Origin of the sequence: Marinoscillum sp., assembly GCF_040222955.1 — a bacterium.
Classification (GTDB): Bacteria; Bacteroidota; Bacteroidia; order Cytophagales; family Cyclobacteriaceae; genus Marinoscillum.
The window spans coordinates 1-57,671 of record NZ_JAVKCA010000022.1 but is presented as its reverse complement, the minus strand read 5'-3'; the positions used below and the strand labels follow the sequence as shown (position 1 = coordinate 57,671).

Here is a 57,671-nt window from a genome sequence, read left to right as displayed (position 1 = left end):
TTGCCATTGGCCCTTTTGCAAGGAAGCTCCACCGCCCACGTTGGCTCCACATCCGGAGCGTATGGCCACGCACCCCTGTGCATGGATCTGGTTGTAGGATAATAGGTACAGGCATATGATACCTGCTATGGTTAGGTATGAATTTTTCATAGTTTAGGTTTTAGTGCATCGTACATACGCTCACCTATGGCGAGTGCTGTCGACGAATCGATTAAAGAAAAAAATAATTAAACACCATTTGAACCTTAAACCTGAGGGGGTGGGGTGGTGATGGTGGAATAGCGCTCGGTGAGCATTTCAGAGAAACTCAGAAAGTGCGTTTCGGTTAGTTTAAAAAGTTTTTCGGGAAGCAGGTCATGGGCATCAGCGAGATAATCTTTGGCGATGGTCTTGAGCAAATTCACTTTTCCTGAATGCTCCGAGTCGGAGGTATTCATCATTTTTATCCAATCCGAAATGGATTGGTTGAGCGCTCTGACGGCATGATCTTCTGCGACAATCAGGTGTAGGGCGTCCTGAGAATATTTTTCAAGGACGGCTCTGTATTGCTTGCCATCAATGGTGATGGTACCATGGGATGGACGGTATTCTGATTGATCAGACCAATATGGCAGGGTGATGGGGATAGAAATGTGCTTCATATCAGGCGTCACATCCACCCGCACCAGCCACTCTTCATTGATCTGCTTCATGCTATACCAATAGTAGCCCAGATACCCTATATGGTAGAGTAGAAAGAGTGTAAGAAAGCCGATGGCAATAAGTCTTTTCACGATATTGGCGAGAATCCAACTTGAAAGATAATGAATAATCGCAGTGACATAAAAATCTGACCTCAGGAAATTTTAGCCTCGCTGGTCACGCTTAAATTCCGTGAGCTTGGCCAGCAGATCTTCCCGAATCAGGTAAAGTGGCGTTTTGTCCAGATAATCCAGGGAGTAGTCACAGTAAAAAATGAAATCGGTGAGTTCGTTGCCTTCGAGTGCTGTGACTTCATGTACCCATTCTCTGGAAAATTTGGCATAGACACGTTGCTCTCTATGTTCATTTTGGATCACCCGATGATATTTGCGTTTCTCCTTTTCCTGCTTGCTGAAATTGTAGTACATGGCAGAGAGGGGGTGCGTAGCCATATAGAGTGGATTTTTGATGGTCTTTTCATTGAGCATGGGATCTTCCCTGGCGACTGGTAACGGCATCCCATGGTACCAAAAGGAGGTGTCTTCGGGCTGGTAGTTGAGTATCCTTCGCTTGAATATTTCTTCCGTGGGAATGTTCTGGACGATGACGTCACTTAGCAAAAGGGTGTCCTGTGGAAGGGCAAGGCTAATTTCCTCGTCCAGCCACTCCTGCCTGGCAATCCAGCCGAGTGTTTGATATCCCACAATGGAGAATACAAGGGTATCCCCTACGCTGGCCGGAATACGGAAGCGCCCCTGGGCATTGGTGACGGTGAGCTGATTGGTGGAGTGGTTGGTGACATGTGCAAACTGCACAGGTTCGCGGGTGGCCGAGTCCACCAGTACCCCAATGACAGGGTGTTCGTCCTGCGCCACGGCCGTCAGTGTCACGGATGTAAAAAGAATCAGAAACAAATAGATCGGCTTCACAGCCCAAAGGTCTGTTAAAAAGATGACAGGAGACCGGAATTATGATTTTTTAACATTTCCAAACCTACTCCACGATCATATAGCTCTGCTCGAAAACAGGATTACCATCAGAGGTAAGGCCCTGTACCTCTATCAGGTATTCGGCATCTTCATCTGAGGTGAAAAAACTAAAAGTAGCAGCCCCATGCTGATCGGTTTGGATGGCAGGGTTCCAGTACAGTGTGGCTCTGTAATCGGGTTTTTCTTCAGTTGTTACGTCATAGTTGGGACTATAAAATTCCCGTGGCTGATAATATCCCGGTAGTTTGAAGTTAGCAATCCCCACCACGTCCAGATTGGCGTAGGAGCGATCACTTCGTGGATATATTGCGATCACTCCGCTGGCTCCTACAGCTCCGAATATGGAGGCTTTGGCGCCTGTGAAGTAATCAATGGACCCAACATCACTGGGAGAAAGGTCCTGCATAACGAACGCCTGGTCCACCTGCATGCCATCATAGAAAAAGGCTACGGTATTACTTCCCGAAATCGTGGAGGCACCGCGGCTTTGCGTGGTGGTCGTGTTGAATCCAGGGATCTGAAGGGCATTGAAGACGTCAGCCATGGTGGCGGCACCCAGGCGCGGGTCTACAGGCATAGAATCCAACTCTACCCTCGTGGTGGGGTTATTGTACATCAGCGCTCGGCTGCTTACCGGATCGTCATAAGGATTTTTGGTTGATTTGAACTCAAAGGCATCCAGCATGATGGCACCACCTTCAGAAAAGGCCGCTTCAATCTCCCTTATTTTATTCATCTGGGCCTCTGCATCTGCGATGGCATTGTCGATTTCTGCCGTGCGCATTGGAACCAGAGGAGTGACCACAGGTGGAATGGCTTTTTTATCCACTCGTATATAGAAGGCGTCATTTTTTTCTTTGGTAGGATCTTTTTTGGCTTTTTTCCCCGGTTTTTGTGCCTGCAGGATGATGGTGACGGTATCCTGAAAATCCAGGCCGGCAAACTGAAACTTACCATCCGCGTCAGTTTCCACCGTGGCGTTGATCAACGGGTTTTCGAGTACCGTCAGACTGACTTCACCTGGGGCAGAGTGTTGTCGGTTGTAATACTTAAAGAGTTGTCCGCTGATGCTCTGGTGTTGCTCCAGGAAATGGTTGATTTCGGGTAGATCCTTGTCCATCACATCGGGCCATTTAAAACGTCTCCACCCCTGGGTCAGCAACAGGTTATTGAGTGCTTCCACTTTCTGCATGTCCACATCTTGAAAATAGTACTGGGGCATTTCTATATGCCCTTTGAGGTCTGATGATAGGAGGAGGTGAGTTTGAATGTTGTTTTTCATGGGCTGATCCAGGGAAGCCCTGAATACTGAGACTGACAGGTCAGCCAGCGCATCCTTCCCCTGATGATCTATGGACAGGGAGACGCTGGTTTTACTCCGATTGGTGTTTTTTTCAGGGTTTTCGATGCTCAAAGTGGGGTCATCTTGGCTCATGACAAATGAGAGGCGCTCTGCTATGGCGACACCTTCCGGGTTGAACAGTGTGAAATTAACCATGCCTGAAGGGAGGTCAGTGGTAGAAAAGGCAGAGTACATGTAGCTGTTGGAAGGATCCGGTTTTAGGAGCATGAAAGCTTTGCCACGCTGGTATCCGAGCAGGAAATGATTGTCCAGAGGATAGTCTTTTGTCAGAACCTTGATGGTCATCTTCTCCAAAGCTGGTGTTACCTGAATAATGGCACCATTTGGGAGTACTTTTGGAAGTGGAAATTCGAAAGAAGAACCCTTGTAGGAGATTCGCGCCGTGTACGTTCGCCCGGTTGTCGGGATCAGTTTAAAGGAGCCCATGCCTGCAAACTGACTTTGAAAATCAGTGATTTTGTTGGCCTGATCATCCACGATCTCCCCTGAGATGCTTACGCCAAGTCCCTTTTCGTCAATAGCCTTGAATCCCACGGAGGTGATCAACCCATTGACAAAATCCCCACTTTCTGGAAAAAACTGCACATCAAAACCGGCAGATGGAGCTTCAGTTTTTGGGTAAGCCACCCATTTGTTGATGATTTTGAGGGGTTGTGTGTAGAGGAGGGACCTATCAAAATTGAGCATATAGTTGGTATATGCTTTGAGAAAATAATCTCCATCGGGCAGCGAGTCACTGAGATCTATTTCGGCAAATCCGCTGCCATTTTCCAATTTGAGAATGCGGGAATATAACATTTGCTGATTCTGGTCTATGAGCTCTACATTGAGCACTTTGCTCAGCTTGCTGGCTTTGTGGGTGTTGGCATCTGTCAGGTAAGCTTTGAACCAGAGCGTCTCTCCGGCAGAGAGGATTTGTTTGTTGGTATGTAAAAAGACTTTTTCCTGGGGTCTGAATTCCAAAAATTCGGAAAGCTGCTCCACCACCAGCGTTTCGGAAGATTGTGCAAAATGTACCGTAGTTTGGAGCAGACAAATGGTGAGGACAAATAGTTTTTTCATCTCGCAGGCGTTAGACGGCATAATATTAACCAAAATGATAACGATTTGGGAAAAGGAGAGTTAAAATGCCTCCAAAAAAGTGCGTTGAAGGGATTTAAATAGACAGGTTTTCTATCTCAGAAAGGGTAAGAGTAGGTTGGTTGATAAGGGTGGTGTCAGTACCTATTTCTATGGCGTTGGATTTCCAGGAGTCCCCAAACCGGGAAGGTTTGATTAATTTGACCGGAAGGCCTTCACTCAATAAGGTAAAGGTCACGATCTGAATGTCTTCCAGTTTGACATTCTCTCCAAAATAGATAGCGTTTGATTGGTAGTTGGCAAGTTCGGGATCCACCGGGCGTTCATGAATGTAAAATCCCAGCTTTTGAAGTGCATAGGCACTATTGCCATCGGGAGCATGCTGATAGTATCGGATGACTATATCAGTTCTTGCTTTGTTAGGGGGTAGTTGGCTGAGTACTTTGGTTTGATAGTTGGCTTTTAGGGTCTGGAAGAAATCGTTGTTTCGTGCGGGTTGTACCTCCGAGGTTTCCTGAGGTTCTTGTTCAGGATCTGCCACGGTACTTTCAAATTCTGGCTGTTCTTCAGGGATTGTCTCTTTTTTTTCGGCAGGAGCGGCGGCTTCACCATGGCTTTTAACGCTGCTTTCTACTTTCGGTTTTTGGTTAAGTCGGTGTTCATCTGGGGCATAATGAAATCCAAAAAAACGATCAAGGACAAAAAGGATGAGCAGGGCTGACGCTAGGAATAGACTATAGGATATAAACCGATAGCGATGTTCATGTTCCATAGGTGATGTAGTTTTTCCTAAATTTAGCAATTATCTGCTTAGAAAACCTATCCCAATTTATACCTAGACATGGGGACAAATAAAAAGGGTGCCCATGTGGACACCCTTCGTCTGTTTTATATGACTTCTTTTTATTATGCTTTTACTGCCTTGGCCTCTTTTTTAGTATTCAAATCCACTACCACTGGTGTGGCTATGAATATGGAAGAATAAGTACCAATAAGAATACCCACCAACAATGCAAAGGAGAAGCCTTTTAGCGCAGCTCCACCGAAGATGAAGAGTATCAGTACCACGATAAGTGTGGTGACAGAGGTTATCAACGTACGGCTAATGGTGCTGTTGAGGGACTCATTGAACACCTTCTTCAATTCACTACCTGTTTTGATTCCCAGGTTTTCCCTGATTCTGTCAAATACTACCACCGTATCGTTGATAGAGTAACCAATGATGGTAAGAATGGCAGCTACGAATACCTGATCTACTTCATAGGTAATGCCAAAAAGCGAAACAATCGCAAAAGCTGACAATACGAACAGTGTATCATGGAAAAGGGCAATGATCGCTCCCAATCCAAATTGCCACTTACGGAATCGGATGAGAATGTAAAGGAAAATTGCGATGAGAGCGAAAAGAGCCGATTCATAGGAGGAGTTTTTGATGTCATCCGCTATGGTGGCACTTACTTTGGAAGAACTGCCGATGGCAAACGAATTGGCACCCAGGTCATCACTGGTGCTGTAGGTCAGGCCGGAGGCAGTTATGCCCTCAATCAGGGCGTTTTTCACTTTAAGATCCGCAGCATCCGTCTCATCATCTATCAGGTATGAGGTGGTGATTTTCAGGATGTTATTGGCACCATAGGTTTTTACCTCAGTACCCTGATTGTCAAAGTAAGGAACTATATCAGCTTTGAGTTCTGAAGGCACTGCAGCCTCCGTGAAAGTCACGATATACGAACGACCACCTTTGAAATCCACACCTAGCGTAAGTCCTTTGATGAAAATAGCTACAACACCTACGGCAATGAATGTCGAACTGAAGATGTAGGCCATTTTACGCTTGCTTAGGAAATCTATGTTGAGTCCTACCAGCGCGTTTCTGGAGAATGCATTGGCAAAAGACAGCTTAGAGTTATCTCCTTTTTTGGAGAAGGCTTCCACGATCACACGTGTGATGAATACGGCACTGAAGAATGAACAGGCGATACCAATCATCAAAGTGATGGCAAAACCTTTCACAGGACCTTGACCCAGTATGTAAAGAATCATCGCCGTGATAAATGTGGTTACGTTGGCATCTATGATAGAGCTGTATGCTTTGCTATATCCCGTGCTGATGGCTGCTTTCAGACCAGAGCCATTTCTTAGTTCTTCTTTGATACGCTCAAAGATGAGTACGTTGGCATCAATGGACATACCGATGGTCAGCACGATACCCGCAATACCTGGCAGAGTGAGTGAAGCACTCAGCTGTGCCAATATCCCCATGATAAAGAAGATGTTGAAGAACAAGGCTACGTTGGCAATGAGTCCGCCTTTGGCATAGTAGAATACCATGAAAATGATCACAATACCCAAACCAGCTACAATAGAAGTAATTCCCTGCTCCTGGGCTACTTTACCCAGGGTAGGTCCGATCACCACGTCTTCCACGATGGTGGTAGGCGCTGGGAGAGCACCGGCCTTCAGGATGTTGGCCAAATCTTTAGCCTCTTCGATGGTGAAGCTACCGGAAATAGAAGAATTTCCGTTAGGGATTTCACCTTCCACGTTAGGCGCAGAATATACATAGTTGTCCAGTACTATAGCGATTCTTCTTCCTATATTGTTGGCAGTGAGGCGTCTCCATGTTTTGGCTCCTGCCGCACTCATTTGCATGCTCACAGCGGGTCTTGAGCGCTGATCCAGGTCTTGTCTGGCATCTGTGACCACCTCACCTGTAAGTGGTGCTTTACCAGTTCGGGAAGTTCTGATCGCGTGTAGCTCCAGTAGCTCAGGAGAACCAGCAGCTTCGCTCTTGATGGCCTTTACAGACCACAGGAACTTGACATTAGCAGGAATGACCGATTTCACATCTTCCCTTTGCAGGATTCTGTTGATAGTAGAAGTGTCTTTCACATCGTAGACCAGCCCATACTGTGATTTGATCAACGAGAACAAAGGGGAAACCTGGCTGTTGAGGGCCGAATCGAGATCACTTGTTGCTGAGTCACCTTCTGCCAGGGCAGTGGTGTCTGCAGTGTCCGAGATATTGTCATCCTCAGTAAGGAGTGAAAGATCTTCCTGCACCGTTTCTGTGCTGGCAGTCAGGTCTTCGGCATTCAAAGTAGCTTTTTGCTCTTTTACCAGCAGGTCATTGATGGCCTGGAGAGTTGGGGAAATCTCATTGATTTCGTGCACTTCCCAAAACTCCAGCTTGGCCACACCCTGCAAAAGTTTCCTTACTCGCTCAGGGTTATCTACGCCAGGTAGCTCTATCTGGATACGGCCTGTACCCTGAAGCCTCTGAATGTTGGGCTGAGAAGTACCAAACCTGTCAATACGTGTTCTTAAGATATTGAATGAACGGTCAATAGCACTTTCTACCTCAGTCTGTATGATTTCCAGTACTTCTTCATCGGTAGAGTTGAGGCTGATACGGCCCCTGTTGGCTGTATTAGAAAAGATAAAAGCCAAAGACTTATCTGGTGCGCTTTCTTTGAATACACGATAGAATTCGTCTACATAGTTGTTCTGCGTTCCACGGATATTGGCTTTGGCAGTAATCAATGCACTTTGGAAATCAGGATCCTGATTGTTTCCGCTCAGTCCTTTGAGAATGTCCACAGGAGAAACCTCCAGCGTCACGTGCATACCTCCCTGAAGGTCAAGTCCAAGGTTCAGCTCAGTCTCTTTGATGTCCTGGTAGGTATAATCAAGACCCAGCAGGTTGTACACAGGCTCATTCCAGATAGAATCGAGGTATCGCTGTTTTTCAGCGAAGTTGATATTGCCGCTGGCATCTGTAGTCGCCGCGGTTGCCTCCTTTTGAATGTTCTGTGCTACAAATGTGAATGACAAATAGTAGATGCACAGCAAGGAGATAACGATTGTTAGTAAAACAACAAATCCTTTGTTTTTCATGGTGTTAAGTATGTTTTTTTAAGAAAAAATCGGGTAATCTAAAAAAGGCGGTTCTGGTCTGCGGTGAGCAGACTAAGGTGCATTGGGGGAGATAATCCTTCTGAAAAGAATCTTCAATACTTTGCTGCCGGCACAGACAGCTTCCTCACCAGTAGCCAAATCTTCTTCCAGGCTTTCAAAGCTAGGAAGGATGTCTATGAGTAGAAACTCGTGGGTAAGGCTGGCGTGGGCCGTTGCGGGTATCGCATCGAAAGCTTTGAGAGAGGCCTCAGGTTGCTGCTCTTCCTCAGTAGACGAATTGTCTACCTGAGCCAGCTCTTCGATATTCAGCTGCGGGGCGATAGGGGTGGTCACTGTGATGGCCAAAAAGCCCACAATCAATCCCAGCATCACCACTGACCTGAATAAAACGTTCGATATGTTACTGTCGCCTAGTTTCAAAGCGCGACAAAACTACTGAAATACAATTAATTACTCAGTCCAATCAGAAAATTATTGATGAAGCTTCTGACGGAGGTAAGAAACGATCACCTCCAGAGCTACGGAAAAGCCGTTGTGGTTAGGAATCAGCACATCTGCCTCATGCTTGAGTGGCTCTATGTACTTTTTGAAAGCGGGCGTCACATGGTGCTGAAAACGGTAAAGCACGTCGCTCAGGTCATACCCCCGCTCTTCTGCATCCCGGGTAATCCTTCGGGTCAGCATCAGGTAGTCGGGTGCTTCTATGTAAATTTTCAGATCCAGGAGGTCAAGTATTTCCTCATAGTAAAAGGTAAAGATGCCTTCCACCACGATAATAGGTGTGGCCTTGATGTGAATGGTTTCAGGTTTCTTTTCATCATTATTGAAGGTATACTCCTTAATGACTATGTCTTCACCCTTCTTGAGCTTACGCAGGTCATTGGAAAACCGCTCCCGATCCAGGGATTCCGGGAGGTCAAAATTCTCTACCCCACGTTCATCTATTGGCTGCTCCGTGCGGGGCTTGTAATAGTTGTCCAGGGAGAGTAAACTGATTTCTCCATCTTCAAACTTCTCCATCAACTGTTTCAGAAACAGCGTTTTGCCTGATCCGCTTCCACCGGTGATTCCTATGAGCAGAGGTTTTGACATGTTATTTAGTTTTCAAAAATTGGATGAGTTGTTCAAAAGCCCGGGCCCTGTGTGAGCGGGCGTTTTTCTCAGCGGCGCTCATTTCGGCAAAAGTCCGGTTCTCACCTTCAGGTAAAAATATAGGATCGTATCCAAAACCCTGTGCTCCGGTTTTCTCGCGGATGATCTCACCTTTTGCAACACCCGTAAACTGGTACTCGTGACCCTGGTCATCTATGTAAGTGATCACCGTTTTAAACCTGGCTTTTCGGTTCTCCTGGTTTTCCAGATTTGACAGCAGCAAGTCCATATTGGCCTGGCTGTCATTGCCGGGGCCAGCATATCTGGCGGAGTACACGCCCGGGGCACCACCCAGTGCTTCTACCTCCAGGCCGGTATCATCACCAAAGCAGGCGACTCCATGCTTCTGGAACACATAGCGGGTCTTCATAGCAGAGTTGCCTTCTATGGTATCTGCGGTTTCGGGGATTTCTTCGTGCAGGCCCAGGTCATCCAGGCCCAATAGCTCCAGATTATCCGGGATGAGCGCTTGTAGTTCTCTTAATTTATTGGCATTGTGTGTGGCAAAGTAGATTTTCATGCCCCTCACCGTACATAACTCGGGTAGATGTCGAACACCAACACGGCATTTCGGGGGATACCCAGGCCAAATGGAGGGTTCGTGGTATAGGCCAGCCCGGAAGGAATAATGATCTGTGCACGACCACCCACCCTCAGGATGCCCAATACCCTGGAAAGCCCCTCACGGTATCCACGCTCACTGTTATAGAAGTTGGTAATAATTTCCGGAATATTCCAGCCATCAGCGGTGTAGGTATAAACGATGGGGTTGTATGTCAGGTCCTCGTCGTAAGTACCGTTATTGATGTCCACGGTATCAATGTTGGTAGCAAAGAGGAAACCATCGGTAAGCCTGCCTGCTATAAAAAACGAAACAATGTCGTTGTGATTGATCTTGGCTCCATTGCCTGAGTCAAGTACCACATACCATACGCCAGAGTCAGTAGTGTCCACATCGGTATATCCCTTGGCGTTTACATAGGCTTCCATGATCTTCAGATCAGCTTTGAGCTGAACGTCTGGATCTACGGCGGTAACTATGGTGTCCTGCCTGCAGGAGTAAAGGGAAGCGGTAATGATCATCATTACCGCTATTACTTGACCTTTTATGTTTTTCATTGCTTGCTTTTTAAAAATCAGCCTGCCCTTTGTTAAAGTATGTGATGATGTTTCAGTAACTACAGATTACTGGTTTTGACCCACTTCTAATACCTCAACGTCAAAAACAAGAATACTGTATGGCTGGATAGTAGGTCCAGCACCTCTGCTGCCATAACCAAGTGGGCTGGGAATGTACAACGTAGCCTTTCCACCTGCTTTGATGTAGGCGATGCCTTCGTCCCATCCCGGGATGACACGTCCCTGGCCGATGTTGAATTTAAAGGGTTCGCCTCGCTCAATGGAGCTGTCAAAAGGCTCTCCGCTAAATAAACGACCTGCATAATGGACGGTTACCTGATCCCCAGGCTGCGCTGTTGCTCCGGTACCTTCCTGGGTGATAACGTATCTCAAGCCAGACTCAGTGGTGATGGCATCAATGCCATTTTCCTTCAGATAAGCATCGATGGTTTCGCCATCAGAAACAAGTTTTTCTTCGAGGATCACAGATTCTTTAGCACGTTGCTTTTCTGTCATTTCCTGCATGTAAGCACGGTAATCTTCCTGACTCATTTGGGCATGAAACTTCATGTTGATGCTCATGACCATAGCAGAGTCCATATCCGGGGGAAGTTGTGTCTGATAAGTTTCCTCAAATAGATTTTTGGCTGTAGTAGTGAAAAACACGCTATCGCCTACTTCCATTTCTTTCAGCACTTCCTGCAGGTTGCCGGCTTTCATTTCAGGGTCAAAGGCCAAAGCCAATGGCTTTTCGGGGGTGGTTTCGGTAAGCACTTCGCCATCTGCTCCTACTATTTTCAGGTACAGGACTACGATAGAGTCTTTTTGGGCGGCAAGGCCGTCACCTTTCACCAGACAGGATACTTCCACTCCGGTTTCTGTTGTAAAATCATTGTTTTGGGTGCAGGCAAATACCAGCAGCGGAAAGATCAATATCCAGATGTTTTTCATTTTGTTTTTTGGTTATGGGTTTGCTGAAACTTGGGAATCAGCGATTTAAATTTTTCTACAGTTTCCTCTAGTCCTAAATCTGAAACGCCGCCAGCGGCATTTTTGTGACCGCCTCCGCTAAAGTACTTAGAGGCAATATCGTTCACGGCATAGTCACCTACGGATCTGAATGACATTTTGACTTCACCGCCTTTTTCCATGATGATGGCCGCCACCACAATGCCATTGATTGAAAGGGCGTAGTTGACCAACCCTTCGGTATCTCCGCTTTTCAAGTGAAAACGCTCGTGCTCTTCGGCACTGATCACGAAGTACGCCACCTGATATTCAACATTCACCACCAACTTTTCCATTAGCGCATAGCCAATGAATCTGAGCCTGTTCAGTGAATTGGTGTCATAGATGAGTCGACTTATCTTATTCACATCTGCACCAATCTCCATCAACTCAGCCACCGTTCGGTGGATTTTTGCAGAGGTGGAGCCATGCTTGAATGAACCTGTATCGGTCATGATGCCAGCGTATAAGGCTTCGGCTATGGCCAGGTTAATTTCTTTTTTTCCATCCAGAAGCAGAATGAGGTCATAGATCAACTCTGCTGTGGCTGCGGCTTTGTTATCCCAAAGCTCATAATCTGCAAACTGCTCTGGGTTCAGGTGATGGTCTACCAGTAGCTTCTTTGCTTTGGAGGATTCCACCATTTCGCCCAATTTTTTGATTCTGTTGAGCCCTGAAAAATCCAGGCAACAAATCAGGTCGGCTTTTGCAAAAAGGTCGGTAACTTTCTGAAGGCTCTTTTCACTATACACCACTACGTCATCATTGCCCTCCATCCAATGCAGGAAGTCTGGATAATCTGTAGGTGTGACCACAAGTGCCTCGTGCCCACGATTTTTAAGAAAATGGTATAATCCCAGAGAAGAGCCCAAGGCATCAGCATCAGGATTAGCGTGGGTGGTTATAATTATTTTCTTGGGGGTGGATAGTAATGCTTTTAAAGCGCTTAATTCCTTCATTAACAATTCTTGCCTCACCTTGGCTGTAAGTGAATCGCAAAACTCACAATAAATCAAGTAAATACAAAATGGCTGGTAAGGCGATAGTGATTAGGATAAATGTTATTTTTGCACCCGTTTAGTAAAAGACTCAAAAAAACCAATTAAATGGCAGGAACAAGGACCTTCACAATGATCAAACCTGATGCTTACGGATCAGGAAATACCGGTGCGATTACAAAAATGATTGAAGAGGCAGGCTTTGGTATCAAAGCAATGAAGTTGACTCACCTATCAGCCGGCAGAGCCGGGCAATTTTACGCAGTACACAAAGAGCGACCTTTTTACAATGATCTGGTTACTTATATGTCCTCTGGGCCTATTGTGGCCATGATTTTGGAAAAGGACAACGCGGTGGAAGATTTCAGAAAATTGATTGGTGCCACTAATCCTGCAGATGCAGCGGAGGGAACTATCAGAAAAATATTTGCTACTTCTATTGAGGCGAATGCCATCCACGGATCTGACTCTGACGAAAATGCGGAGATCGAGGGTTCGTTTTTCTTCTCTGGGCTGGAGAAATTCTAATAGGCTACAGCCAAAAATTTTATTGAATGGAATCCCGGGCTGATCAGTCCGGGATTTTTTCTTCTTCCAGTTTTTCCACCCAGAAATTGTTGAAGCCTTCGCCAATGTGAAGCGTGATGGTGCCCAGCTGCAACAGCTCAAGGATGGCGAGGAAGTTGTAGATCACCAGAATTTTTTCAGGTTTTTCTTCCACCAGTGAGCTAAAGGAGATGCGATGATTGGGACTATTGTGTAGTCGGTAAATCAGATAGTCCTTCTGCGTGGAGATGGTGTAGGGGTACTGCACCACCTGATGCGTAGGCCTGCTCTGATCAAATTCATATCGCTTCAGTACTTTCTGGAAAACCTTCATCAGCTTATAAAGGTCCAGGTCCTGCATCTCAGCTTCCACATCAATGGACTGAGAGAGCTTTTTGATTTCTTTGAGCAGATTTCCTCTTTGTTCCCGGTCTAGCCGATTGCTTTCCAGACTGTTGAGTTCCTGAATGACCGATTTGTATTTTTTATACTCCAGCAGGTGCTTTACCAGCTCCTCACGGGGGTCTATTTCATTCCCTTCCTCATCCAATACCGGCCTGGGCAGGAGCATCTTCGCTTTGATGCGCATCAGTGTGGCAGCCACCAGGATAAATTCACTGGCCACTTCCACATTCATCGTTTCCAGTTGATGCAGGTAATCCAGAAAGTCACTGGTCACTTTAGCAATGGGAATGTCATAGATGTCCAATTCGTCCCGCTCAATGAAAAAGAGCAACAGATCAAATGGCCCCTCAAAGAGAGGAAGTTTGATCTCGTAGGTATTGGAATTTTGGGAATCGCTCACAGTAGGCCAAAGCTACTACTTTTGGCACTAAAGGAAATCTCAAAATAGTTTAGATTTGTGGAATATTTCATTCATAATTGTCTTGCCGCTAAACAATTAGAATAGAAAGTCGTTCATGAATCACCCCAAAAGATTACTATATGGAGATTAGGCCAGGAAAGCTTTTAGCGGAAATCGACAATCCCAACGACCTTAAGAAATTAAACGAGACTCAACTGGCTCAGGTGGCCGAAGAACTCCGTGAATACATCGTGGATCATGTCTCGGTGTATGGTGGGCATTTTGGGGCTAGTTTGGGTGTGGTAGAGCTCACAGTGGCTCTCCATTACGTATTCAATACTCCGGTAGATCAGCTGGTTTGGGATGTGGGACACCAGGCTTATGGCCACAAAATATTAACCGGACGTAGAAAAGACTTTCATACCAACAGACTTTACAATGGACTTTCGGGGTTCCCGAAAAGATCGGAAAGTGAGTATGACACCTTTGGGGTGGGCCACTCTTCCACCTCCATCTCTGCTGCTTTGGGTATGGCGTTTGGCTCGGACTATAAAGGAGAGAAAGAAAAGCACCACATAGCAGTGATAGGTGATGGAGCGATGACCGGAGGGATGGCATTTGAAGCCATGAATCACGCTGGTGATTCCAATAAAAACCTCCTGATTATCCTCAATGACAATTGCATGTCCATAGATCCGAATGTGGGAGCACTCAAGGATTATTTGACAGACATCACTACTTCACCTACCTATAATAAGATCCGGGATGATGTGTGGAAGGTACTGGGTAAAATCAGCAAGTTTGGCCCGAATGCGCGTGAGATTGTAGGGAACATAGAGAACAGCATCAAATCCTTACTGTTGAAACAAAGTAACCTTTTTGAGTCGCTGAACTTAAGGTATTTTGGTCCGGTGGATGGTCATGACATCAACCACCTCGTTCATGTATTGCGGGATTTGAAAGACATTCCAGGCCCCAAGATTTTGCACTGTGTGACGGTGAAAGGAAAGGGTTTTAAGCTGGCTGAGCAAGACCAGACCAAGTGGCACGCACCCGGGAAATTTGATAAAATCACCGGAGAAATACGAAAAACGGTAGTTACAGAGCCTAAACCACCCAAGTATCAGGAGGTATTCGGCCATACGATGGTAGAACTAGCCGAACAGAATGATAAAGTAATGGGTATTACACCCGCAATGCCCTCTGGCTCTTCCCTCAATATTATGATGGAAGCCATGCCCGATCGTGCGTTTGATGTTGGCATTGCAGAACAGCACGCGGTTACTTTTTCTGCAGGACTGGCCACTCAGGGGATGGTTCCTTTTTGCAATATTTATAGCTCATTTATGCAGCGTGCCTATGATCAGGTGATTCACGATGTGGCTATCCAGAAGCTGCCCGTGATTTTTTGTTTGGATCGGGCCGGAATAGCCGGTGCAGATGGAGCGACACATCACGGAGCTTATGATCTGGCCTATATGCGCTGTATTCCAAACATGGTGGTTGCTGCACCGATGAACGAGCAGGAGCTTCGAAACCTGATGTATACCGCCAGTGAGTTCAAAGACGGGCCATTCACCATCCGGTATCCAAGGGGACAAGGCGTGATGCCCGTATGGAGAACTCCCCTGGAACAGATCGGGATAGGTGAAGGAAGAGTATTGCGGGAGGGAGAAGAGGTAGCAATTCTCACCATTGGGCACATTGGTAACTATGCAGTGAAGGCATGTGATGAGCTGGAGAAACAGGGAATTCGGATATCTCATTATGACATGCGCTACGTGAAGCCATTGGATGAAGCCCTTCTGCATCAGGTTTTTGCGAAAAACAAGAAGGTCATTACCGTCGAGGATGGCTGTTTGCCTGGAGGGTTTGGCACGGCCGTACTGGAGTTTATGTCTGACCATAACTACCATGCAAAGGTGATCCGACTGGGAATTCCCGATCGCATTGTGGAGCATGGTGAGCAGGACGAACTTTATCAGGAGTGTGGCTACGACGCTGAATCTATCCTGAGTGCCACTTACAAGTTACTTGAGCTAAGCCCTGTAGTCTAACCGGAAAGGAGCCGCATCCATCGAGAAATGAGATGGACAATCGTGAGATTTCTTGTATATTCTGTTTCGATTTAAACAGAAAGATTGATACGGAATCAAACACATAGGATTGGCGCCCTTATTATTGGCCTGGTTTTCTGGCTACTGATGACTGCTTGCACCACATCCAGCAGTAGCAAGAAAAATAAGGATCCCAATAGTGAACCCCCGGAGAAAGTAGTGGATTTTGATCTGGATAAGATCAAGGAACGTGGCTACATCACAGCCATCATGGATAATAGTTCCACCGGCCTGTTCATTTACCGGGGGAATACCATGGGGTATGAGTATGAGCTCATCAAAGCCTTTGCCAAATCACAGGGGCTGGAACTTCGGATCAATGTAACCCCCAGCCTGGAAGAGGGTTTTCGAAAGCTGAACGCCGGAGAAGGCGATGTGCTGGCCTATAACCTCACAGTGACCAAAGATCGAAAGAAACGCATTGCCTTTACCCATTATCACAACCTGGTGAAGATGGTGCTGATCCAGCGCAAGCCGGATAATTGGCGAAAAATGAAACTCCATGAAATTGAAAAGCAGCTGATTCGAAATCCGGTGGAGCTCATTGGCAAAGAAGTGGTCGTTCGGCATCATTCCTCCTACTTTGATCGCCTGCAAAACCTGTCCAATGAGATAGGGGATGACATTGTCATCATCGAAGACTCACCTGAAGTGGAGACTGAAGCCATCATCCGAAAGGTGGCCGAAGGAGAAATTGACTTTACCGTGGCAGAAGAGGATATAGCGTTGGTTAATTCCACCTACTATCCAAACCTGGACATCCGTACGGCCGTAAGCTTCCCTACCCAAATTGCCTGGGGGGTTCGAAAAAATGGGGATGAACTCCTCTTAGCTTTAAACACCTGGATCCTCGAAATGCGGAGGACTGCTGAGTACTATACCATATACAATAAGTATTTCAAGAGCAGAAAGGCATCACTGAAGCGTACTCAAAGCGAGTATTACTCCCTGGGTGGAGGGAAACTTTCTCCCTATGATTCTTTAATCAAGTTGTCTGCTGTAGCGCTGGACTGGGACTGGCGACTTCTGGCGGCACAGATCTATAAGGAATCCAAATTTGACCCCAATGCCGAGTCATGGGCCGGAGCCGTGGGATTGTTACAGCTTTTGCCGACTACCGCTGAGGAGTATCAGGTGACCAGGTTGGAAGACCCCACTCAAAATCTCTATGCCGGCACTCAGCACATTAAATGGCTACAATCGTACTTTTCTGATGTGATTGCAGATCCTTTGGAACGCGTGAAATTTATCCTGGCAGCCTATAATGTGGGCCATGGCCATGTAATGGACGCCATCAGACTAACCGAAAAATATGGCGGCGATCCCCAGCTTTGGGAGGATGTAAAAGACTACCTGCTGAAAAAATCAAACAGCAATTACTTCAATGATCCGGTGGTACAATTTGGTTATTGCCGGGGGATAGAGCCGGTCACTTACGTCAACACCATTTTGTCTATTTTCAAGAACTACAAGATACTTTTTCCGGAAGCTACGGATGTCGAAGTGGCAGTTGAATTGCCTAGTGAAAGTATTTAGCCACCAGTTTGGCCGAAGATAAACTCATGGGAATCCCCCCTCCGGGATGTACGCTTCCCCCACAGAAGTATAGCCCCTGCACTCGCCTGCTTTTGTTGGCATGTCTCAGGAAGGCAGCAAAAAGGTTATTGGAGCTATTTCCATACAGTGCGCCCAGTGCCGAGCTGGTTTTGGACTCTATGGTGCGTGGGTCCTGGATTTCCTCCCCTTCGATAAGTGGTGCAAGGTCTTCACCTAGAGTTGAAGATATTTTATAGAGAATGTTTTTTCGTGCCTCAGCAATCAAGTGATCCCAGTTTTGACCCTGATTGTTCGGCACATTGATCATCGTAAACCAGTTTTCGCCATACTCCGGCGCATCAGATGGCTGATACTTTGAAGTAATATTGATATAGACCGTAGGATCCTGAGAGATGGACCCCTGTTGAAAAATGTGCTCAAATTCGCCTTTGTAGTCTCCACTGAAAAGGATGTTGTGCAGCCCTAATTGTGGAAATTTCTTACCCACTCCCCAGTAAAATATCAGTGCAGAGCTTGATTTGGGTTGGTTCAGCAGGAATTTGGGGGCTTTGAGGTCTGGCATCAACTTGCGGTAGGAGTTCACAATGTCCATGTTGGAAACCAACCGATCAAAATTCAATTGCAGCCCTCCTGTCATCAGTCCTTTTACTCGGTTCTTTTCGATTATAATTTGCTCCACGGGTTGCTCAAAGTGAAAGGTCACCCCCACCCTTTTGGCCAGCTTATACAGTGCCAGAGTGATGTTATGCATGCCTCCTGATGGAAAGTAGGCCCCAAGGGACATTTCCAGATGTGGAATTATGTTCATGGTGGCAGGGGTTTTATAAGGAGATGAACCATTGTAGGTGGCGTACCTGTTGAACATCTGGGTGATCCGGGGGTCATCAAAGGTGGATGCATTGGCGCTATTCATGCTCTGGAAAAACCCCAATTGATGCAGCTTTTTGTAGGCCTTGAATGCAGGCCGGGAGATGAAAGTTTTAGGATCCTGCAGAGAGCTAAACATAAACAACTCGCTCAGGTGGTCATACAGGAGTCGGCTTTTGGCCAAGGCTTTCCGTACATTTTCAGGTCGCTCGGCGGTGTTTCTGATGATTTCTTCAATGAGTTTTTCATGATCTGCGTGAGCCGATATTTTCACCCCATCCGGGTAAAAGTATTCACAGTTGACCTCCAGCTTTTGGTAGGTGAAATAACGTGCGGGGTCTTCTCCGGCTAGTTCAAACAGCTCGTCGATGAGTGCCGGAAGGGTGAGGAGCGAAGGCCCCGCATCGAAACGATAGCTCCCAAGTCTGATTTCGGACAGCTTACCTCCAGGGTATGCGTTGGCCTCAAACACTTCTACCTGGTGCCCCGCTGTAGCTAATCTTATGGCACTTGCCATTCCGGCTACCCCGGAGCCAATAATTCCCACTTTGTACGACATAGCCTTACAACCCTCCAGAGAAAGATCTGTTCAATTTCTTAATAACTAAAAAAAGTGATAAAAAAAAGCGGAATAACCATAAAAATGGTTACAACTTCCCACCTAATCGTATTTACAATTAAATCCTTTATTTTAACTTAGCCCTAATCGCCCATGTTATTCCCTGAGAAATTAATGAAAACACAAGTTGAACAACTACTAGACGAGTATAGAAAGGTTCGAAATATTGACCTGACACTCGATCAGTTTACGTATATCCTAAATCTTTACCCTTCCCTGATCGTATGCATGTGCGATGGAGTGCTGGACAAAGGTGAGTGGGATGGTGTCCTCCGCCTGGCCAAGGGTCTGGCCATGGAGTATGGTGATGGTCTGGGTGATCCGGACCTGGAGAAGCTGGAGCAGTCATTCCGTACAGAGTTCAGATACCTGCTTGATAATATAGAGAAGTGGCAAAAGAAGTTTTTGAATGCGCTTAAAAACCATATCAGCGACAGCCGAACGGATAAAGAGTTTGTGCTGGAGTCGATGTACCTGTTTGCCAATGCCGCAGATGGTATTTCAGATGTGGAGCAGGAAACTATTGAGATGCTTACAGAACGTCTTTCTTTAGAGCATTAAATTCTTCAATGATCGGTGCTAGCGGATGACCCATGGGGTCAAAATCAGCAGGTAGTGCCCTCATGATTTGCTCTTGCAGTTCACCCAGTTTTTTTGCTTTTGAATAAGGGATGTCACTGAACGTGACCATTGAATACAATGGAATCCAGCTATCGGGGTAAGCTTCCTGTAGTCTGGATTCTAGTTTTTTGATGGCGACAAATCGGTCATCTGCCACTTTATCCCGCATTTCCACAAAATTTTTCATGGCCAGGTCGGCAATGGCATCCGCATCTGCCTTACGGTGTTTGGAGAAATAGGGTAGTAACTTGTCCCAGTCAAAATCTAACTTTTCTCCCCACTCCATAAACAGTCGACAATCTTCAAAGCCTGCATTCATCCCTTGGCCATAAAAGGGCACAATGGCGTGACTGGCATCTCCAATGAGCAGACTTCTGCCTTTTGCCCAGGGGCTTGTTTTTATTGTGACCAGAGAGGCGGTAGGATTTGTTTGAAACTGAGTGACCAGATCTGGAATCAGGGGGAGCACATCCTGAAAATAGGTTTCGAAAAACTGCAAAACAGCATCATCATCTTTCAAACTTTCAAAGGAAAGGTCTCCTTCAAACGGAAAGAACAGCGTACAGGTGAATGAGCAGTCCGGGTTGGGAAGTGCAATGAGCATGAAGTTACCCCTGGGCCAGATATGGAGGTTGTTGGGCTCCATGGCAAACGTGCCATTGATAGCAGGGATGTGGAGTTCTTTGTACCCGTGCTCGATGTAGTGCTGGTGAAAATTGAACCGGTCTGTCTTCTCCATGGCTCTTCTCAGCATGGAAAAAGCCCCATCTGCCCCTATGAGTACTTTGGATAAAACAGAAAGATCTGAGGCACCTTCAAAATCTATAACCATGCGATCAAGATCTACCTGGCTGCATTTATGACCAAAATGGAAGTTGACCCCATGAGATTCGGCATGATCTATCAGGAGGTTGTTCAGTCCTGATCGGGAGACGGAGTTGATGTGCTGACTCGCCCGTCCATAGGATTGAAAGTTAAGATTCCCTTTGAGGTCGTGAATCATTCTTCCCATCATGGGAATGAGCGCTGGTTCTATTTTTTCGAAAACTCCCGCTTGTTTCAGTGCGGTGATACCCCGGTGACTCAGTGCCAGGTTGATGGAACGACCCTCTCCTATTTTCTGGGACCTGGGATCTCCGCGCATCTCAAATACATCTACCCCAAAGCCTTTTTGCGAAAGCAATGCTGCCAAAAGAGAACCCACCAGGCCGGCTCCTAATATGCTTATTTCCTTATGCTCCATAGATAATGATCAGGGCCTTGAGTATTTGACAAAATTCGTAGACATCATTAAACGTGTTGTACATGGGAGTGGGTGCCACCCGGATCACGTTGGGTTCTCGCCAGTCCAATATCACTCCCTGTGCAATCAACCCGTCATAGATTTCCTTGCCATTTTTGGATATAAATACGGAGAGCTGGCATCCGCGGGATTCGGGCTCCTTCGGAGTGAGGATGTCAATGTTTCTGCTGATGAGGTCATCTGACAGGAGCAGGTATTCCAGGTATCCGGTGAGGGAGAGGCTTTTTTTACGAAGGGCTTCCATGCCGGCCTCATCGAATAGTTCCAATGACGCATGATGTGCGGCAGTGGATATCACGTTGCTATTGCTCAACATCCAGGCATCCACCCCGGGGTTTGGCACAAACTGGTTGTCCATGTTGAACCGGGTATTGTGGTCGTGGCCCCACCAACCTTTTAGCTTTGGGAATTGAGGATCAGCACAATGTCGCTGATGAATGAATATCCCCGAAACGCCTCCTGGACCCGAATTGAGGTACTTATAACTGCACCAGGCCGCAAAATCTATGTTGTCATCATGAAGGTTCATGGGCAGGTTACCCATGGCGTGTGCCAGATCAAACCCCGCAAAGGCGCCTACCTGATGGGCAGCTTCCGAAATGGCCTTCATATCAAAATACTGTCCTGAGTAATACTGCACACCGGGAAATAGGACCAGGGCCAGTTCATCTCCATGTTGCCGGATAGCTTGTGTGATCTCCTCGTTCCTGAATGTTTTACCGTCGGCAGGACTAAGGAGAATTAAATGTTCCTTAGGGTTGACCCCCAGGTGTTCCATGTGTGATTCCACCGCATAGTGATCCGATGGGAACGCCCCATTTTCGATCATGACTTTCACTCGTTTGCCGGCAGGTTGGTAAAATGAAGCCAGCAGTAAATGAAGGTTGGTGGTGAGGTTGTTCATAGAGACCACCTCGTCCTCCAGACCACCGACCAATCGGCCCAGGGATTTTTTGGAAAACCGGTGATATTCGGCCCAGGGTTGATCTCCCGAAAAATGTCCTTCTACAGCCTGTTCTTTCCACGACTGGAGTTCCTTTTGGATAAACGCTTCAGTTCGTTTTGGCTGTAGCCCAAGAGAATTTCCACAGAAATAAATAACCTCCTTGTTGTTCTTTTTAGGAATATGGTATTCTTTTCTAAACCTGCTGAGCGGGTCTTTTTGATCCTGCGCTTTGGCAAAATCCGGGGTGCTTTGATAAGTCATTTAGTCTGTAAATCTCGGGTCAGTTTGCATTACGCTCCCACAATTGGGGCACGTTCTTTTCTCTTCTGCATTGTAGAACTCCCTGAATCGGGGCAGGAAATCCTTTTCGATGTTCGTAAGATGAAAATAGGTGTCATGTAGCTTGTGATTGCACTCATCACAAAACCACATGAGTCCATCAGTGTGGTCTGGTTTCCTTTTTCGCTCAATGACCAGCCCCACCGATCCTTCAGACCGAATGGGCGAGTGAGGTACTTTGGCGGGGAGGAGGAACATCTCTCCGGCTTTCACAGGAATGTCCACTGCCTGGCCATCTTCCTGTATTTTCACGATGATGTCACCTTCCAGCTGAAAGAACAGCTCTTCGGTTTCGTTGTAATGAAAGTCTTTTCTGGCATTCGGGCCACCCACGATCATTACAATGTAATCACCCGCATCGGCATAGAGGTTTTTATTACCCACTGGCGGTTTTAGCAGGTCACGGTTGTTGTCTATCCATTCCTGCAGATTAAAGGGTCTTTGAATTGCCATGGCCTTTGGTTTTTTTATTAATTACTTTAGACGGTGAAAAGTTATAAATAATACCTGACCCACTAAAGAAAGTTTTAAAACAATGGACCTGAATCTAAATGGCAAGCATGCACTGGTGTGTGGAGGATCTAAAGGAATAGGCGCTGCAATCGCCGAAGCTCTGGCGGCAGAAGGGGCAAAAGTGATTTTGGTAGCCCGCAATGAGCAGGAACTGCAAGCTCAGCTCAACATGCTGGCAGGTGCCGATCATACGACATTTGTGGCGGACATGTCCCGGCAGGAAGATGTGGATCGTTTGGCCGGGCACATTCGTGAAAAGCAGGTGGACATAGTGGTGAATAATACCGGTGGACCACCTCCGGGTCCTGTTTCCGAGGCTAACTGGGAGGACTTTGAGCGAGCTTTTAGTATGCACTTGCACGCCAGTCATCAACTGATGCAGGCTGCACTTCCAGGCATGAAGGAGAAGGGATTCGGGAGATTCATCAACGTGATCTCCACCAGCGTGAAAATTCCCATTACGGGACTTGGTGTGAGCAACACCACGCGCGGTGCCATGGCTTCATGGGCCAAAACACTCTCCAATGAAGTGGCCCCTTATGGAATTACCGTGAACAATATATTACCGGGAGCTGTGGAAACCACCAGGCTGGAGGCCATCATAAGTAATACTGCACAGAAGAAAGGTATTTCGGAAGAGGCTTCTGCTGCCGCCATGCGGAGCGGTATCCCGGCCGGAAGATTTGGGCAGCCTGATGAGCTTGGGGCTTTGGCTGCTTTCCTGGCTTCTGACAAAGCTTCATATATCACCGGGGTGAGCATCCCCGTGGACGGAGGACGCACAGGATCACTATAAGTTATGATAATCATAGATAATTACATCGGTGGATCATTTCACAAGCCGGAGAGTGGCCAGTATCTGGACAACGTCAATCCGGCTGTGGGGGAGGTCTTTGCCAGGACAGCCAGCTCTTCCTCCAAAGACCTTGAGGAGGCGGTACGGGCCGCAACCGCAGCTTTTGATGAGTGGTCTCGAAAGACACTGGCTCAGCGCTCTAAAATTCTTCACAAACTGGCGGACCTGATAGATGAGAACCTGGAGGACCTGGCCAGGGCAGAGAGCCAGGACAACGGCAAGCCAGTTGCTCTGGCTCGAAGGGTGGATATCCCCCGGGCAGCGGCCAATTTCCGTTTTTTCGCCTCAGCGATCATCAATGAGTCCTCTGAAGCGCACATCATGGAAGGTCAGGCGGTCAACTATACCAGGAGAGCCCCCCTGGGGGTGGTGGGGTGTATTTCACCATGGAACCTGCCGCTGTACTTATTTACCTGGAAAATCGCTCCTGCACTGGCCGCAGGCAATTGTGTAATTGCCAAGCCCTCGGAAGTGACGCCTTACACAGCTTTTTTACTGTGTCAGCTAGCCAATGAAGCTGGCTTTCCGCCAGGGGTATTGAATGTCCTACATGGTCGGGGTGCAGAGATTGGTCAGTTGCTGGTGGATCACCCTGAGGTGAAAGCCATTTCATTTACAGGAGGTACCCAAACGGGGCGGATAATCGGTCAGGCTGCGGCCAGACAGTTCAAGAAGGTCTCTCTTGAGCTGGGAGGTAAAAATCCCGTGGTGATATTTGATGATTGCCACTTTGAAGAGGCGGTGCGTACAACCATAGAAAGTTCCTTCACCAATCAGGGAGAGATTTGTCTCTGTGGATCACGAATTTTTATTCAGCAAGGCATTTACGAACGGTTCAAAGCTGCGTTTGTGGATCGTGTGAGGGCCTTGAAGGTGGGTGACCCATCCAAAGAAGTGGATATGGGTGCATTGGTCTCACGGGAGCATTTGGAGAAGGTAGATACTTATGTGGCTGGTGCCCGCGCAGAGGGTGGAAAAATCCTCACTGGAGGAAAAAGAATCACCTTGATGAATGGTTTCTACTATGAGCCCACCGTCATTGAAGGGCTTGATGAGTTCTGTCAGATCAACCAGGAGGAAGTGTTTGGGCCGGTGGTGACACTTATCCCCTTCACCGATGAATCGGATGTGGTGAAGAAAGCCAACTCCACCCCGTATGGATTAGCGGCGGTGATTTGGACAGAGAATTTAAAGCGGGCGCATGCGGTGGCTCATCAGATCAAATCCGGAATCATCTGGATCAACTGTTGGATGCTCCGCGATCTGAGAACACCATTCGGTGGGATGAAATCATCCGGTGTTGGGCGTGAGGGAGGAAGTGAAGCGTTGCGGTTTTTCACCGAACCACAAAACATTTGCGTGAAACTATAGGTCAAAAAAAAGCCCTCTCTGAGAAGAAAGGGCTTGAAGTTTTTAAGATTTAGAGGGATTAGGCTGTAGTCTCTTCCTCAGATTTCAGCTTAGAGATGCTGAAAGACTTGCGCTCTTTGTGGCCACAGTAACCACAGGTATAATATTTCATCAATTCACCCTCTTCGGTAGTAGAGGCCTCTTGTACCACTTCTTCCCGGTCTATTTTGAGGGTCTGGTAGTTACACTCTGAGCACTGCAGTGCGTGAAGTCTACCATTGTATTTTTCTATTTTGGTGTAACCCGAAACCTCGTCTACCCACACGTCATAGTCCACGGAAAAGGCATCTTCTTCAGCCTGCATACCCTCATCCAGGTACACATCCTCTTCCTCTTCACTCAGGAGCTTCATTTTACGTCCATCAGGAGATATCCTTGGCGTGAATCTGAGCTTTTTCAATCTCTTTTCAATAAAGAAAGGATAGTAGAATTTCAACACGTTTTGGATAACTACTCCCACGATCATGGAGACCATGAGGGTCACAAAAATCCAAACAAAGAACCACAACCAGGTGGTATTAGGTCTGAGTGTGTTTGCGTAAAGTGACGCACCGATCAGGATCAGCAAAAAACCATACCATAGCAGGTTGATTTCATGCATATTGATATAATCGTATTTCGATTTAGCATCTGTGGTGGTTAATAATTTCAGGTAATGACCTAACAAGATCAAAACACCAACACCAGCTATTGCATAGGCTAGGTACTGCCCGTAAGTATTCCAGGCTTCAAGCAAACTTGGTGATATAGGATCGGTCATAGTAGAATTTTAGGTTATTCGGTTAAAATACAAAAATGTCACATTTTTTTAAAATCACAATGCACTTGCACCTACAACGTGATTTTATTATTCACAAAAACACTACTGTAAAATATTAAAAATAATACATCAAGTCAATGAATCTATGAATTTATCAATATTAACCATGATTCCAACGTTATTCCTCTAATAAGTGTCACAGGGGTAGATCAAACACTATCGAAAGAGAATCGTTAGCCTTCCGACGAGTATTTGTTGGTGACCGGCGGTTTTATTGAAATTATGAAGTGAAACTATCTTAGATTTGTCCTGATTTAACTAATAATCGTCTAAAAATTAAAAACTCAAACTTAAAATCGAACAAGAATGAAAAACGTATTTAAAAATCTTATGATTTATGGTGCAGTGGCATCTATGGCATTTTTGTACAGTTGCGGTGGAGATGAGGAAACTCCGGCACCTGCAACTCCAACAATCGCCGTGGCTACTACAGTGAACGGAACAGCGGCTACGAGCCCATTGAATGTTGTACCTGGTGATGAGGTAGTGTTCAACGTAAGCATCAATGCTGAAGGCGGATTTAATGTATATAGAGTATTTGTGTCTAAGGATGGTGGTGCTGCTACCAAGCTGGCTGAGTATACCAGACTGGACTTAAGTGTGGATGCTGGTGTGGCTGTGGTAACAGACTCACGTGCTACGGAGATCGAAGCAGAAGATGTAGGGTCTACCATTACTTTCGAATTTGAAGTGGTGGATGACAAAGATCAGACTTCTACTACAGAGGTGGAAGTGGTAGTGAATGACAATCCGATCAGTACTCATACTGAAACGCTATTAGGTGGACAATCGAATTCTAGTGCCAATAGTTTCTACAATTCTATTGAAAATTCGACGTATGCTTATACTTCTTTCAGAGATGATAATTCAGCCAATACCGATTTTTGTTTCTTCTATGGCAATACAAATGAGTATACCATTGCAGCCATTGATGACGCTGATGCTAACACTGCTTTTTCAGCAGCCATTGACGGAACAGATGATGCGTTAGGGTCTTCGGTTATTGAAACAAGAAACGAAACAAGATTCGTAACAACAAGCATAAGCCCAGCGGAATTTGATGCTATTGATGGTGAATATGCTTTGCTAGATGCATTTGGTGATGTTACGCCTTCGGCAACGAAGCAAAACAAACTTATTGCTGAAACAGTTTTTGCTTTCGAATTGGCAGAATCACGAGGATCATTGAAAGGCCTTGCTAAAGTTGTTTCCACTGGAGGAACATCTGGTACAGACAGATCAATTACGATCTTGGTAAAAATTCAGGAAGCCGCTGAGTAAAAATAGTTAACAGAATAAAAAACCCTTCCCGATAGCCATCGGGAAGGGTTTTTTTTGGTCATGAGAGAGTAACCTCAGAGGAATACGGTTTCAAAATGAATGGATTCGGGGTCCTCTACTTTATCAATGACCAACCAATAGAGTTCCGAATATCCCCTCCTGCAGACACCCAGAGTCTGCACTTCTACTTTCAGCAGATAGTTAGATTCAGATTGGGTAAAACTCATATGAAAGGTCGGTGTAGGGCAACTGCCAACACTCACAATGTATCCTACAAGGGTTTTCTTTTTGAAATCAATATCAGGAAGGCCTGCGCATTTAATTCCGGGAATTGAGGTTCGCAACTTTGTGATTTGATAAAATTCTTGATCCGAATTGATGACAAACTCCTTTTGACGAAGGTTGCCCAGAAAAAGGCAGTCTATGGATACCTTTTGATATTTGACCGGTTGCTGTGCCAGGCACAGGCTGACATTTAATAATATGAGGGCATATGTGGCTAAGTGACGCATTTAGCCAAAATACGCACAATGTAGTTAACCGCAAACAAGACGCTCTGTCCACTGTAATCGCATAAAAAATGAATTCAGGAATGATTGTTACGATTTCATCCTGCGACTGTGTATTTTTAGCCCCGAATAACCCAAAACAGGGTTTTCCAAACTAAAAAACGAACATCATCTTATGTTGAAATTCTCCAAATTATTGCTACTCTCGCTCCTTGCCTTTGCCTGTGCAAAGCCCGCGGAGGTTAAAAAGGCCGTAGCTGACATGACCGACGAGGAGGTCATGGCTTATGCTACAGAGTTGGCTAAACAAAATATTATTGTGGATGGGCATGTGGACCTCCCCTATCGCATGGAAGTGAAGGGATTCATGCTCAGGAAAAAAGTGGAAGATGTTTCCGTGGAGACAGAGGGCAACTTTGACTTCCCAAAAGCCAAAGCCGGTGGACTGGATGCACCATTCATGTCTATATACATTCCGTCTTCCTATTATGTCAAGGGCGGAGCCAAAGCTTTTGCGGACTCGCTCATTGAAATGACGCAAAATGTGGCGACTGCTTTTCCGGATAAGTTTGCTTTAGCCCATACACCAGCAGATGTTCAGGCCAATTTTGACAAGGGGCTTATTTCTCTGCCTTTGGGCATGGAAAATGGCGCACCCATCGAAGACGATCTGGCCAATGTGGAGTATTTCTTCAATAAAGGAATCCGATACATCACCCTTACCCACTCCATAGACAATCAAATCAGTGACTCCTCTTACGACACTACTTATACCTGGAACGGCGTAAGCCCGTTTGGTGAGCAGGTGATTGCAGAGATGAACAGGTTGGGCATTATGGTAGACATCTCCCACGTGACAGACAGTGCTTTTTATGACGCGCTGAGGCTGAGCAAGGCACCCGTAATCGCTTCGCATTCATCGTGCAGAAAGTTTACTCCGGGTTTCCACAGAAATATGTCGGATGAAATGATCAGGGATTTGGCGGCAAAGGGTGGCGTAATTCACATCAATTTTGGCTCAACTTTCCTATCAAAGGAGTCACGTGAAAAGTATGACGTGATGGACTCTGTGATGACCAATTATCTGGCTGAGACCGGGCTGAAGAAGAGTGATTCTGCCTACAAAGCTTTCGCTAAAAAATACTCTGAGGACAATGATGTATATGCGGATGTGAAGATCGTTGCAGATCACATCGACAATGTAGTGGCCATTGCGGGCATCGAATACGTGGGCTTTGGTTCTGATTTTGATGGGGTAGGTGACAGCCTGCCAAACGGCCTCAAAGATGTATCGATGTTTCCCAATGTAATCTATGAACTGTTAAAAAGAGGCTACACAGAGGAGGATATAGCCAAGATTTGCTATAAAAATACTTTCCGAGTTTGGAATGAAGTGATCAAAACGGCTGAATCTATTCAGGGGAGCTGATGCTCTGTATTCAGGTAAGAAAAAATTGAAGTTGCCCGGGTGATCCGGGCAATTTTGTTTTCAGGGGTGTCAGTTTCCCTTCTTAAGGGAGTTGATAAACTTGGACCAGGCCCATGGGTTGAGCAGGTTGTTTTGTGGCTGCTGATATTTATTCTGAATGGCCTGCATTTGCATCTGCATATAATATTGGTGGTTGGCATTAGGGCTGGCAGGCAGGTCTGCATAGGCACTGCTCATATAATCACTTGAAAGCCAGGCATTCAGGTTATTGTATTGCTTCTGGTAGGGCGTTTCCAGAGAAAGAATGGCTTCTTTGAACATGGCCTCCGTGGGATAAGGGAAGACCTCTACCTCATTGAGGAGTGTTACGTCCTCCTGCATAGTGATGAGTACCTTCAGACTGGTGCTTTCTTTATGCTCGGGTACAATATAATATTCACGCTTAAAGCCAACAGAACTAAAAACCAGGCTGTCCCCCTCCAGAACAGGAAGGGAGAAAAAACCGTAAGGGTTGGTAGTAGTTCCACGTCCGGCGGTAGGCACGTAGACGTGCACACCCGGGATCACTGAGTTACTGTCTGGCGCAAAGACCACTCCGGTGAATTGAATGATGTTCTTTTTAGCAGGTGTATCCGTCTGAGCCAGTAGTGCACCAGCTGTCAGAAAACAGAAGAATATGTAAATGAAATATTTTAGCAAACCCTTGAAACTTATACTTTCTATATTAATAAAGGTCTAACGGGAAAAGTTGTTTAAAAACTATATTTCTGAGAGCTTTAAATAACTATACCCGTCAAAGGTACTGATGAAAATGTTTTTTGGAGATAACCGACTAAGAATATGCGATTAAAGAATTTTAGTCTAAACTACGGCACTCAGATTTTCAAGGCCTTTGGAGATGAAGCAAGAGTACGAATTATCCACCTCCTTTTTAAGAACGATGAGTTGGCTGTCTCTGATCTGGAGGCCATTCTGGACTATACCCAGACGAAAACGTCACGTCATATAGGGTATCTGAAAAATTCCGGGCTGGTCAACGCAACAAAAAAGGATCAATGGGTCTTTTATAGTATCAAAGACGAAGTATACGACATGGTTTCACAGATTTTTGACTTTCTCAATAAGGATCTTCAGCTTCAGAAAGACCAGGAAACCTACAACACCATGAATTCCAACAGAGAGCTGGCCATTAATAAGCTGGCTGCTAAAGATTATAGAAGATAATGAAGTTCACGCATATATTTTTTGACCTGGATCATACCCTTTGGGACTATGACCTCAATGCCCGCAAGGTGCTGAGCGATTTGTATCAGCAGTTTGAGCTAAAGCAGGAGATTATTTTTGGACCGGAGCGTTTCACTGAAGTGTTTTTCAAAACCAATGATACGCTGTGGCAGCAATACAATCAGGGAAACATAGACCGGGATGAAATCAGAACCCAGCGATTCAGAAAGGTGATGGACAAGTGCGGGGCACCCGATTTCGAGCGGACTGAAGCAATGAGTGAGTATTTTTTATTCAATTGTCCACGCCAAAAAGCCACCATAGCTGATGCCACAATGATACTGGACTATCTGAGTAAGAGGTACCACCTGAGTGTTGTTACGAATGGTTTTGATGATGTGCAGTCCATTAAGCTGGAGGCATGCGGCCTGAATAAATACTTTTCGCATGTGTTTACGTCAGAGACCACCGGTCACAAAAAGCCATCGCGGGAAATTTTTGACCATGCAGTGAAGGAAGTCAATGCCCACGTGAGCACTACCCTGATGATCGGGGATAATCACAGCACGGATATTATGGGAGCGAGAAATGCCGGCATCACTCCGCTTTTATACAATCCGAAGGGCCTGGTGAAGTCAGATTGTCAGCTGCAGATCAAAACACTTTCAGAATTAATGAGATTACTATAAAGGAGCTACTCCTATTTTATAATTTTGCGGGAGCAAAAAATAAACAACTACTACATTATGTCTAAAGGAAACTACTACATACCAGAGCCCTCCAACGAACCGGTACTGACCTATGCCCCAGGTACACCGGAGCGTGAGGAATTGCAAAAAGCCGTGAAGCTGGCTCGGAAAGAAGAGCGCGATATCCCCATGTACATTGGCGGAAAGGAAGTGCGCACTGGCAATAAAATCAAAATGAGCCCCCCGTATGATCACAAACACGTTTTGGGTTATTTTCACGAGGGGGATGCTTCGCATGTGGAGGCGGCCATCAAGGCAGCACTGGATGCGAAGGAGGCCTGGGAAAACCTGGCCTGGGAACAGAGAGCAAGTATTTTCCTGAAGGCTGCTGATTTGCTGGCAGGTCCTTACAGGGCTAAGATCAATGCTGCTACGATGTTGGCTCAGTCCAAAAACGCTTATCAGGCGGAGATTGATGCGGCGTGCGAGTTCATTGACTTTCTGAGATTCAATGCGGCATTTATGCAGGAGATCTACATGGATCAGCCGGAGTCTTCACCCGGCATCTGGAACCGACTGGAGTACCGTCCGCTGGAAGGGTTCGTTTTTGCCATTACTCCCTTCAACTTTACTGCCATTGCCGGCAACCTGCCAGCTTCTGCGGCGCTGATGGGCAATACGGTGGTTTGGAAACCCAACTACAGCCAGGTGTACTCTGCGCAGGTGATCATGGAAGTGTTCAAGGAAGCTGGTTTACCTGATGGCGTGATTAACATGATTTATGTAGATGGACCAGTGGCAGGGGATGTGGTGTTTAATCACCCTGATTTCGCAGGCCTCCACTTCACTGGAAGTACGGCCGTGTTTAAGCACCTCTGGAAAACCATCGGTCAGAATATTGATAAGTATCGCTCATACCCAAGGGTGGTGGGCGAGACCGGAGGAAAAGATTTCGTCATCGCACACAAATCTGCGGATCCACTGGAAGTGGCCGCAGGGCTGATCAGGGGTGCGTTTGAATTTCAGGGACAAAAGTGCAGTGCGGCTTCCAGGGCTTACATCCCATCCAACTTATGGGAGGCAGTGAAAAAGCAAATGGCTGCCGATCTGAAAGAGATCAGCATGGGCAGCCCGGAGGATTTTTCCAATTTCGTGAATGCGGTGATCGACAAAAAATCATTTGATAAGATTGCAGGCTACATTGATCGCGCAAAATCAGATGCAGATGTGGAGGTGTTGTTCGGTGGTCATTATGATGATTCCGTTGGGTACTTCATTGAACCCACAGTCCTGCTGGCTAAGGATCCGAAATACACAACGATGTGTGAGGAGATTTTTGGGCCAGTACTTACGATCTATGTGTACGATCCGGAGCAGTATGAGGAGACCCTGACCCTGGTGGATCAGACTTCACCCTATGCCCTTACCGGAGCAGTGTTTTCCAAAGACCGCTATGCCATAGAACTAGCGACTAAAAAGCTTAGAAACGCAGCTGGTAACTTTTATATCAATGACAAGCCAACCGGCGCAGTGGTAGGTCAGCAGCCTTTTGGAGGAGCGAGAGGCTCTGGCACCAACGATAAGGCCGGTGCCGGGATCAACTTGCTGAGATGGGTAAGTGCCCGCACGATCAAGGAAACCCTCGTGCCACCAAAGAGCTACCGTTATCCGTTTTTGGATCAGGAGTAAAACTAAAAAGCCAGCCCGATCACTCGGGCTGGCTTTTTTTTGAGGATTTGAAGAGAATTCTACCTGTTTGACATCTTTAAAGCACCTGGCGTTGACACCAGATCCTAATCATCCGTGAGCGAACTCACTGATGCTATAACAACCTCCATCTAGTGGAATAATCTTAAGCTTTGGTAGTGGACCATGACTTTTCCAGCACAACAAAGGCAATCAAAAGTACGAGTCCGATAAGTGAAAATAACATGGCTAAAACTGATTTGGTTATGAAAGTAAATTTAGGCATAACCAGCCACGCCTGAAATACCGCATATATGGTATTTAGATGAAGGTTTTAGGGGATTTATGTGATGAAATGTAGGGAGTTCTTCATTTTGAGCTAATAGGCCAGGGTCACATTCATCTCAAATTCCAGATGGCCATAGAGTCAATTGACATAAAAAAAACCTCCCCGATTTCTCGGAGAGGTTCAATATTTAATGGAATGCTCTTATTGTGCAATAGTATAAGTGTATCCGTTTTTAGAATCCAAAGTCATAGTGATGGTATAGGTGCCTGCAGATTCAATTGGAATATTAGTTGAAGAATTAAAATCCAATGTACCATCAGTCCCGGTATCACCATAGTTGATGTCCCAGCCATCATTCTCTCTGAATTTGATCGAGCCACTTACTAAGACAATGGATGAAGTCCATGTGAAATTACCTTTTGCAGCGCTTGACAATGTCATGTCAGTATCACTGTCCCATCCGCCAACAGTAGCATCACCAATGATACCCCAGTTAGACGCTACCACGGCGTAGGTTCCGGTTGTGAAGTCTACATCCACTCTGTAGAAACCATCCGATGGAACACTTACATTGGCTTCACCATCTTGTTCGATTTCGCCTTCTGCGCCCATTCCATAGTCACCATCCCATGAACCAAGGGTAGGAAGGAATTTGAATCCATCTCCAGCCACTTCTATGTACTGGTAAGTTCTGAATTTGCCATCAGCCAATTTTTCAAATGGATAGGCAGCCGCATTATCCCATCCGGCTACTGTAGATCCCCCAACAAGGAACAGATTGTCAGGAAAGAGGCCTCTCACAAACTCAATGGTATAAGCAAGTGTTGCATCATCGAAGGTGACTTGATAGAAACCTTCGGCATATGTGTTATCCAGAACTATTGATTTTCCAAACAGGTCAGCTTCGCCATCAGGCTCGTTATCTCCCCAGTTCTTCTTACTGAGATCAGCCGCTTCTGAAAATTTGAAAACATCACCTTCCTTAAGCAAAAATTCTTCAAGTATCCAGGTGTTGTCTGAATCCAATGTGAATTCGGAATCATCAGACCCCTCGAAATTATTGAAAGATCCTACCAGGTAAAGCCCGATAATGTTTTGTGCGATAGGTTCTACCAGCTCCACAGTGTAGGCCAATGTCTTATCGTTGAAGGTGATGATAGACTCTCCTGTATGTCCGCAGTTGGTGTCCGGGCCACCACCTGTGGCTACTTCCATTACTCCGTCACAGTCACTATCTCCCCAGTCAACATCAGACCAGTCAGGAGTATTTTTGAATTTCCATCCACCACCATCTAACGTGGCCGTGATTTGCCAGGTATTGGCTGCTACCAGTTCCAGTGCATCGGCACCCCAACTGTTGAAGTTTCCAGCGATGTACATTTCTGGATATGTGGCATCAAACGGCAAATCGAAAACGATGAATGAATAGTCTCCGGATACCGATAAGTTAGCCACGTCAGTTACCGTTACGGAAATGGTGTAGTCACCTGTGTCCAGTGCTGTGGATCCGAAATCTGCTGCGGCCCACGTAAAAGTGCCTGTGGTTCCGCTCATGGTACCACTCTTCGTTGCCAGTTCATTGCCGTCAGCATCTTTCAGCTTGGCTGAAACAGATGCGAGCGGAGAGCTCTCCCCATCATGGGCTTTAATTACGATATCAAACTCCGACCCAATTTTTACACTGCCATTGGGGGTCACCTCATCAATGACCGGAGCAATATCAAGCACGTCGAAGCTATTGGAGATCTCATCTTCACAGGAGAAGAGGGCTGCCATAATAACCACTGGTGCGATTAAGTTAGATAATACTTTCTTCATACTTCTTTATTAGTTAAAACTTCTACAATTGGACGTTCTTCGTCCTTTTTACAAACTTAAAAACATTTGAAAATAATGTAATTATGCCAAAAATAATCTGAATTGCCACTTCTTTTTTTCTCAATTTTTGATGCAATCGTTTTCATTTTGGGTTGTTCCTATTTACTGTGAACGGATTTTGGATAAATGCTCTTTAATAAGATATTTTACGCCGGCATAAAACAGAAATCATGAAAAGCTTCCAATCAATACTGACCATTCTGCTGACCTCTGCAACGCTGTCCGCACAGATGGTGACCCTTTCTCCATCCAATCCTTCAGGTGATGATGAGATCACCGTAACCTTTGATGCCAACCAGGGCAATGGTGAACTGGTAGGCGCAGCAAAGGTATATCTGCACAGCGGGGTGGTATTGGACGCACCCGATGGAACCGCCTGGAATAATGCCATTGGTAACTGGGGTATGGATGATGGCGTGGGACAGATGACCAAAGTGGAAGGTACATCGGATAAGTGGGAAATCAAATTGACCCCCACGGCCCGGCAATACTATGGAGTGGATGCCTCTGAGACCATTTTCAGACTGGCCATGGTCTTTAGAAATGCTGATGGGAGTAAGAAAGGAACCGCGGCTCCGGGCACCTATGACTGGGGATTTGTGGCGGGCAATCAGGACATTTATGTGAATTTGGACGCAGGATTTTACGTGAGTATACTCAGCCCTGCAGACGATGAAGTGTATTTGGCAGCCGGTGAAGCTTTGAAGATTGAGGCAGAGGCTTCCGCCGAAGTATCTACCATGACGCTGGCCATTGATGAAGGTCAGGGTTTTGAAGAAGTGGCCAATGTATCTTCCGGCACCACCATATCCTATGACTATTCACCTGCTCAGTCCATGACAGTCTCTATTAAGGTGAGTGCGACAATTAGTGGTCAGAGCGTAGAGAACCAGACCACCGCCACCATATTGCTTAGGCAGTCTACTCCTGTAGCCGCTTTGCCGGTAGGTGCCAAAAAGGGGATCAACTATGTAGAAGGAGATCCTACTTCGGCTATTCTCGTGTTGGAGGCACCCGGGAAGGATTTTGCTTATGTGGTCGGAGATTTCAACAACTGGACTCCGGGCGACAATTACCTGATGAACCAGACCGCAGATGGGGAGCTTTTCTGGTATGAGCTCAATGGTCTCACCGCAGGAGAAGAGTATGTATTTCAATATTGGGTGGATGGAACCATCAAAATAGGAGACCCATACGCCGACAAAGTGGCAGACCCGTGGAATGATCAATACATCCCTGCGTCATTGTATCCGAATCCTACAGGCTATGATAAGACCGACTATCAGATGGCGACCATTTTACAAACAGGGCAAGAGCCTTATGTCTGGGCAGAGACCGAATCCACGTGGAGCCGGCCTGTGAAAGAGAACCTGGTGGTATACGAATTGTTGGTTCGGGATTTTTTAGGGTCTCATAGCTATCAGGACCTTGCTGACACTTTGGGTTACCTGAAGAGAATAGGTGTTAACGCCATCGAGCTGATGCCCATCATGGAGTTTGAAGGAAATGAAAGCTGGGGATATAACCCGGTCTATTATTTCGCGCCTGACAAATACTACGGTACTAAAAACGACTTGAAACATTTCATTGAAACCGCGCATCAGGAGGGTTTTGCGGTGATATTGGATATGGTACTCAATCACGCATACGGGCAATGTCCACTGGTGAAGCTGTACTGGGATGAGACCCTGAATGCTCCGGCTAATAACAGCCCCTGGTTCAATCAGGTAGCTAAGCACCCTTTCAACGTAGGATATGATTTCAATCACAGTACCACCTATACCCAGAACTTCATGGATTCTGTTAATAATTACTGGATCAATGAATATCACTTCGATGGTTACAGATTTGACTTATCCAAAGGCTTTACACAGAACAATACAGGTGATGATGTGGGCGCCTGGGGACAGTATGATCCGGGTAGGATTTCAATCCTCAAGCGCATGAACAATGAGATTAAGGCTGTTGATGCGGGAGCCTATGTCATATTGGAGCATTTTGCCGACACTCAGGAAGAAACTGAGCTTGGAAATGCAGGAATGTTGCTCTGGAGAAACGTGCATGGTGATTTTGACAGTGCATTGAAGGGGAATGCACGGGGCATTTCCGGTGCCGCTTCATCTATTCATGTATCCTATATGGAGAGCCATGACGAAGAACGTCAGATGGTGGGCATGCTGACCGGAGGTATACAGTCCGGAAACTACGATGTGAAAAATGTAGCGGTAGCATTGGAGCGGGCCAAGATGGGTGCGGCATTCCTGATGGTGCAAAAGGGCCCGAAGATGATGTGGCAGTTTGGCGAACTGGGGTATGATGTCAGTATCAATTTTAATGGACGCGTCGGCAATAAACCACTTCCCTGGGGCAGTGGCAACCTGGGACTATATGAAGACCCCCTGAGACAATATCTATATGACGCTTATGCTGCGATCAATGATTTGAGGACCTCCTATCCTTTAGTCTTCAATGCCGGTGATGTGGATGCGTCATTGGGAGGCAAGCTAAAAAGTATCGCGATTCAGCATGGCCAGTTGAATGTGGTAGTGATCGGCAATTTTGGAGCGGAGGAAGACGAAATCACTTATGACTTTCCGAGTACGGGAGCATGGTTTGATTACTTTGGAGGAGACGAATTTTCAGTAACCTCGGCTGCCACCACTCAGTCCCTCAAGCCGGGTGAATTTTACATTTATACCAACAAAAGAGTGTCTGAAGGCTTTCCGGGAGTCGTGGAGATTTATGAGAATCCGGTAACAGTTTCTCCTTCCAGTTTTGGTTTGGATGATGAAATCACCATCACATTTGATGCAACAAAAGCCAGTAAGGATGGGACCGCAGGTTTGGTAGGCGCGTCAAAAGTATTCATGAACGCCGGTTTGGTGGTCAATGACCCCAAGGGGACGGACCTCTCGCATAAGGTTGAGGATGGGTCAGGTGAAATGACCAAAGTAGATGGAGAAGATAACCAGTGGAAGATTACGATCACACCGAGAACCTATTTTGGTTTGGGTGAGGACGCTACCGCTTTTCGTTTGGGCATGCATTTCAGAGATGAGGCTGGCCAAAACGTTGGGAAAGGGTTCAGGGACGAATTAATTTTTTTGGGCATCCAATCAGACGTGGCGTTGGTCACTTTTGATCCGGCTGAGTTTTTCACCAATCAGGAGGTTTCATTGATTTTTGATGCCAGCCTGGGGGATCAGGGCCTTTTGAATGCCACTAAAATTTATGCCCATTCCGGCACAGTATTGACACCCGGCGACAATCCTTCTTTTGGATCCAATGTAGTTGGAAACTGGGGAGCAGATGATGGAGCTGGCCAAATGACTAAAATAGCCGGGACAAATAAGTGGGAGCTGAAATACACTCCGAGTCTGCGGGATTATTACGGGCTGTCAGCCACCGATTCAGTTTACTGGATTTCTGTGGTGTTCAGAAACGCAGACGGCAGTGTGAAAGGATCAGGTCCTGCGGGGGACTTCAACGGTGGCTTTATAGCCGCCAACGGAGACATCTACCTTAAAGTCACTCCTCCGGAGGAAGAAGAAATCCTGGGAGTAAAAAAGGAGCACCTGAATAAAGTGCACCTATTCCCAAACCCTACCACTGGTCAGTTTCGCGTGGGAGGAGAAGTCAATACACCTTACAATCTATTTGTGTTTGATTTGAGTGGGAGAATGTTATCGTCTCTTTTGATACAGGACAGCAGTAAGCCGGTCGACTTGTCACATTTGAGGGAAGGTCAGTACCTGATCCAGGTGGTGGGCGCAGACCAGACCAAAAGCCTTAGATTGGTGATTCTCAAATAATTGTGATTGAGTTCATTAAATTTACGGACTAGCTAATTTTTTTGAATACAATGAAGAAAATTTTCATGACTCTTTTAGTGGCCTCATTATTTTTTGGCTGCAAGGAAAACACGGCTTATCAGGCCATATTGGATGATCCGGAAACTTTCAACGGTGCGATGAAGCAGCTGACGGATGTCATCGTGTATGACATCTTCTCACCCCCCGTGGCTAGTCGGGTGTATAGTTATTCGAGTATCGCCGCTTTTGAGGTGCTGGCAGTTTCCAATCCTGATACCCTGATTTCATTAGGGGGCCAGGTGACGGATTTTACTACGCCTCCGGCACCTCCTGCAGGTATTAATGACAAGCTGGCCAGTTTACATGCCTTTCTTACCGTAGGTAAAGCCTTGATTTTTTCCGAGGATAAAATAGACGCTTACCGCGAAAAATTTTATCAGACTTTAGAGCAAAACGGGCTGCCTGCCTCTGTGAAGGAGAAATCGCTGGCCTATGGTGAGTTGGTAGCTAAGCACGTGATGGCCTGGGCAGATGGCGATATGTACAAACAGACGCGGACCTTCCCAAAATACACCATCAGGAATGAAACTTATGCCTGGAAACCTACCCCACCAGACTATATGGAAGGGATAGAACCGCACTGGAACAAAATAAGGCCACTGATTCTGGATTCCGCTAATCAGTTTCCGCCTGTGCCACCGCTGGAGATGACAATGGATAAAGACAGTGAGTTTTACCGTCAGCTTGCCGAGGTGTATGAAAAAGGAGGTGGTCAGAATGAGGAAAACACCCAAATTGCCAAGTTTTGGGATTGCAATCCTTACGTATCACATCACAGAGGACATGCCATGTTTGCTACCAAGAAAATTACCCCTGGAGGGCATTGGATAGGCATCGTGGCGATTGCTACCCGAAAGGCAGGAAACAACTTCAGTGAAACCGTTGAAGCCTACACAAGAACTTCCATTGCCCTGTTTGATGGTTTTATCAGCTGCTGGGATGAGAAGTGGCGGAGCATTGTCGTTCGACCAGAGACATTGATCAACCAGTACATGGATGAGGAGTGGGTGCCTTTGCTGCAAACACCCCCTTTTCCTGAATACACGAGTGGTCATAGCGTGATTTCACGTGCCGCTGCAGTTACACTCACCGATTTCTACGGGGACGGCTTCTCTTTTGAAGACACCACAGAAATGGAGTATGGACTTCCACAGCGAAATTTCAACTCCTTTCTGGAGGCAAGTGAAGAAGCGGCGATCAGCAGGCTCTATGGTGGGATTCATTATATGATGGCCATAGAGAATGGTGTGGATCAGGGTGAGAAAGTAGGTGATTTTGTAGTACAAAACCTTCAGACCAGGCGCAATAAGGCCCTGGCTACCAAATAAACCAACGACCAATGACAATATTGAAATCATTGAAAATAGCAGGCCTTATGGTACTGCTATTTTTTTCATGTACCCCTCAAAAGCAAGCTGAGGTATCTGATGAGCCCAGAGACTTTTATGAGCCCTGGGAGGTACTGGGGCCTCTGTTTCACGATGTCCAAATGGCCGGGGTTTTTCCTGATTCTAAGACTTTTGTAGACTGCACACCTAACCGTGACCCTGGCGCTATCGCTTCGGATTATCTCGCACTGAAGGATGGTCCTGACTTTGAGTTAAAGGCTTTTGTAAGTGCGAATTTCACACCCCCATCAGAGCCCGCAATAGTGGCATCAAGGGAAGAATCACTCATGGCCCACCTGGAAAATCACTGGAAAAACCTGACAAGAAAGGCTGGCGCTTTGGACGGAATTTCTACTTTAATACCGCTACCCGGTGAATACGTAGTGCCCGGAGGACGATTTCGTGAGATTTATTATTGGGACAGCTACTTCACCCTGATAGGATTAGGCGCATCCGGTCGTACAGATCTGGTGGAGGCTATGGTGGATAATTTTGCCTACCTGATAGATACAGTGGGATTTATTCCTAATGGTAACAGAACCTATTACCTCGGAAGAAGCCAACCACCATTCTTTGCTTCGATGGTCAATCTTTATGCACAGCTCACCTCAGTGGAGGAGGCTACCATTTATTTGCCAGCAGTGCAGAAAGAATACGATTTTTGGATGCGAGGATCGGATTACCTGACCCCAGATTTGTCAGCTGTTAACAGGGTCGTTCGGTTGTCGGACGGCACCATACTCAACCGCTATTGGGACTTTCTTGACTTCCCCAGACCGGAATCACACAAGGAAGATTACGAACTGGCAGAAGGGCTCTCCGAACAAGCCCGGAAAGAGCTTTTTCGCAACCTGCGAGCTGGCGCTGAGTCGGGGTGGGACTACAGCACGCGCTGGTTTCAGGACAAGGCTGACTTTGGGAGCATTCGCACCACAGAGATTTTACCTGTGGATCTAAACTGCCTCATGTTTGCTGTGGAGACTACGCTGGCCAATCTCTATGCGGCTAAAGGAGAGACCCAACAATCAGATTTTTATACAGCTCAGGCTGACAAGCGGAAAGCAGCTATTCAACGCGTGTTTTGGGACGCCGACAAGGGCGCTTTTACCGATTATATCTGGACGGAAAATGCGCTTTCTGCTCAATTGACATTGGCGGGAGCCTACCCTTTATATTTCAATGTAGCATCAGACGAACAAGCCGCTGCACAGGCGCGTGTGCTGGAGTCAGACTTTCTACTGCCTGGTGGGGTGGTGACTACTACCATAGAGTCCGGACAGCAATGGGATTACCCCAATGGCTGGGCGCCACTCCAATGGATGAGTATCAAGGGCCTGGAGCATTATGGTGAAACGGAACTGGCAACCGAGATCAAAAACAGGTGGTTGAGGGTCAATGACAAAGTCTACCAAAATACTGGTAAGATGATGGAAAAATACAATGTGGCCGATACTACGCTAACTGCCGGAGGTGGAGAGTACCCTACGCAGGATGGCTTTGGGTGGAGTAACGGCGTTGCCCTGGGGCTGATGGCGGAAGACGCGGCCTATTGATACCCTTGGGTCATCAGGAAAAATAAATCTTCAATTTTCAAACGTTTTCATCCACCTACTCGCAAAACCCCTGCTCAAAAGCAGGGGTTGATTGCCATTTTCTTACTATTATAGGGATTGAAATTACTTACTAAACCAATCTCCTATGGAAAGTGTAGCCCTCAGTTTTATTGATGTCGCCATTATTGTCGTTTATATTTTTGGCATCATTTGGTACGGGATTTCCAAGGGCAAGCAGCAAACCTCTGAGGAATACTTTCTGGCTGGCAGGAACATGACCTGGCCCATCGTGGGGATTTCCTTGTTTGCGGCCAACATTGGTAGCAACACCCTCATCGGCCTGACTTCCGATGCCTTTCAGACCAATACGGCGGTTTACAATTATGAATGGATGGCGGCTGTGGTGCTGGTGTTCTTTTCCATTTTCTTTTTGCCGTTTTATCTCCGCTCCAGGGTCTATACCATGCCTGAGTTTCTCGAGCGCCGTTATGATAGCCGTTCACGATATTATTTTTCCTTCATTACCATAGTAGGCAATGTAATCATAGACACCTCGTCTGGACTCTACGCCGGCAATCTGATTCTGAAAATCATTTTTCCGGAGATCTCTTCCACTTTTATCATCGTTGGGTTGGCGTTGGCAGCTGCAGCCTACACCATTCCCGGCGGACTCTCCTCTGTGGTTCATACCGAGGTGATCCAGGCCATTTTGCTGGTAGTGGGCTCTATGATTTTAACTTATTTCTGTATTACCGAAGTGGGCGGATGGTCCGGAATGATGAGCGGATTGGATGCACTTAATAGCACAGGTTATATTGATAAACCCGGGAGTGAGGTGTTTGATATGGCGGGGCCAATAGATGATCATTATATGCCCTGGACCGGCTTGCTGTTCGGGGTGCCTTTGCTTGGGTTCTACTTTTGGGCCAACAATCAATTTATGGTGCAGCGTGTACTTAGTGCCAAGGATCTCAACCATGGCCGTTGGGGTGCCTTGTTTGCCGGATTACTGAAGATTCCGGTGATCTTCATCATGATTTTCCCGGGGGTCATTGCCATTGTGCTGTTTTCTGACCTGGACATTAGCGGATTAAATTATCTGATTACCAATGAGGCGGGTCAGCAGGTGATCTGTCAAAATTTGGAGGATTGCCCCAATATGACCTATCCGGTTATGCTTTATCAGCTTCTGCCCACCGGGCTACTCGGCTTGGTGATAGCTGGTTTGCTGGCGGCCATGTCCAGTAGTATTTCGGCCACTTTAAACTCGGCCTCTACCCTGATCACTATGGATTTTGTGAATAAGTTAAATCCCAACCTTTCCAGCAAGCAATTAGTGCGGGTCGGCCAGATTGCCACGGTGGTACTTGTTTTGTTAGCGGCATTCTGGACTCAGTATATCGAGCAAATTTCTGACTCTCTGTGGGAATATCTCCAGTTGGTGCTTGGTTTCATTGCCCCGCCGGTGGTGGCAGTGTTCCTGGTAGGGTTGTTTTGGAAGCGGGGCAATGGCAACGGTGCCTTTGCAGCGCTGCTGGCGGGGTTGGTAATATCCGTTTTCATCATTCTTTCCTCTGTTTATGAGCTTTCGCCTGCACTCAATGCCATTCACTTCTTGCACAAGGCGCCACTTCTTATGCTGGCCTGCATGCTGGTGCACATTGTTGTGAGCTTGCTTACACCAGCTCCGAATGAGGAAGTAGTCAATACACTTACATGGAACGTGGGATTGTATAAAGCTGAGACCAAAGAATTAGCCGGACTGCCATGGTATAAGAATTACAGGGTGCTGGCAGTTATATTGTTGATCATTACGGCCATTGTCGTAGGGTCATTTTGGTAAGGAAAATTTAAAAACATCATGGCATACATCGTCGCGTTAGATCAGGGGACTACCAGCTCGAGAGCCATTCTCTTTAATGAGAAAGGGGAGATCGTTGGCATTAAGCAAAAGGAGTTTACACAGTTTTTCCCAAAATCAGGATGGGTGGAGCATGACCCGGAGGAAATCTGGGCCACACAGTCGGAGGTTTTCAGGTCCCTTTTGAATGAACTTTCTATTTCACCAAAAGAAATTACAGCCATTGGCATTACCAACCAGCGGGAAACCACTGTGATTTGGGATCGGAATACCGGGGAGCCTATTTACAATGCCATCGTATGGCAGGATAAGCGAACCTCTGAGTTTTGCGAAGAATTGAAAAAAAAGGGTCTGGAGGAAAAGGTGAGAAGTAAAACAGGTCTAGTCATTGACTCTTATTTTTCTGGTACAAAAATAAATTGGGTCCTCGACAATGTAGAAAATGCAAGAACTGACGCGGAAAAAGGGAACCTGTGCTTTGGCACCATAGACACCTGGTTGGTGTGGAAACTTACCAATGGCAAAGCCCATGTGACGGATTACACCAACGCCTCCCGAACCATGCTTTATAACATCGTGGAGAACAAATGGGATGCAGACTTGCTGAAAATGCTTGATGTCCCCAGCTCCATGTTACCAGAGGCTCACCCTTCAGCATTTCACTTTGGTGACTATGAATTTAAAGGGGCCACCATTCCCATTATGGGCATAGCAGGTGACCAGCAGGCCGCTCTTTTTGGCCAGGCTTGCTTTGATCCGGGGGAGGCAAAAAACACCTACGGCACAGGCTGTTTCATGCTCATGAATACAGGTACTAAGTGTGAAGTATCCAAAAACGGCTTACTCACCACCATGGCCTGCAGCACCACCGGAGAGCTTACCTACGCGCTGGAAGGTAGCATTTTCATTGCGGGAGCGGCTATACAATGGTTGCGGGATGGGCTGAGGGTATTGGATCACGCGGAAGATTCTGAATACTTTGCCAGAAAGGTGGAAACCAATGAGGTCTATCTGGTGCCGGCATTTGCGGGACTGGGGGCTCCCTACTGGGATCAGTATTCCCGAGGGGCCATTTTTGGACTGACTCGCGATACTGGTAAGAATCACATCATCAAGGCAGCCCTCGAATCCATTGCATTTCAGACCCGCGATGTGAAAACGGCCATGGAGCAAGATTCTGGAATAGAGATCACCAGTCTGATGGTGGATGGAGGTGCCACCAATAATAATTACCTCATGCAGTTTCAGTCAGACATTCTGGGAGTGGAGGTAGATCGACCCGCCATCACCGAATCCACAGCGCTTGGCGCGGCTTATCTGGCGGGGTTACATGCTGGCGTCTGGACATTGGAGGAAATCAAAAAAGTAAGAAAGACCGATAGAAAATTTGCCCCGGCGATAACAAAGAACGATCGAGACCGCTTATACAAGGGTTGGCAAAAAGCTGTACAACGAACATTTGACTGGGCAAAGGATTTATGAATGCATTCAATGCAAATGACAGGGGTGATTTGGTTAATGTTTTGGGGCATACACAGTATGATCTCATCATTATAGGCGGAGGTATTACAGGCGCAGGTATAGCGTTGGATGCTGCCTCACGAGGATTGAAAACAGCCCTTTTTGAAAAGAATGATTTTGCCTCTGGCACCAGCAGCAAATCCACCAAGTTGATCCATGGTGGGCTGCGATACCTTAAACAATTTGAAGTGGCACTGGTGCGTGAAGTGGGTCAGGAGCGTGCTGTCGTTCACCACCTCGCTCCACATTTGGTGAAAGCGGAGAAAATGCTTCTCCCATTGATTACCGATGGCACTTATGGCAAGATTCTCACTTCTGTGGGACTGATGGTCTATGATGTGTTGGCGGGCGTGGAGAAGGTAGATCAGCGCAAGATGCTAACCAGGGAGGAAACATTGGAAATGGAACCCCTGCTGGGAGCCGATGTGCTGGAAGGTGGCGGTGTTTACGCTGAGTACAGAACCGATGATGCCCGGCTCACAATCGAGATCCTGAAGACGGCCACCCGGATGGGCGCCGATATTATCAACTATGGAGAGGTGACGGACTTTGTCTATGATGCAGGGAAGATAACCGGGGTGCTTTGGCGGGATAATCTCACTGGAGAGAGTCACAAAAGTGCCTGCCAATATGCGGTGAGTGCTGCGGGGCCATGGGTGGATGAAATACGGGCTAAAAACAAATCTTTACATGGGAAACACCTTCACCCTACAAAAGGAGTACATATAGTGGTGCCTCATGAGAAGTTTCCGGTTCACCAGTCGGTCTATTTTGATGTGCCGGATGGACGGATGATTTTTGCCATTCCCAGAGACCGGGTGACGTACATTGGTACCACAGACACGGACTATCATGGGGATATCAATCACGTGCGCACTGAAAAAGTGGATGTGGAATACCTGATCCACGGAGTGCAACATATTTTCCCTAAAATAAAGCTCAATATAGAGGACGTAGAATCCAGCTGGGCCGGGCTGCGACCGTTAATAGAGGAGGAGGGAAAATCCGCTTCCCAGCTTTCGCGAAAGGACGAAATATTTGAATCCGAAACCGGGTTATTATCTATCGCCGGAGGTAAACTGACCGGTTATCGTAAGATGGCTGAACGCATAGTGGATAGATTGTCCAAAAAAATCAGAGAAGATCATGATCGGAGGCTGTCGGATTGTGTGACTGACAAAATCTATCTATCCGGTGGGGTGTTCAAAGATGGGGCGGATGTATATAAGTATCAGCAGGAGGTGGAAGGCCAGGTTGTATCGCATGGCCTGGATCCCTATTATGCGGAGTACCTGGTGGGAAACTACGGTCGACAAACAGGTGATATACTCAAGCTTTTCAAACAGAGACCGGAAGTTGATCCTGAAATTCGCCTGGCGCTTTCAGAATTGGTCTTTACCATCGAAAATGAAGCTGTCCACTCACTGCTGGACTTTTTCGAAAGAAGAACCGGGAGATTGTATTTTAATATCAAGACCATTCCTAAACTTATAGAGCCGGTTTTTCAGCACTTGTCATCCACCTTCGGATGGTCTGAAACTCGCCGGCAGCAGGAAAAGGAATGGCTTCATCAGGGGTTGGAAGTAGCCAGTCATTTTCTGTAATCCCGAGTACTTTAATCAAAGAGCATTATGAGTTTTAAAAAAACATGGTGGAAGGAAGCAGTCGTTTATCAGGTCTACCCGAGGAGTTTCAACGACAGCAATGGGGACGGTATTGGTGACCTGCAAGGGATCATTGAAAAACTAGATCATATTAAAAGTCTTGGAGTGGATGTCATCTGGCTTTGCCCGGTTTACAAATCACCAAACGATGACAATGGCTACGACATCAGCGATTATTATGACATCATGGACGAGTTTGGCTCCATGGCGGACTTTGACGAACTGTTGGATGGGATCCATGCGCGTGGAATGAAACTACTGATGGATCTGGTGGTGAATCACTCCTCTGATGAGCACGCCTGGTTCAAAGAATCAAGATCATCCAAAGACAACCCTAAACGTGATTATTATATATGGAAAGAAGGCAAGAACGGAGGGCCTCCCAATAACTGGCCTTCTTTCTTTAGTGGCAGTGCCTGGCAGTATGCCGGGGAAACAGACGAGTATTACCTGCATCTGTTTACCAAAAAGCAACCCGACCTGAACTGGGAAAATCCGAAGCTTCGTGAAGAAGTCTATCAACTGATGCGATACTGGCTGGACAAAGGGGTCAATGGGTTTAGGATGGATGTGATCTCTGTGATCTCAAAAAGGAACTACAATGATACACCTTATGCCAACTTCAATGATACCATTGCTCATGTCTATGCCAATGGCCCCAGGATTCACGAATTCCTGAAGGAAATGAACCGTGAGGTAATGAGCCGCTATGATGTGATGACAGTGGGAGAAGGGCCTGGGATAGATCTCGACACAGGATTGCAGTACGTAGCTGAAGAGGCCGGGGAACTCAACATGCTTTTTCATTTTGGACACATGTTTATGGACCATGGGCCGGGTGGCAGGTTTGATCCCAAACCGATCGATTTCGTCGAGTTCAAGAAAATATTCCGACTCTGGGATGAGAAGTTCCAGAGTGATGGCTGGGGTAGCATTTTCCTTGGCAACCATGATTTTCAGCGGATTGTTTCTCGCTTTGGCAACGATGGGGAATTTTGGCAGGAGTCAGCAAAACTGCTCTGCCTCATGCTGATGACCATGCGAGGCACACCCTATGTATATCAGGGGGACGAGATTGGAATGACCAATGTGGCTTTTGATAGCATTGATGATTACGACGATGTGGAGATCATGAATGCCTATGCCGAGTGGAAGGAACAGGGAAAAGACCTGGACCTGTTTCTAAAGCACGTCCATGTCAATGGACGGGACAATGCACGCACCCCCATTCAATGGGATGCCACCAAAAATGCTGGATTCACCACTGGGGAACCATGGTTGAAGATAAATCCGAACTATCCGGAAATTAATGTGGCCAATCAGCAGAATGCGGGGGACTCCATACTGACTTTTTACAGAGAAATGATCAGTAAGCGAAAGGCCAATCCATCACTTGTTTATGGAAACTATGCGGTAATCAACGAGGAACACAAGCAGGTGTATGCATACTGGCGGTGGGATGATTCCATCAAATACCTCATACTCCTCAATTTTTCCGATGATCAGCAGCCCTTTGCAATCGATGATCGATTTGATACAAACAATTTGACACTGGTCATTGGCAATATGGGGGCAGTACAAACAGGAAACAAAAAGTCTTTCAACCTGCAGCCCTGGCAGGCTGCCTTGTATCAGATTCAGTAGTCACAGGTCACTCAAATTTCCGAATTGCTAACAATTCTTTAAGATGTGATTAATAGATCTCTGGTTGTAAACCCTTTAATTTGGTGAGGCCATTAAATTTCCCATGTGAAGATTACCAATAAAGTTGTTTACCAAAATCTGGATGACCTTTTCAGTCAGTCACCTACTTTCGAATTGACGAATGCCGATAAGTGGGTGGTTTTTAGTGACCTCCATATGGGAGATGGGGGCTCCACCGATGATTTTCGGACCAACTCCGATCTTTTCATACGCGCTCTGAAGGAACATTATCTTCCCGGGGAATTCGGATTGATACTCAATGGCGATGTGGAGGAGATGCAAAGATTCAGCCTCAGGAAAATTTTCAAGCAGTGGAAATCAGTTTACGAAGTTTTCGATCAGTTCAGAGATCAGACCAGTTTGCTCAAAACCATTGGCAATCATGACCTGGAACTGGGGATGATGAAGGATTTGCCATTTGATTATGAGCACCTAGATGGATTCGTGTTTAATTACAAGGAGGAGAAACTTTTCTTTTTTCACGGACACCAGGCCTCCAAGCGGTTTCAAAAACACAATGAACTCATCGGGTTTACCCTGAAGTATTTTGCCAATCCCCTGGGGATCAAAAATTACTCAGTGGCTCACAGCAGTAAGAAACAGTATAAAATTGAGAAGCGGGCCTATCATTACTCGGCTTATCGCAAAGTGGTTTCGGTCATAGGACATACCCATCGGCCCTTGTTCGAGTCCATGCACAAAGTGGAGCGATTGAAGTATAAAATCGAACAGCTTTGCCGCGAGTATGTGGAGGATGTTGCCAATCGGACCGAGACTCTTGTGAAGTCTATCCTTTCTCACAAAAAGGACCTGAAGAAGTATGTGAAACAGGTGCGCGATACTAATTTTCAAAACTATGTATACAACACCATTTTCAATATTCCCTGCCTTTTCAATTCCGGCTGTGTGATTGGCAAGCGCGGGATGACCTGCCTGGAAATAGAAGATGGTAAAATCAGACTGGTGCATTGGTTTGATGGCAACATTAACAAGAAGTACCTGCAAAAGACCGGCTACCAGCCACAGCAGATTCCAGGCACGGATTATTACCGAATGGTGATTAATGAAGAGTCATTGGACTATGTGTTTACCAGAATTAAATTTTTAGCTTAATCATAGCGGATTTATATTACCAGAAAAATTTCTGGTGAAACAATGCCAGTCAGCCATAATGTAAAGCCAACCATGAAGATTTGTCTGCAGATATTACTGTTATTCGCAGTAACCACCGTGCTCAGCGCTCAGAGTATAGATAAAGTAATGTTGTACGATGGGACAACGATTTCGGGGCAGATCACAAGCCAACTAATGCCTTTAAAAAAAGGCAGAGTGGTCATCCAAACAAGAGAAGGCGACAGAACTATTTTGATTGATCAGATAGACTCACTTCGCAAGGATGATGTGTATTATATCAAGCTGAGATTTCAGGTAGGAAACAAGTCCTATCAAGCACTTGGGAAGCGATACTTTAGTGGAGCGTTTAGTTTGTATGATGTTTCAGTGGAAGGTCTAAAAGAACCCCAGCTTCTGCAAAAGGGAGAGATGATAGTGCCGATTTTCCCAGGTAACTATGAACAAACCTTTAGAGCAGTTTTAGACAGAAGTTATTCAGGTGATATTCAGTTGCGATCCTTCAAGCCAGTTTACCTCTCCTTATTTTCCGCAAAATACCACAATGAGCTTGGTCTTCCTTATTCTGAATACATACAGCAACAGAAGAGACTGAATAAAGTATATCCCTTTTTTGGAATTGATTTCTTACAGACAGAATTTATTGATGAGGGCAGGGTTTCGGAGTTCAGTTCTTCCAACAGGTATAATGTTGGAGTTATGTTAGACGCCAATCGTTTTCAGTTCATTCCCTATTTAAGTTTCGGGAGCCTGATGATTAGTTCTCAATCTCAATTTTTTGATGGGGAAGAACATAGTATTTCTGACGAGAAGATTCATCTGAATGGATTCGGATTGGCGACTAATTACATCTTGGCAAAAAACTGGTTTGTTGAACCATATTTACAAGCAGGCTTTCTTTATATGAATGTAAAAACCAACACTAAGGCCGGGGAATTGGTGTGGACATATGATGATTTGATAGACTTGTTTTTTGGGTTTGGCCTCCATAAAAATTTTGGGAAAGCGGGAGCCAGCTTGACCTACCAAATCCGAAATGGCAAGGGTAACTACCGAATCTTTAGAGATGCCGCATTATTTGAAGAGCGCCATCAAATTTTATCAGCTAATGTCTACATCACGTTAAAATGATACGTTCCTTTCTAATTTTACTGTTAACCATTAGCTCGATTTTGGTTTATGGACAGCAAGAAATTGTGTTCTTCCAGGGACAAAAACTGTCGGGGAAAGTCGAGCTCAGCCGGTTGGACAAATTCAGCGGGACTGTTAGTCTCCTGAGTGAGGGAAGTAAAACTTCACTGGCAGTACAGGACATCGATTCCATCCATATTGGAGACAGAGTGTTATATGGCCTGGGTTTTGTGATCGGACCGCAGCAATATTATGCTTTAGGGGAGAGGTTTTTTGCTGGCGAATATGACCTCTATTTAACCAAAATCGAAAGTTATGGTGAAATTGTTATAGTTAAAAGTGATGAGAGTTTTTCACCATTGTTTGAGCATAACGCCAACGAGATTTTGAGTGAAATCAACAAAGAGAAAGTCCAACTTCCTAATTATAAGAGAGGGGATTTGGTTTCGTATTCAAAAGAATATCATGAGAAAAATGGAATTAAATACAAGGTCATCCCACTATTCAGATTCATAATGGAGTTACAGTTAGGGGCTCGAGGAGTTTATTACAATACTACCCCGAGCCAGGTAATCTATACTAGCACAGAGTACTCCCAGAACCTGGCATTTTTGGGAAGTGAGATTTTCTCCGAGTTGGTTTTAGGGCATATGGTCATCATGCCGAGCTTCAGAACAAGGAATTATTCTTTTCTAATGGATCATTACGATTTTGGTGCTAGAGGAGGTATGGCGAATATCACTATTGAGCAAAAGAGTAGAGAATTGGGCCTGTCCTTGAAATACAGGATAACGCAGGGCAGATTCCTCAATCCGTATATCAGTTTGGGGTTCTATAGAATTGTGCAAAAGTCTTTTGAAACCGGATATGAAGTCATTCCAAATGAGGATGAGGAGTTTGAAGTTCATTCATTAGTCTATCATAGAAAAAACAGAAATTACCCTGCGCAATATGGGATCGGAGTAGAAAAAAAATTTGGGAGATCCTCTCTGTCACTAGGTGCTACTTTTTTTTCGTACCAAAGCCCAGTCTCCATGGATTGTACTTACAGCACCGATACTCCAGACAGGTTTGAGTTCTTAATGAAAGGAAAATATGATGAAAATGGTTATTTCTTACACCTTGACCTTGCATTTTCCTTATATCGACATGGCGATTGATATACTTTAGTCTTTTTTTGATTTTACAGTAAAAAACTAGATGAAAAACTCATTGTTTATAGGTCTCACCATGGTCATACTTGCATCTTGTTCCGGCCCCTCTCAGAGCACTCAGGCCTTCGACCTTCAGGGGCACAGAGGGTGCAGAGGCCTCATGCCCGAAAACACCATTCCGGCGTTCATCAAGGCTCTGGATTTGGGAGTAACCACCCTCGAAATGGATCTGGCAGTGACCAAAGACCATGAGTTGGTCGTTTCGCACGAACCCTATATGTCAGCTGAAATGTGCCTCGACTCGGCAGGTAATGAGATCTCAGAAGCCCAGCAGCTTCAATACAATATTTATCAGATGACTTATCAGGAGGTGGCGGTATTTGATTGTGGCTCAAAGGTTCACCCAAGATTCCCGGAGCAGCAAAAAATGCAGGTAGCTAAACCACGACTTATGGATGTGATAGATCGCGTGGAAAGCTACCTGAAAACTAATAATAAGCCCCTGGTGGCCTATAATATTGAAATTAAGTCACTGCCCGAAACCGATGATACTTTTCATCCTGCCCCACCTCACTTCAGCGACATGGTTTTTGGGACTTTGGATAAAAAGTTGGACTGGAACAGAGTTACTATCCAATCCTTCGATTTTAGGGTGCTGCAGTATTTCCATGAGCGCTATCCAGATGTGAAACTAGCGCTATTGATAGAGAATGAACTGTTGGTAGCTGAAAATCTGGATTCACTTGGGTTTACTCCGGATATCTATAGTTGCTATTTTCCATTACTTTCGCGGGAGTCTGTCAACTTTTTGCATAGTCAGAGCATTTCGGTAATTCCCTGGACGGTGAATGAGGTGGCAGACATGAAAGACGTAATGAAACTTGGGGTGGACGGTTTAATTACCGATTACCCCGACAGGTTTAATAGCATAAAGAATTAAAGAATGAGCAAGAAGAAGTACGACGTTTATGCCATTGGCAATGCCGTGGTTGACTATGTGTTGGAGTGTAGCGATGATTTTTTGATTGAGCATGGCATAGAAAAGTCAGTAATGACTTTGGTGGATGAGGAGCGTCAGATGAAGGTGCTGGGTGCCGTGACGGACGGCATCAAAAAGAAAGAAGGTGGAGGATCTGCAGCTAATACCATCGTGGCCACCAGTATGCTGGGCGGCAAGAGCTTTTATTCCTGCAAAGTGGCCAATGACGAAGACGGCAAGTTTTTTCTGGATGAGCTGGCCAATAATGGCATTGACACCAACCTGGATGGAAGTCATCTCGATGAAGGGATTACCGGTAAAGTGCTGATCATGACCACTCCGGACACAGAGCGTACCATGAATACATTTTTGGGGATCAGCTCTGCTTTCTCCAAAGAGGAGCTCCGGGAAGACGCGTTGATAAACTCCGAATACCTCTTTATCGAAGGGTATCTCGTAGCGTCAGAGACCGGCAGAGAAGCGATGAAAGTAGCTAAGAAAATGGCTGAAGAAAACGGCGTAAAGGTGAGCATTACTTTTTCTGATCCAAGTATGGTGAAGTACTTTCAGAAAGAAATGGAAGAAGTGGTGGGTGCCTCTGTTGATTTGCTTTTTTGCAATGAAGAAGAAGCAATGCTCTTCACCCAGACCGACAATGTGACTGATGCCAGAGAGGAGTTGAAAAAAGTGGCCCGAAAATTCGTGATCACGCAAGGGAAGAACGGCGCAATGATATTTGATGGAGACACATTCGTAGATATAGAGTCTTACCCCGTGTCAGCAGTGGATAGCAATGGTGCAGGAGATATGTTCTCCGGAGCATTCCTTTATGGGATTACCAGCGGCCATACCATGGCGTCTTCGGGCAAGTTAGCCAGTAAGGCAGCCTCAGAGGTGGTTTCAAAGTACGGTCCCAGACTTACTTTTCATCAACTTCAGGAGATCAAACGTGAAGTTTTTGATATTTAAACTCATTTTTTGGCCCCGGCTTTCATAAATATTGAAGAAATATCACTGTGGAGGGACGTTTAGTTTGGTAAAACTTAATCTTTACTTATCTTTGCCCTCCGTTTTGAGAAATCTCAGATTCCGGTCAGTGATGGGGGTCTGGTCATAATAAAAGAATAAGATAAAGGCATAGCCATGAAGAGAACATTTCAACCTTCAGTAAGGAAAAGAAAAAACAAACACGGATTCCGTTCAAGAATGGAATCAGCTAACGGTCGTGCTGTATTGGCCAGACGTAGAGCAAAGGGAAGAAAGAAGCTTACAGTTTCTGATCAAACTCACAAGAAATAAGTCTAATCAAGGCCTATGACTGACTCAGGCCAAACGACTAGTCATCCGTTTTCTTTTCCAAAAAGGGAAAAGCTGACTGGTAAAAAAGACATTGAGGAACTGTTCAAGAATGGTTCCTCTTTTTATTTGCACCCTTTACTGCTCAAGTATCAAAGGGAGAAGGATCCTGCTGTGATTTATCATCGCGCCCTCTTCACGGTATCCAAAAAAAACTTTAAGCGTGCGGTCAAGCGAAACCTGCTAAAGCGCCGCATGAGAGAAGCCTATCGCCTTCACAAATCCATCATCTATCAATCACCCGCTGGTGCCTTTTATCACCTGGCGTTTGTCTATTTGGATAAATCACCATTACCTTATGGCGAAATAGAGGATAAACTTAAAAAGCTCCTGATACGTTTAGAAAGTCAGCATTCAAAGATCAGTGGCGAACCACGGGATCCATCAAATTGAATGTTAATCCTCGGACAGTTTGAGTTACAAAATGAAAAGCAATGAATAAGAAGTGGAAAGCAATCATAGCCATTTGTGCTATTAGTGTAGGGTTTTTGGCTTTCAAAGCCACACCCACAGGTGATCGGACCTTCGAGATCGTAAAGAACCTGGATATTTTCGCCACACTGTTTAAGGAAGTAAATGCCTATTATGTGGATGACATTCATCCAGACCAGCTAATGCGCATAGGCATCACGGCCATGCTGGCGTCTCTTGATCCTTATACCAACTATATTCCGGAAGATGACATAGAAGATTACCGCACCATCACTACGGGAGAATATGGCGGCATAGGAGCAATTGTAGATAAGAAGGGAGGTGTGAGTACTGTAGTGCTGGCGTATGAAGGTTACCCAGCTCATAAGGCGGGGCTTAAGGCAGGAGATCAAATTCTGAAAATCAACGGAATAGAGTTAGAAGGCAAATCCTCAGACGCCATAAGTAAGCTGCTCAAGGGGCAGTCTAATTCCGATATTGTCCTCACGGTAAAGAGATACGGACAGGAAAAACTCTTCGATGTGACTTTGAGCAGGGAGCGGATTACCATTAGCAATGTACCTTATTATGGAATGGTTGCAGAAGGCATCGGCTATGTAAAACTTACAGATTTTACCACCGAAGCTGGAGCTGAAGTGAGAAATGCCGTGAACGAACTGAAAGCCGATGGTGCCAGGAAAGTCATTTTAGATTTGCGGGGCAATCCTGGCGGCTTGTTGGAGGAGGCTGTCAACGTTTCCAATGTCTTTGTAGGCAAAGGGAGAGAAGTAGTAACCACTCGCGGAAAATTGAAGAATTGGACCAAGACTTATAACACCTTAAATGACCCGGCAGACACGCAGATTCCATTGGCTGTCCTGATCAGCAATGGAAGTGCCTCAGCTTCTGAGATTGTTGCAGGTGTGATGCAGGATTATGACCGGGGAGTACTTGTTGGTCAGCGATCTTATGGCAAAGGATTGGTACAGCAAACACGTCCTCTGGCCTACAATTCACAACTCAAAGTGACCACCGGAAAGTATTATATTCCATCAGGTCGTTGTATTCAGGCCATAGATTATAGTCACCGAAACCCAGATGGAAGTGTGGGTAAGATACCGGATTCACTCAAAAACGAGTTTAAGACCCAATCAGGAAGATCTGTATATGATGGAGGGGGAGTCAATCCCGATGTTGAAGTAGAGCAATTTGAGTATGCTCCCATCGCTTACAGCCTCATGTCAAACGATCTGGTTTTTGATTATGCCACCAGATATTACTACACTCATCCGGAAATTCTACCCGCAAATGAGTTCGCATTGACGGATGCCGAATACGACGATTTTAAAAATTGGCTGCAGGACAAAGAGCTTAATTATACGACTCAGGTGGAGCAGAATATTGAGAAGCTGATAGCCTCAGCCAAGCAGGAGAAATATTATCAGGACATCGAGCAGCAGATCATGGACCTGAAGAAGGAAACACTTCATAATAAGGATCAGGACCTCATCACTTTCAAGCCGGAAATCAAGAAGCTTCTGGAGCAGGAAATTGCAGGCAGATATTACTTCCAAAGGGGAATGATCGAGTCTACATTTGATCAGGACAGGGAAGTAATGGCGGCCATTAAAGTTCTTAATGATTCCGAACGATATCAGAGCATCCTAAAAGGCAAATAATTGAGTACTATTCTAAGCCTAGATACTTCCACTAAAGTTTGTTCTGTCGCCATACATCAGGAGGGTGTTTTGATAGGTCATCAAGCCTATCATTTACAGAAATCGCACTCCAACCTTTTGCCGGGAATCATTCAGCAGCTCGCAGAAAATTGTGAAGTGTCTTTGTCGGGCCTGACAGCTATCGCCCTGTCGGCAGGTCCCGGATCCTATACAGGCTTGAGAATAGGCACAGCCACCGCAAAGGGCTTGGCTTATACGCTGAGTATCCCTTTCATTGCTCTGGACACACTGGATGCCATGATTGCTCAGGTGGCCCCTATGCTGAAGGGAGAAGGGTTGCTTTGCCCGATGATCGATGCCCGGCGCATGGAGGTGTATTGCAAAGTGGTGAGCCATTCCGGAGATGAAATTTGGAAGACACAGCCGCTCATTGTTGACGAGCACTCTTTTGATGATCTCCCTCAGGAGCGTATTTACTTCTTTGGCAATGGCTCCAACAAGCTCGAGGAGCTCTTTGGAGGAAATGAAAAGTGTCATTTCATTGGGGACATCCATCCATCTGCCGCGCACATGGGTGAGATGGCCTGGGCCAAATTCCAGGACTCGGCATTTGAAGACATAGCTTATTTTGAGCCGGAATATTTGAAAGAGTACCGAACTAATGTACCATCCCAAAAGTTCAAAGTGTAATGGAAGAGATAATTAACCGTGTTTCGAAGAGTCCTTTAATCTCACTTGATTTTGATGAATATATTGGTTCGTCGGATCGGGCGTTTTTTGATCTGAAGGACGGGCTTTTTCATGGAATGATCCTCAAAGAGAAGGAGTTTCGCGAGTTCTTGAAAAATTATGATTGGGAGTGGCTTAGAGGTAAAAATGTGGGTGTAATCTGTTCTGCAGATGCCATCATCCCTTCCTGGGCTTATATGCTGGTAGCGACCAGGCTGGAACCTGTAGCTGAATTGATGGCGTTTGGTGGGGAAGAAGAACTTGAAAAAACACTGATTGATCGTGCAATAGATAAAATCCTCGCGCAAGACCTGAAAGATGCAAAGGTTGTTATTAAGGGCTGTGGAAACCTTAAAAGCAGAGACTATGCGTACTTCCAGTTGACCAAAAAACTACTCCCGTTGGTTTCCAGTATTATGTATGGAGAGCCATGCAGCACGGTCCCCGTTTACAAAAGACCAAAATAAGTGTTTTCTTTTTCTTGATTTCTCTATTTCATCAAACTATTTCTTTTGATAGAGCCTCTTTCTATTGGACCCTGTTTCAAGATTATTTGAGAGGTTATAGAGATCTCTTTCGGTTATTCACTGTTTCATTTGAGATGCGCACAATACCAATTATGAGTCAATTGACTGATAATCAGGGCTGTGATTAGAGACCCTTCCGGAGGAGCAAAAAAAGTTGTTTTATTTATTGGAAAATGAGCGGTGGAATGGTTGGCTTTACTATCTTTGCCGTCCATTCAGCGGGGATGGGGATTGAGTTGAGGGAATGTGGTGTGAAGTGGCTTAGAAATAAAAAAATATTTTTCTCTCAAATGGGTTTGATATTAAAAAATAAGTTCTAATTTTGCATCCGCTTTCAGGGTCAGAGAAACAGAAAAGAGGAGAAAGGAATAGGCGCTGAATAGTTAAAACGGTCATTTA

General features: G+C 45.9%; 49 protein-coding genes (1 of these 49 running past the window's edge). 28 read left to right on the top strand and 21 right to left on the bottom strand.

Going from position 1 to position 57,671, the window contains the following annotated elements; all coding sequences use genetic code 11:
* The 12 genes from RIH33_RS19645 to RIH33_RS19590 all read right to left on the bottom strand — a co-directional run.
* A protein-coding gene (locus tag RIH33_RS19645) for a transporter (protein ID WP_406651756.1) crosses the window boundary here: on the bottom strand, positions 1-150 show its start. 996 nt of this gene lie to the left of the window's left edge; the window shows 150 of its 1,146 coding nt (coding positions 1-150); the start codon lies at positions 148-150; its stop codon lies beyond the left edge, outside the window.
* 95 nt (positions 151-245) lie between these two features.
* Positions 246-773, bottom strand: coding sequence for a hypothetical protein (locus RIH33_RS19640; protein ID WP_406651755.1), 528 nt, complete (start codon positions 771-773; stop codon positions 246-248).
* 72 nt (positions 774-845) lie between these two features.
* Entirely contained in the window at positions 846-1,610 is a 765-nt protein-coding gene (locus RIH33_RS19635; RefSeq protein ID WP_406651754.1) for a carboxypeptidase-like regulatory domain-containing protein, read from the bottom strand.
* Positions 1,611-1,674: 64 nt separating this feature from the next.
* Positions 1,675-4,095, bottom strand: coding sequence for a TonB-dependent receptor plug domain-containing protein (locus tag RIH33_RS19630; protein WP_406651753.1), 2,421 nt, complete (start codon positions 4,093-4,095; stop codon positions 1,675-1,677).
* A 94-nt stretch (positions 4,096-4,189) separates the two neighbouring features.
* Positions 4,190-4,885: a hypothetical protein gene (locus tag RIH33_RS19625; protein WP_406651752.1), complete on the bottom strand. Its 696-nt coding sequence runs from the start codon at positions 4,883-4,885 to the stop codon at positions 4,190-4,192.
* Positions 4,886-5,019: 134 nt separating this feature from the next.
* Positions 5,020-8,010, bottom strand: a complete 2,991-nt coding sequence (gene secDF, locus RIH33_RS19620; RefSeq protein WP_406651751.1) for a protein translocase subunit SecDF — start codon at positions 8,008-8,010, stop codon at positions 5,020-5,022.
* Between the two features lie 72 nt (positions 8,011-8,082).
* Entirely contained in the window at positions 8,083-8,451 is a 369-nt protein-coding gene (locus RIH33_RS19615; protein WP_406651750.1) for a hypothetical protein, read from the bottom strand.
* A gap of 51 nt (positions 8,452-8,502) precedes the next feature.
* Entirely contained in the window at positions 8,503-9,123 is a 621-nt protein-coding gene (gene udk / locus RIH33_RS19610) for a uridine kinase (protein ID WP_406651749.1), read from the bottom strand.
* A 1-nt stretch (position 9,124) separates the two neighbouring features.
* On the bottom strand, positions 9,125-9,703 hold the full coding sequence (gene rdgB / locus RIH33_RS19605; protein WP_406651748.1) for an RdgB/HAM1 family non-canonical purine NTP pyrophosphatase: 579 nt from the start codon (positions 9,701-9,703) through the stop codon (positions 9,125-9,127).
* 5 nt (positions 9,704-9,708) lie between these two features.
* The gene (locus tag RIH33_RS19600) at positions 9,709-10,302 is read right to left on the bottom strand and encodes an FKBP-type peptidyl-prolyl cis-trans isomerase (protein WP_406651747.1); all 594 of its coding nucleotides are present in this window, start codon (positions 10,300-10,302) and stop codon (positions 9,709-9,711) included.
* 66 nt (positions 10,303-10,368) lie between these two features.
* Complete coding sequence (locus tag RIH33_RS19595; protein WP_406651746.1) at positions 10,369-11,253, bottom strand: FKBP-type peptidyl-prolyl cis-trans isomerase; 885 nt, start codon at positions 11,251-11,253, stop codon at positions 10,369-10,371.
* Positions 11,250-12,269, bottom strand: coding sequence for a DHH family phosphoesterase (locus RIH33_RS19590; RefSeq protein WP_406651745.1), 1,020 nt, complete (start codon positions 12,267-12,269; stop codon positions 11,250-11,252). The genes RIH33_RS19595 and RIH33_RS19590 overlap by 4 nt, the downstream gene beginning before the upstream one ends.
* Positions 12,270-12,416: 147 nt before the next feature.
* Here RIH33_RS19590 and RIH33_RS19585 point away from each other — a divergent pair, with 147 nt between their 5' ends.
* Complete coding sequence (locus RIH33_RS19585) at positions 12,417-12,836, top strand: nucleoside-diphosphate kinase (RefSeq protein WP_159584295.1); 420 nt, start codon at positions 12,417-12,419, stop codon at positions 12,834-12,836.
* A 43-nt stretch (positions 12,837-12,879) separates the two neighbouring features.
* Here RIH33_RS19585 and RIH33_RS19580 read toward each other — a convergent pair whose 3' ends face one another.
* Positions 12,880-13,659: a segregation and condensation protein A gene (locus RIH33_RS19580; protein WP_406651744.1), complete on the bottom strand. Its 780-nt coding sequence runs from the start codon at positions 13,657-13,659 to the stop codon at positions 12,880-12,882.
* Positions 13,660-13,799: 140 nt separating this feature from the next.
* On the opposite strand from RIH33_RS19580, the gene dxs reads away from it, so the two are divergent.
* Entirely contained in the window at positions 13,800-15,716 is a 1,917-nt protein-coding gene (gene dxs / locus RIH33_RS19575; RefSeq protein ID WP_406651743.1) for a 1-deoxy-D-xylulose-5-phosphate synthase, read from the top strand.
* A gap of 84 nt (positions 15,717-15,800) precedes the next feature.
* Complete coding sequence (locus tag RIH33_RS19570) at positions 15,801-17,312, top strand: transglycosylase SLT domain-containing protein (protein WP_406651742.1); 1,512 nt, start codon at positions 15,801-15,803, stop codon at positions 17,310-17,312.
* Here the strand turns inward: RIH33_RS19570 and crtD are convergent.
* Positions 17,296-18,759, bottom strand: a complete 1,464-nt coding sequence (gene crtD, locus RIH33_RS19565) for a 1-hydroxycarotenoid 3,4-desaturase CrtD (protein ID WP_406651741.1) — start codon at positions 18,757-18,759, stop codon at positions 17,296-17,298. The two genes, RIH33_RS19570 and crtD, sit on opposite strands and share 17 nt — an antisense overlap.
* Positions 18,760-18,933: 174 nt before the next feature.
* Between crtD and RIH33_RS19560 the strand changes: the two genes are divergently transcribed.
* Positions 18,934-19,380 carry a hypothetical protein gene (locus RIH33_RS19560; protein ID WP_406651740.1) on the top strand — a complete coding sequence of 149 codons (447 nt, stop codon included), beginning with the start codon at positions 18,934-18,936 and terminating at the stop codon, positions 19,378-19,380.
* On the opposite strand, the gene RIH33_RS19555 is transcribed toward RIH33_RS19560, so the two are convergent.
* Genes RIH33_RS19555 through RIH33_RS19545 form a run of 3 tightly spaced genes read right to left on the bottom strand, consistent with a single transcriptional unit; the run spans position 19,352 to position 22,481 of the window.
* Positions 19,352-20,683 carry an FAD-dependent oxidoreductase gene (locus RIH33_RS19555; protein WP_406651739.1) on the bottom strand — a complete coding sequence of 444 codons (1,332 nt, stop codon included), beginning with the start codon at positions 20,681-20,683 and terminating at the stop codon, positions 19,352-19,354. The genes RIH33_RS19560 and RIH33_RS19555 overlap by 29 nt on opposite strands.
* A complete protein-coding gene (kynU, locus tag RIH33_RS19550; RefSeq protein ID WP_406651738.1) occupies positions 20,673-21,950 on the bottom strand; it encodes a kynureninase in 1,278 nt (425 codons plus the stop codon). The genes RIH33_RS19555 and kynU overlap by 11 nt, the downstream gene beginning before the upstream one ends.
* Entirely contained in the window at positions 21,951-22,481 is a 531-nt protein-coding gene (locus tag RIH33_RS19545; RefSeq protein ID WP_406651737.1) for a 3-hydroxyanthranilate 3,4-dioxygenase, read from the bottom strand. It abuts the gene before it with no gap.
* Positions 22,482-22,563: 82 nt separating this feature from the next.
* On the opposite strand from RIH33_RS19545, the gene RIH33_RS19540 reads away from it, so the two are divergent.
* Positions 22,564-23,337, top strand: coding sequence for an SDR family oxidoreductase (locus tag RIH33_RS19540; protein WP_406651736.1), 774 nt, complete (start codon positions 22,564-22,566; stop codon positions 23,335-23,337).
* Between the two features lie 3 nt (positions 23,338-23,340).
* The gene (locus RIH33_RS19535) at positions 23,341-24,768 is read left to right on the top strand and encodes an aldehyde dehydrogenase (RefSeq protein WP_406651735.1); all 1,428 of its coding nucleotides are present in this window, start codon (positions 23,341-23,343) and stop codon (positions 24,766-24,768) included.
* Between the two features lie 58 nt (positions 24,769-24,826).
* On the opposite strand, the gene RIH33_RS19530 is transcribed toward RIH33_RS19535, so the two are convergent.
* A complete protein-coding gene (locus RIH33_RS19530) occupies positions 24,827-25,567 on the bottom strand; it encodes a hypothetical protein (protein ID WP_406651734.1) in 741 nt (246 codons plus the stop codon).
* Positions 25,568-25,933: 366 nt separating this feature from the next.
* Here RIH33_RS19530 and RIH33_RS19525 point away from each other — a divergent pair, with 366 nt between their 5' ends.
* Positions 25,934-26,908: a hypothetical protein gene (locus RIH33_RS19525; protein WP_406651733.1), complete on the top strand. Its 975-nt coding sequence runs from the start codon at positions 25,934-25,936 to the stop codon at positions 26,906-26,908.
* Positions 26,909-26,982: 74 nt separating this feature from the next.
* Here RIH33_RS19525 and RIH33_RS19520 read toward each other — a convergent pair whose 3' ends face one another.
* Positions 26,983-27,420, bottom strand: coding sequence for a hypothetical protein (locus tag RIH33_RS19520; RefSeq protein WP_406651732.1), 438 nt, complete (start codon positions 27,418-27,420; stop codon positions 26,983-26,985).
* Between the two features lie 172 nt (positions 27,421-27,592).
* Between RIH33_RS19520 and RIH33_RS19515 the strand changes: the two genes are divergently transcribed.
* The gene (locus RIH33_RS19515) at positions 27,593-28,846 is read left to right on the top strand and encodes a dipeptidase (protein ID WP_406651731.1); all 1,254 of its coding nucleotides are present in this window, start codon (positions 27,593-27,595) and stop codon (positions 28,844-28,846) included.
* A gap of 69 nt (positions 28,847-28,915) precedes the next feature.
* Here the strand turns inward: RIH33_RS19515 and RIH33_RS19510 are convergent, their stop codons facing one another.
* Positions 28,916-29,545 carry a carboxypeptidase-like regulatory domain-containing protein gene (locus RIH33_RS19510; protein ID WP_406651730.1) on the bottom strand — a complete coding sequence of 210 codons (630 nt, stop codon included), beginning with the start codon at positions 29,543-29,545 and terminating at the stop codon, positions 28,916-28,918.
* Positions 29,546-29,686: 141 nt separating this feature from the next.
* Between RIH33_RS19510 and RIH33_RS19505 the strand changes: the two genes are divergently transcribed.
* Genes RIH33_RS19505 through pruA form a run of 3 tightly spaced genes read left to right on the top strand, consistent with a single transcriptional unit; the run spans position 29,687 to position 32,448 of the window.
* A complete protein-coding gene (locus RIH33_RS19505; protein WP_406651729.1) occupies positions 29,687-30,070 on the top strand; it encodes an ArsR/SmtB family transcription factor in 384 nt (127 codons plus the stop codon).
* Positions 30,070-30,759 (top strand): YjjG family noncanonical pyrimidine nucleotidase, encoded by a 690-nt coding sequence (locus RIH33_RS19500; protein ID WP_406651728.1) that lies wholly within the window; start codon positions 30,070-30,072, stop codon positions 30,757-30,759. Before RIH33_RS19505 ends, RIH33_RS19500 begins: the two co-directional genes overlap by 1 nt.
* Before the next feature lie 57 nt (positions 30,760-30,816).
* Positions 30,817-32,448: an L-glutamate gamma-semialdehyde dehydrogenase gene (gene pruA, locus RIH33_RS19495; RefSeq protein ID WP_406651727.1), complete on the top strand. Its 1,632-nt coding sequence runs from the start codon at positions 30,817-30,819 to the stop codon at positions 32,446-32,448.
* Positions 32,449-32,935: 487 nt separating this feature from the next.
* On the opposite strand, the gene RIH33_RS19490 is transcribed toward pruA, so the two are convergent.
* A complete protein-coding gene (locus RIH33_RS19490; protein WP_406651726.1) occupies positions 32,936-34,552 on the bottom strand; it encodes a SusF/SusE family outer membrane protein in 1,617 nt (538 codons plus the stop codon).
* Positions 34,553-34,782: 230 nt separating this feature from the next.
* On the opposite strand from RIH33_RS19490, the gene RIH33_RS19485 reads away from it, so the two are divergent.
* The 17 genes from RIH33_RS19485 to RIH33_RS19405 all read left to right on the top strand — a co-directional run bounded on the left by RIH33_RS19485 (position 34,783) and on the right by RIH33_RS19405 (position 57,212).
* Positions 34,783-38,424, top strand: coding sequence for an alpha-amylase family glycosyl hydrolase (locus tag RIH33_RS19485; RefSeq protein WP_406651725.1), 3,642 nt, complete (start codon positions 34,783-34,785; stop codon positions 38,422-38,424).
* Between the two features lie 50 nt (positions 38,425-38,474).
* On the top strand, positions 38,475-39,812 hold the full coding sequence (locus RIH33_RS19480) for a vanadium-dependent haloperoxidase (RefSeq protein WP_406651724.1): 1,338 nt from the start codon (positions 38,475-38,477) through the stop codon (positions 39,810-39,812).
* An 11-nt stretch (positions 39,813-39,823) separates the two neighbouring features.
* A complete protein-coding gene (gene treF / locus RIH33_RS19475) occupies positions 39,824-41,425 on the top strand; it encodes an alpha,alpha-trehalase TreF (RefSeq protein ID WP_406651723.1) in 1,602 nt (533 codons plus the stop codon).
* Positions 41,426-41,570: 145 nt separating this feature from the next.
* Positions 41,571-43,268: a sodium:solute symporter gene (locus tag RIH33_RS19470; protein ID WP_406651722.1), complete on the top strand. Its 1,698-nt coding sequence runs from the start codon at positions 41,571-41,573 to the stop codon at positions 43,266-43,268.
* An 18-nt stretch (positions 43,269-43,286) separates the two neighbouring features.
* Positions 43,287-44,768, top strand: coding sequence for a glycerol kinase GlpK (gene glpK, locus RIH33_RS19465; protein ID WP_406651721.1), 1,482 nt, complete (start codon positions 43,287-43,289; stop codon positions 44,766-44,768).
* Positions 44,765-46,411, top strand: coding sequence for a glycerol-3-phosphate dehydrogenase/oxidase (locus RIH33_RS19460; protein ID WP_406651720.1), 1,647 nt, complete (start codon positions 44,765-44,767; stop codon positions 46,409-46,411). Before glpK ends, RIH33_RS19460 begins: the two co-directional genes overlap by 4 nt.
* Before the next feature lie 27 nt (positions 46,412-46,438).
* Positions 46,439-48,115, top strand: coding sequence for a glycoside hydrolase family 13 protein (locus RIH33_RS19455; RefSeq protein ID WP_406651719.1), 1,677 nt, complete (start codon positions 46,439-46,441; stop codon positions 48,113-48,115).
* A 105-nt stretch (positions 48,116-48,220) separates the two neighbouring features.
* A complete protein-coding gene (locus RIH33_RS19450) occupies positions 48,221-49,288 on the top strand; it encodes a hypothetical protein (protein ID WP_406651718.1) in 1,068 nt (355 codons plus the stop codon).
* 42 nt (positions 49,289-49,330) lie between these two features.
* Positions 49,331-50,437: a hypothetical protein gene (locus tag RIH33_RS19445; protein ID WP_406658726.1), complete on the top strand. Its 1,107-nt coding sequence runs from the start codon at positions 49,331-49,333 to the stop codon at positions 50,435-50,437.
* Between the two features lie 113 nt (positions 50,438-50,550).
* Entirely contained in the window at positions 50,551-51,597 is a 1,047-nt protein-coding gene (locus tag RIH33_RS19440) for a hypothetical protein (RefSeq protein WP_406651716.1), read from the top strand.
* Positions 51,598-51,637: 40 nt separating this feature from the next.
* Positions 51,638-52,531 (top strand): glycerophosphodiester phosphodiesterase family protein, encoded by an 894-nt coding sequence (locus RIH33_RS19435; RefSeq protein ID WP_406651715.1) that lies wholly within the window; start codon positions 51,638-51,640, stop codon positions 52,529-52,531.
* Positions 52,532-52,534: 3 nt separating this feature from the next.
* A complete protein-coding gene (locus tag RIH33_RS19430) occupies positions 52,535-53,539 on the top strand; it encodes an adenosine kinase (protein WP_406651714.1) in 1,005 nt (334 codons plus the stop codon).
* Positions 53,540-53,713: 174 nt separating this feature from the next.
* Positions 53,714-53,869 carry a 50S ribosomal protein L34 gene (rpmH, locus tag RIH33_RS19425; RefSeq protein WP_115869829.1) on the top strand — a complete coding sequence of 52 codons (156 nt, stop codon included), beginning with the start codon at positions 53,714-53,716 and terminating at the stop codon, positions 53,867-53,869.
* 15 nt (positions 53,870-53,884) lie between these two features.
* On the top strand, positions 53,885-54,319 hold the full coding sequence (rnpA, locus tag RIH33_RS19420; RefSeq protein ID WP_406651713.1) for a ribonuclease P protein component: 435 nt from the start codon (positions 53,885-53,887) through the stop codon (positions 54,317-54,319).
* Positions 54,320-54,360: 41 nt separating this feature from the next.
* Positions 54,361-56,016 (top strand): S41 family peptidase, encoded by a 1,656-nt coding sequence (locus tag RIH33_RS19415; RefSeq protein ID WP_406651712.1) that lies wholly within the window; start codon positions 54,361-54,363, stop codon positions 56,014-56,016.
* Positions 56,017-56,706: a tRNA (adenosine(37)-N6)-threonylcarbamoyltransferase complex dimerization subunit type 1 TsaB gene (tsaB, locus tag RIH33_RS19410; RefSeq protein ID WP_406651711.1), complete on the top strand. Its 690-nt coding sequence runs from the start codon at positions 56,017-56,019 to the stop codon at positions 56,704-56,706.
* On the top strand, positions 56,706-57,212 hold the full coding sequence (locus RIH33_RS19405) for a DUF2480 family protein (RefSeq protein WP_406651710.1): 507 nt from the start codon (positions 56,706-56,708) through the stop codon (positions 57,210-57,212). The genes tsaB and RIH33_RS19405 overlap by 1 nt, the downstream gene beginning before the upstream one ends.
* The last annotated feature ends 459 nt before the right edge of the window (positions 57,213-57,671 follow it).

Coding starts and splice junctions, on each gene's coding strand:
- rnpA (WP_406651713.1), top strand. CDS start 53,885: ATGACTGACTCAGGCCAAACGACTAGTCATCCGTTTTCTTTTCCAAAA.
- RIH33_RS19505 (WP_406651729.1), top strand. CDS start 29,687: ATGCGATTAAAGAATTTTAGTCTAAACTACGGCACTCAGATTTTCAAG.
- rdgB (WP_406651748.1), bottom strand. CDS start 9,703: ATGAAAATCTACTTTGCCACACACAATGCCAATAAATTAAGAGAACTA.
- RIH33_RS19545 (WP_406651737.1), bottom strand. CDS start 22,481: ATGGCAATTCAAAGACCCTTTAATCTGCAGGAATGGATAGACAACAAC.
- RIH33_RS19555 (WP_406651739.1), bottom strand. CDS start 20,683: ATGGAGCATAAGGAAATAAGCATATTAGGAGCCGGCCTGGTGGGTTCT.
- RIH33_RS19500 (WP_406651728.1), top strand. CDS start 30,070: ATGAAGTTCACGCATATATTTTTTGACCTGGATCATACCCTTTGGGAC.
- kynU (WP_406651738.1), bottom strand. CDS start 21,950: ATGACTTATCAAAGCACCCCGGATTTTGCCAAAGCGCAGGATCAAAAA.
- RIH33_RS19600 (WP_406651747.1), bottom strand. CDS start 10,302: ATGAAAAACATAAAAGGTCAAGTAATAGCGGTAATGATGATCATTACC.
- secDF (WP_406651751.1), bottom strand. CDS start 8,010: ATGAAAAACAAAGGATTTGTTGTTTTACTAACAATCGTTATCTCCTTG.
- RIH33_RS19490 (WP_406651726.1), bottom strand. CDS start 34,552: ATGAAGAAAGTATTATCTAACTTAATCGCACCAGTGGTTATTATGGCA.
- udk (WP_406651749.1), bottom strand. CDS start 9,123: ATGTCAAAACCTCTGCTCATAGGAATCACCGGTGGAAGCGGATCAGGC.
- RIH33_RS19455 (WP_406651719.1), top strand. CDS start 46,439: ATGAGTTTTAAAAAAACATGGTGGAAGGAAGCAGTCGTTTATCAGGTC.
- RIH33_RS19520 (WP_406651732.1), bottom strand. CDS start 27,420: ATGCGTCACTTAGCCACATATGCCCTCATATTATTAAATGTCAGCCTG.
- RIH33_RS19595 (WP_406651746.1), bottom strand. CDS start 11,253: ATGAAAAACATCTGGATATTGATCTTTCCGCTGCTGGTATTTGCCTGC.
- RIH33_RS19445 (WP_406658726.1), top strand. CDS start 49,331: ATGCCAGTCAGCCATAATGTAAAGCCAACCATGAAGATTTGTCTGCAG.
- RIH33_RS19590 (WP_406651745.1), bottom strand. CDS start 12,269: ATGAAGGAATTAAGCGCTTTAAAAGCATTACTATCCACCCCCAAGAAA.
- RIH33_RS19480 (WP_406651724.1), top strand. CDS start 38,475: ATGAAGAAAATTTTCATGACTCTTTTAGTGGCCTCATTATTTTTTGGC.
- RIH33_RS19630 (WP_406651753.1), bottom strand. CDS start 4,095: ATGAAAAAACTATTTGTCCTCACCATTTGTCTGCTCCAAACTACGGTA.
- dxs (WP_406651743.1), top strand. CDS start 13,800: ATGGAGATTAGGCCAGGAAAGCTTTTAGCGGAAATCGACAATCCCAAC.
- RIH33_RS19415 (WP_406651712.1), top strand. CDS start 54,361: ATGAATAAGAAGTGGAAAGCAATCATAGCCATTTGTGCTATTAGTGTA.
- RIH33_RS19535 (WP_406651735.1), top strand. CDS start 23,341: ATGATAATCATAGATAATTACATCGGTGGATCATTTCACAAGCCGGAG.
- RIH33_RS19405 (WP_406651710.1), top strand. CDS start 56,706: ATGGAAGAGATAATTAACCGTGTTTCGAAGAGTCCTTTAATCTCACTT.
- RIH33_RS19515 (WP_406651731.1), top strand. CDS start 27,593: ATGTTGAAATTCTCCAAATTATTGCTACTCTCGCTCCTTGCCTTTGCC.
- RIH33_RS19625 (WP_406651752.1), bottom strand. CDS start 4,885: ATGGAACATGAACATCGCTATCGGTTTATATCCTATAGTCTATTCCTA.
- RIH33_RS19560 (WP_406651740.1), top strand. CDS start 18,934: ATGAAAACACAAGTTGAACAACTACTAGACGAGTATAGAAAGGTTCGA.
- RIH33_RS19430 (WP_406651714.1), top strand. CDS start 52,535: ATGAGCAAGAAGAAGTACGACGTTTATGCCATTGGCAATGCCGTGGTT.
- treF (WP_406651723.1), top strand. CDS start 39,824: ATGACAATATTGAAATCATTGAAAATAGCAGGCCTTATGGTACTGCTA.
- RIH33_RS19540 (WP_406651736.1), top strand. CDS start 22,564: ATGGACCTGAATCTAAATGGCAAGCATGCACTGGTGTGTGGAGGATCT.
- RIH33_RS19585 (WP_159584295.1), top strand. CDS start 12,417: ATGGCAGGAACAAGGACCTTCACAATGATCAAACCTGATGCTTACGGA.
- pruA (WP_406651727.1), top strand. CDS start 30,817: ATGTCTAAAGGAAACTACTACATACCAGAGCCCTCCAACGAACCGGTA.
- RIH33_RS19435 (WP_406651715.1), top strand. CDS start 51,638: ATGAAAAACTCATTGTTTATAGGTCTCACCATGGTCATACTTGCATCT.
- RIH33_RS19525 (WP_406651733.1), top strand. CDS start 25,934: ATGAAAAACGTATTTAAAAATCTTATGATTTATGGTGCAGTGGCATCT.
- rpmH (WP_115869829.1), top strand. CDS start 53,714: ATGAAGAGAACATTTCAACCTTCAGTAAGGAAAAGAAAAAACAAACAC.
- crtD (WP_406651741.1), bottom strand. CDS start 18,759: ATGTCGTACAAAGTGGGAATTATTGGCTCCGGGGTAGCCGGAATGGCA.
- RIH33_RS19485 (WP_406651725.1), top strand. CDS start 34,783: ATGAAAAGCTTCCAATCAATACTGACCATTCTGCTGACCTCTGCAACG.
- RIH33_RS19530 (WP_406651734.1), bottom strand. CDS start 25,567: ATGACCGATCCTATATCACCAAGTTTGCTTGAAGCCTGGAATACTTAC.
- RIH33_RS19460 (WP_406651720.1), top strand. CDS start 44,765: ATGAATGCATTCAATGCAAATGACAGGGGTGATTTGGTTAATGTTTTG.
- RIH33_RS19470 (WP_406651722.1), top strand. CDS start 41,571: ATGGAAAGTGTAGCCCTCAGTTTTATTGATGTCGCCATTATTGTCGTT.
- glpK (WP_406651721.1), top strand. CDS start 43,287: ATGGCATACATCGTCGCGTTAGATCAGGGGACTACCAGCTCGAGAGCC.